46 protein-coding genes (1 of these 46 running past the window's edge) are annotated in these 57,671 nt (G+C 63.1%); 22 read left to right on the forward strand and 24 right to left on the reverse strand.

Annotated elements, in window-relative coordinates; translation table 11 throughout:
• Together VLU25_20495 and VLU25_20500 are read right to left on the reverse strand one after the other, a co-directional pair.
• Nucleotides 1-204: 2-oxoglutarate oxidoreductase (locus VLU25_20495; GenBank protein ID HSR70321.1), on the reverse strand; the 204-nt coding region annotated here is incomplete at its 3' end.
• 3 nt (nucleotides 205-207) lie between these two features.
• Nucleotides 208-2,118, reverse strand: coding sequence for a 2-oxoacid:acceptor oxidoreductase subunit alpha (locus VLU25_20500; GenBank protein HSR70322.1), 1,911 nt, complete (start codon nucleotides 2,116-2,118; stop codon nucleotides 208-210).
• Between the two features lie 328 nt (nucleotides 2,119-2,446).
• On the opposite strand from VLU25_20500, the gene VLU25_20505 reads away from it, so the two are divergent.
• The 3 genes from VLU25_20505 (at nucleotide 2,447) to mtgA (ending at nucleotide 6,265) form a co-directional block, all read left to right on the forward strand.
• Nucleotides 2,447-2,680: a hypothetical protein gene (locus tag VLU25_20505; GenBank protein ID HSR70323.1), complete on the forward strand. Its 234-nt coding sequence runs from the start codon at nucleotides 2,447-2,449 to the stop codon at nucleotides 2,678-2,680.
• 590 nt (nucleotides 2,681-3,270) lie between these two features.
• Nucleotides 3,271-5,325 carry a winged helix-turn-helix domain-containing protein gene (locus VLU25_20510; GenBank protein ID HSR70324.1) on the forward strand — a complete coding sequence of 685 codons (2,055 nt, stop codon included), beginning with the start codon at nucleotides 3,271-3,273 and terminating at the stop codon, nucleotides 5,323-5,325.
• A gap of 190 nt (nucleotides 5,326-5,515) precedes the next feature.
• Entirely contained in the window at nucleotides 5,516-6,265 is a 750-nt protein-coding gene (gene mtgA / locus VLU25_20515) for a monofunctional biosynthetic peptidoglycan transglycosylase (protein HSR70325.1), read from the forward strand.
• A gap of 10 nt (nucleotides 6,266-6,275) precedes the next feature.
• Here the strand turns inward: mtgA and VLU25_20520 are convergent, their stop codons facing one another.
• The 3 genes from VLU25_20520 to VLU25_20530 all read right to left on the reverse strand — a co-directional run bounded on the left by VLU25_20520 (nucleotide 6,276) and on the right by VLU25_20530 (nucleotide 11,297).
• A complete protein-coding gene (locus VLU25_20520) occupies nucleotides 6,276-8,693 on the reverse strand; it encodes an ABC transporter permease (protein ID HSR70326.1) in 2,418 nt (805 codons plus the stop codon).
• A gap of 176 nt (nucleotides 8,694-8,869) precedes the next feature.
• Nucleotides 8,870-10,480 (reverse strand): hypothetical protein, encoded by a 1,611-nt coding sequence (locus tag VLU25_20525; protein ID HSR70327.1) that lies wholly within the window; start codon nucleotides 10,478-10,480, stop codon nucleotides 8,870-8,872.
• Nucleotides 10,481-10,505: 25 nt separating this feature from the next.
• Nucleotides 10,506-11,297, reverse strand: coding sequence for a hypothetical protein (locus VLU25_20530; GenBank protein ID HSR70328.1), 792 nt, complete (start codon nucleotides 11,295-11,297; stop codon nucleotides 10,506-10,508).
• A gap of 167 nt (nucleotides 11,298-11,464) precedes the next feature.
• On the opposite strand from VLU25_20530, the gene VLU25_20535 reads away from it, so the two are divergent.
• Nucleotides 11,465-12,928, forward strand: coding sequence for a glycogen synthase (locus VLU25_20535; protein HSR70329.1), 1,464 nt, complete (start codon nucleotides 11,465-11,467; stop codon nucleotides 12,926-12,928).
• A gap of 4 nt (nucleotides 12,929-12,932) precedes the next feature.
• Entirely contained in the window at nucleotides 12,933-14,150 is a 1,218-nt protein-coding gene (locus tag VLU25_20540; GenBank protein HSR70330.1) for an ATP-grasp domain-containing protein, read from the forward strand.
• Between the two features lie 41 nt (nucleotides 14,151-14,191).
• Here VLU25_20540 and VLU25_20545 read toward each other — a convergent pair whose 3' ends face one another.
• Nucleotides 14,192-17,026 carry a DUF11 domain-containing protein gene (locus tag VLU25_20545; GenBank protein ID HSR70331.1) on the reverse strand — a complete coding sequence of 945 codons (2,835 nt, stop codon included), beginning with the start codon at nucleotides 17,024-17,026 and terminating at the stop codon, nucleotides 14,192-14,194.
• Between the two features lie 365 nt (nucleotides 17,027-17,391).
• Between VLU25_20545 and VLU25_20550 the strand changes: the two genes are divergently transcribed.
• The 3 genes from VLU25_20550 to VLU25_20560 all read left to right on the forward strand — a co-directional run bounded on the left by VLU25_20550 (nucleotide 17,392) and on the right by VLU25_20560 (nucleotide 20,129).
• Entirely contained in the window at nucleotides 17,392-17,967 is a 576-nt protein-coding gene (locus VLU25_20550; protein HSR70332.1) for a sigma-70 family RNA polymerase sigma factor, read from the forward strand.
• Nucleotides 17,964-18,710, forward strand: coding sequence for a hypothetical protein (locus VLU25_20555; protein ID HSR70333.1), 747 nt, complete (start codon nucleotides 17,964-17,966; stop codon nucleotides 18,708-18,710). Before VLU25_20550 ends, VLU25_20555 begins: the two co-directional genes overlap by 4 nt.
• Nucleotides 18,711-18,782: 72 nt before the next feature.
• Nucleotides 18,783-20,129 (forward strand): HEAT repeat domain-containing protein, encoded by a 1,347-nt coding sequence (locus tag VLU25_20560; protein HSR70334.1) that lies wholly within the window; start codon nucleotides 18,783-18,785, stop codon nucleotides 20,127-20,129.
• 17 nt (nucleotides 20,130-20,146) lie between these two features.
• Here the strand turns inward: VLU25_20560 and asnS are convergent, their stop codons facing one another.
• The 4 genes from asnS to VLU25_20580 form a co-directional block, all read right to left on the reverse strand.
• On the reverse strand, nucleotides 20,147-21,568 hold the full coding sequence (asnS, locus tag VLU25_20565) for an asparagine--tRNA ligase (GenBank protein ID HSR70335.1): 1,422 nt from the start codon (nucleotides 21,566-21,568) through the stop codon (nucleotides 20,147-20,149).
• Nucleotides 21,569-21,674: 106 nt separating this feature from the next.
• Entirely contained in the window at nucleotides 21,675-22,631 is a 957-nt protein-coding gene (gene xerC, locus VLU25_20570; GenBank protein HSR70336.1) for a tyrosine recombinase XerC, read from the reverse strand.
• 19 nt (nucleotides 22,632-22,650) lie between these two features.
• The gene (locus tag VLU25_20575; protein HSR70337.1) at nucleotides 22,651-24,030 is read right to left on the reverse strand and encodes a sigma-54 dependent transcriptional regulator; all 1,380 of its coding nucleotides are present in this window, start codon (nucleotides 24,028-24,030) and stop codon (nucleotides 22,651-22,653) included.
• A 72-nt stretch (nucleotides 24,031-24,102) separates the two neighbouring features.
• Nucleotides 24,103-26,370 carry an ATP-binding protein gene (locus tag VLU25_20580; protein HSR70338.1) on the reverse strand — a complete coding sequence of 756 codons (2,268 nt, stop codon included), beginning with the start codon at nucleotides 26,368-26,370 and terminating at the stop codon, nucleotides 24,103-24,105.
• A gap of 135 nt (nucleotides 26,371-26,505) precedes the next feature.
• Between VLU25_20580 and VLU25_20585 the strand changes: the two genes are divergently transcribed.
• The 4 genes from VLU25_20585 to VLU25_20600 are packed head-to-tail and all read left to right on the forward strand — an operon-like array spanning nucleotide 26,506 to nucleotide 31,005.
• Complete coding sequence (locus VLU25_20585) at nucleotides 26,506-28,515, forward strand: hydantoinase/oxoprolinase family protein (GenBank protein HSR70339.1); 2,010 nt, start codon at nucleotides 26,506-26,508, stop codon at nucleotides 28,513-28,515.
• A 33-nt stretch (nucleotides 28,516-28,548) separates the two neighbouring features.
• Nucleotides 28,549-29,841 (forward strand): exodeoxyribonuclease VII large subunit, encoded by a 1,293-nt coding sequence (gene xseA, locus VLU25_20590; protein HSR70340.1) that lies wholly within the window; start codon nucleotides 28,549-28,551, stop codon nucleotides 29,839-29,841.
• On the forward strand, nucleotides 29,831-30,067 hold the full coding sequence (locus VLU25_20595; protein HSR70341.1) for an exodeoxyribonuclease VII small subunit: 237 nt from the start codon (nucleotides 29,831-29,833) through the stop codon (nucleotides 30,065-30,067). The genes xseA and VLU25_20595 overlap by 11 nt, the downstream gene beginning before the upstream one ends.
• Nucleotides 30,064-31,005 carry a farnesyl diphosphate synthase gene (locus VLU25_20600; GenBank protein ID HSR70342.1) on the forward strand — a complete coding sequence of 314 codons (942 nt, stop codon included), beginning with the start codon at nucleotides 30,064-30,066 and terminating at the stop codon, nucleotides 31,003-31,005. The genes VLU25_20595 and VLU25_20600 overlap by 4 nt, the downstream gene beginning before the upstream one ends.
• Before the next feature lie 386 nt (nucleotides 31,006-31,391).
• Here the strand turns inward: VLU25_20600 and VLU25_20605 are convergent, their stop codons facing one another.
• The 3 genes from VLU25_20605 to VLU25_20615 all read right to left on the reverse strand — a co-directional run bounded on the left by VLU25_20605 (nucleotide 31,392) and on the right by VLU25_20615 (nucleotide 34,685).
• Entirely contained in the window at nucleotides 31,392-31,565 is a 174-nt protein-coding gene (locus VLU25_20605) for a hypothetical protein (protein HSR70343.1), read from the reverse strand.
• Nucleotides 31,566-31,656: 91 nt separating this feature from the next.
• Nucleotides 31,657-33,372: a glutamine--tRNA ligase/YqeY domain fusion protein gene (locus VLU25_20610; GenBank protein HSR70344.1), complete on the reverse strand. Its 1,716-nt coding sequence runs from the start codon at nucleotides 33,370-33,372 to the stop codon at nucleotides 31,657-31,659.
• A 68-nt stretch (nucleotides 33,373-33,440) separates the two neighbouring features.
• Nucleotides 33,441-34,685: an MFS transporter gene (locus tag VLU25_20615; GenBank protein ID HSR70345.1), complete on the reverse strand. Its 1,245-nt coding sequence runs from the start codon at nucleotides 34,683-34,685 to the stop codon at nucleotides 33,441-33,443.
• Between the two features lie 66 nt (nucleotides 34,686-34,751).
• Here VLU25_20615 and VLU25_20620 point away from each other — a divergent pair, with 66 nt between their 5' ends.
• Nucleotides 34,752-35,771, forward strand: coding sequence for a hypothetical protein (locus VLU25_20620; protein ID HSR70346.1), 1,020 nt, complete (start codon nucleotides 34,752-34,754; stop codon nucleotides 35,769-35,771).
• Nucleotides 35,772-36,180: 409 nt separating this feature from the next.
• Here VLU25_20620 and VLU25_20625 read toward each other — a convergent pair whose 3' ends face one another.
• The 7 genes from VLU25_20625 to galU form a co-directional block, all read right to left on the reverse strand.
• Complete coding sequence (locus tag VLU25_20625) at nucleotides 36,181-37,443, reverse strand: tetratricopeptide repeat protein (protein HSR70347.1); 1,263 nt, start codon at nucleotides 37,441-37,443, stop codon at nucleotides 36,181-36,183.
• A gap of 311 nt (nucleotides 37,444-37,754) precedes the next feature.
• Entirely contained in the window at nucleotides 37,755-38,171 is a 417-nt protein-coding gene (locus VLU25_20630; protein HSR70348.1) for an Hsp20/alpha crystallin family protein, read from the reverse strand.
• A 45-nt stretch (nucleotides 38,172-38,216) separates the two neighbouring features.
• Entirely contained in the window at nucleotides 38,217-38,660 is a 444-nt protein-coding gene (locus VLU25_20635; protein HSR70349.1) for an Hsp20/alpha crystallin family protein, read from the reverse strand.
• 128 nt (nucleotides 38,661-38,788) lie between these two features.
• Nucleotides 38,789-39,862: an adenosine deaminase gene (gene add / locus VLU25_20640; GenBank protein HSR70350.1), complete on the reverse strand. Its 1,074-nt coding sequence runs from the start codon at nucleotides 39,860-39,862 to the stop codon at nucleotides 38,789-38,791.
• Between the two features lie 22 nt (nucleotides 39,863-39,884).
• On the reverse strand, nucleotides 39,885-40,847 hold the full coding sequence (locus VLU25_20645; protein ID HSR70351.1) for a GntR family transcriptional regulator: 963 nt from the start codon (nucleotides 40,845-40,847) through the stop codon (nucleotides 39,885-39,887).
• The gene (gene serS, locus VLU25_20650) at nucleotides 40,847-42,139 is read right to left on the reverse strand and encodes a serine--tRNA ligase (GenBank protein HSR70352.1); all 1,293 of its coding nucleotides are present in this window, start codon (nucleotides 42,137-42,139) and stop codon (nucleotides 40,847-40,849) included. The genes VLU25_20645 and serS overlap by 1 nt, the downstream gene beginning before the upstream one ends.
• 59 nt (nucleotides 42,140-42,198) lie before the next feature.
• A complete protein-coding gene (gene galU / locus VLU25_20655) occupies nucleotides 42,199-43,071 on the reverse strand; it encodes a UTP--glucose-1-phosphate uridylyltransferase GalU (protein HSR70353.1) in 873 nt (290 codons plus the stop codon).
• A gap of 193 nt (nucleotides 43,072-43,264) precedes the next feature.
• Here galU and rpsU point away from each other — a divergent pair, with 193 nt between their 5' ends.
• From rpsU to VLU25_20685, 6 genes are all read left to right on the forward strand, one after another.
• Entirely contained in the window at nucleotides 43,265-43,453 is a 189-nt protein-coding gene (rpsU, locus tag VLU25_20660; GenBank protein ID HSR70354.1) for a 30S ribosomal protein S21, read from the forward strand.
• Nucleotides 43,454-43,547: 94 nt separating this feature from the next.
• On the forward strand, nucleotides 43,548-44,852 hold the full coding sequence (locus tag VLU25_20665; protein ID HSR70355.1) for a thymidine phosphorylase: 1,305 nt from the start codon (nucleotides 43,548-43,550) through the stop codon (nucleotides 44,850-44,852).
• The gene (locus VLU25_20670; protein ID HSR70356.1) at nucleotides 44,852-46,090 is read left to right on the forward strand and encodes a NupC/NupG family nucleoside CNT transporter; all 1,239 of its coding nucleotides are present in this window, start codon (nucleotides 44,852-44,854) and stop codon (nucleotides 46,088-46,090) included. The genes VLU25_20665 and VLU25_20670 overlap by 1 nt, the downstream gene beginning before the upstream one ends.
• 9 nt (nucleotides 46,091-46,099) lie before the next feature.
• Entirely contained in the window at nucleotides 46,100-46,924 is an 825-nt protein-coding gene (locus VLU25_20675) for a purine-nucleoside phosphorylase (protein ID HSR70357.1), read from the forward strand.
• Nucleotides 46,924-47,328: a cytidine deaminase gene (cdd, locus tag VLU25_20680; protein HSR70358.1), complete on the forward strand. Its 405-nt coding sequence runs from the start codon at nucleotides 46,924-46,926 to the stop codon at nucleotides 47,326-47,328. Before VLU25_20675 ends, cdd begins: the two co-directional genes overlap by 1 nt.
• 28 nt (nucleotides 47,329-47,356) lie before the next feature.
• A complete protein-coding gene (locus tag VLU25_20685; protein ID HSR70359.1) occupies nucleotides 47,357-48,793 on the forward strand; it encodes an amidohydrolase in 1,437 nt (478 codons plus the stop codon).
• 45 nt (nucleotides 48,794-48,838) lie between these two features.
• Here VLU25_20685 and VLU25_20690 read toward each other — a convergent pair whose 3' ends face one another.
• Nucleotides 48,839-49,456: a methyltransferase domain-containing protein gene (locus tag VLU25_20690; protein HSR70360.1), complete on the reverse strand. Its 618-nt coding sequence runs from the start codon at nucleotides 49,454-49,456 to the stop codon at nucleotides 48,839-48,841.
• A gap of 75 nt (nucleotides 49,457-49,531) precedes the next feature.
• On the reverse strand, nucleotides 49,532-50,212 hold the full coding sequence (locus VLU25_20695; protein HSR70361.1) for an SOS response-associated peptidase: 681 nt from the start codon (nucleotides 50,210-50,212) through the stop codon (nucleotides 49,532-49,534).
• Nucleotides 50,213-50,500: 288 nt separating this feature from the next.
• Between VLU25_20695 and VLU25_20700 the strand changes: the two genes are divergently transcribed.
• On the forward strand, nucleotides 50,501-51,496 hold the full coding sequence (locus VLU25_20700) for a tetratricopeptide repeat protein (protein ID HSR70362.1): 996 nt from the start codon (nucleotides 50,501-50,503) through the stop codon (nucleotides 51,494-51,496).
• Between the two features lie 78 nt (nucleotides 51,497-51,574).
• Complete coding sequence (locus VLU25_20705; GenBank protein ID HSR70363.1) at nucleotides 51,575-53,854, forward strand: UvrD-helicase domain-containing protein; 2,280 nt, start codon at nucleotides 51,575-51,577, stop codon at nucleotides 53,852-53,854.
• A 4-nt stretch (nucleotides 53,855-53,858) separates the two neighbouring features.
• Here VLU25_20705 and VLU25_20710 read toward each other — a convergent pair whose 3' ends face one another.
• Entirely contained in the window at nucleotides 53,859-54,674 is an 816-nt protein-coding gene (locus VLU25_20710; protein HSR70364.1) for a tetratricopeptide repeat protein, read from the reverse strand.
• Between the two features lie 241 nt (nucleotides 54,675-54,915).
• On the opposite strand from VLU25_20710, the gene VLU25_20715 reads away from it, so the two are divergent.
• A complete protein-coding gene (locus VLU25_20715; GenBank protein HSR70365.1) occupies nucleotides 54,916-55,449 on the forward strand; it encodes a hypothetical protein in 534 nt (177 codons plus the stop codon).
• An 87-nt stretch (nucleotides 55,450-55,536) separates the two neighbouring features.
• On the opposite strand, the gene VLU25_20720 is transcribed toward VLU25_20715, so the two are convergent.
• Nucleotides 55,537-57,671, reverse strand: partial view of an amidohydrolase family protein gene (locus VLU25_20720; GenBank protein ID HSR70366.1) — the 3' portion only. 1,189 nt of this gene lie beyond the right edge of the window; only the last 2,135 of its 3,324 coding nucleotides appear in the window; its start codon lies off the right edge, out of view; it ends in the stop codon at nucleotides 55,537-55,539.

Raw genomic sequence — 57,671 nt, forward strand, 5'->3', positions numbered from 1 at the left:
AAAGCGGCTGGAGCAGCCGATGCCCGAGACCACCACGGTCTGCTCGGGAGGCATTTGGCGCTGGCGGGCCAGCCGCTGCACCGCGTTGAGCACCGAGTGGTCTCCGCACCCGGGGCACCAGCGCGGCTCGGCGGCGCAGTAATCGTCGAGCACGTAAGCTCGCGAGGGTGTTTCCAATTCCCAGTCTTTCTTCAAGCCGTACATGGGCTAGCTCCTCTTTTCCATTCCCAGGCGTCGCCTGAGCTCGTTCTCGATCTGAGACGGCGGCAGCGGACTCCCCGGCACCCGCGACCAGCAGTCGATGTCGAGCAGGGTCTGCTCGCGCAGCATCCGGGCCAACTGCGAACGGCGGCGGCTCTCCGGGTTGATGAAGGGGTCGTCGGCCTCGTCGCTGTAGTTGATCTCCACGGTCATCACCCGCTTGAAGCGGCTGAAGATGTCCTTCAGTCCCGGCTCCATGGGAGAGAGGAAGCGCACGTGCAGGGCCGAGACGTCGCCCCCGTCATCACGCACGCGGTCGACGGCCTCGCGGATGGCTCCCAGCGTCGAACCCCATCCCACCACCAGCAGGTCGCCGTGATCGTCTCCATGGACCTTGGGCGGCTTGAGGCTCTTTTGCAGCACCGCCAGCTTGCGGCTGCGCATGGCCATGGCGCGCTGGTTGATGGATGACTCGTAGGCCACGTGTCCCGTCTCGTCGTGGGCCAGGCCGGTGACGATGTACTCCCCGCCCCTTTGTCCCGGAATGGGACGCGACGAGACGCCTGTTTTGGCGTCCCAGGCGAAGGGCTGCACCTGGGAGTCCCAGTCCGACTGGTCGACGGGCGGGGCCAGCCAGTCCTTCTGCGGATGGGGACGCGGGAAGGGCTGCTGCCCGGTGGCCAGGTTGGCGTCGGTCAGCACCATGACGGGGATGCGGAACTGCTCGGCCAGCTTGCGCGAAGTGACCATGTAATGAAAGCACTCCTCGATGGTGGCCGGCGCCAGGACGATCTTGGGCGCGTCCCCGGGGGAGGCGAAAAGAGCCGCCAGCAGGTCGCCCTGCTCGATCTTGGTGGGCAGTCCGGTGGAGGGTCCGCCGCGCTGCACCACCACGATCACCAGCGGGATCTCGGCCATCACCGCCAGTCCGATGAACTCGGTCTTGAGCGCCAGCCCCGGACCCGAGGTGATGGTGACCGCCGTCTTGCCGGCGTAGGAAGCTCCGATGGCGAATCCGATGGCGGCGATCTCGTCTTCGGCCTGGTGGACGAATCCTCCCACCTTGGGGAAGGCGGCCGCCAGGTAGTGGGAGGCCGAGGTGGCGGGCGTGATGGGATACATCGAGCAAACTTCCATTCCCGCCGCCATGATGCCGAGTCCGACGGCCTGGTTGCCGTTCATGACCACCATGTCTTTGTCGATCTTGCGGGCCGGGATGTGAAAGCGCCGGGTGGTGTTCTCGAGGCCCCACTGGTAGCCCGAATCGAGCAGCGTGAGGTTCTTGTCGGTGATCTCCTGGCTCTTCCTGGCAAAGCGCTTGCGCACTTCTGCGCGGGCCACCTCCATGTCGCGTCCGTAGAGGGCGCAGAGCAGGCCCAGGGCCCACATGTTGCGTCCGCGGCGGGCGTCCTCGACGTGCTTGAGGCATTCCTCCAGCATGGGCGTCTCGATCACCAGATAGCCCTTCTCCTCAAGCTCCTTCAGGGTCGTGGAGTATTTCTCCCTGACCCCCTCCTGAGGATCCTTGCCCCAGGCGCTTTCCAGGAAGATGATGGTTCCGGGACGGAAGGCTCCCACGTCCATGCGGCTGTAAAGGACCTGCTCGTTGAAGGCGATCACCATGTCGGCGGCATCGCCCGAATTGGTGACGGCCCGGCTGCCCAGCCGGATGCGGTTGCCGCTGGCTCCCGCCCTGGAACGCTGGGGCGGCTCGATTTCGGCCGGGATGATCTCTACCGTCCACACCCCGTTACCCATTTTGGCGCTGACGGTGGCGAAGAGATGTCCGCAGGTTTGGGCTCCCTCGCCCGAGTCGCTGACCACCTCGACGATGTGTTCCTGAACCTCGATGCAATTGTCATCTGGGACGGCTTCCCGGTTATTGGGCGTGACGGAATCAGAAACTGCTTGGTCCATAGCGGGGCCTCTTTCAGCAGTGGTTGTTTGGTCGTTCTCTTTCTCAAAACCGCTACCGGAGAAGAGACAAAGCAACCCCGATACCAATCTGTCCCGCTTCATGTCCTGCCCTTCAAACTCCCAATCAGCGCCCACATCCGGGCCTCAAATGGCGACACGGCCGCCAGCCTTTGCCAGCCGTGGCACTCCTGCCCCTGTTCCCCCCATGCACATGGGCCATATGCCCCCGGCGCGTGGGCTCTTTGGCCCATGGGCAACCGTTCTCCGCGTCCCCGAGCCCTCATTCGCAGATCTGGCATGGGCGCGTTGCTTGCATCAGGCTGGCAGCATGAAAAGAGACGACCGCTGCTACCGAGTGTGGATTGTGATCGAAGAAGTGGACGGGCGGGGACGGCGGACCGGCGATCGCGACGCCCGCGCCGAACTGGCCGATTTCAAGACCTACAGCGAGGCCCGCGATTTCTGCTACGAACTCATTGAGCACCACGTCCCCGAAGCCTCCGGCGAACGCCAACTGCTGGAAGAAATCGAATCCCGCGACCTCTACTCAGCCGGGGACTGAGGATTCACCTGCTATAAAATTCGCAAATAACGTGTAAAGGTCCGTTGTTTCAGGGATAATGAGGGGGTTGACGGGTTCATTACCGGGACCTAACCCTGGAACGCGAATCCTTTCCGATTCCTATCCGATATGGGGATGATTATTGGAGGCCGCTGATCTACGCTGATATTAGACCTCGAGGAGGCGTTCCTGTCCTAGCGTAGGAGCGCGATCCCGAAGGGGCTTGGCGCGGGGATCGGGTTCTCGCGTTACGCGAGATCGCTCAAGGCGCCAGGCCTCTACCCCCGAACCGGGAGTCCTCCACGAGCACGCAAAGGCGGTTGCCCGGCACGATCCCCCGGCGCTCCTTCTCCCCCGCGGGCCGCTGCTAAAAAGCGGCTCGCGGGATATTTCCCCGGTATTCGATGCCCCGAATGGCCCCTCCGCCTCGCAAGGCCGATGGAACCATTGACCAGAGTAGGTGTAAGATGGAATGAATGCCTTCCCCCAGCGATAGAGATCAAGGATATCCGCAATCCGCCTCAGCTTCGGGGCCTGCCGAGCCGGGCCGATCCCTCGCTGACGGGCCCTTCCATATCGGCGGCCATTGGGTGCAACCGACGCTCAACCGCATCACCGTGGGGGAGCGCGAGCAGCGCATCGAGCCCAAGGCGATGCAGGTGCTGGTCTACCTGGCCGAGCGGCCTGGCAAGGTTGTCGGCAAAGAGGAATTGTTGCACAAGGTGTGGGACGGTTCGGCGGTTGTGGAAAAGGTCCTGACCCGGATCATCTCGCTGCTGCGCCAGGTTTTCAAGGATGACCCCCGCCATCCCAGCGTGATCGAGACGATTCCGCGCAAGGGCTACCGCCTCATTGCCCCCGTCGAGCCCGCGGCTACCGCCTGGCGAGCCGCTGAAAGCCCGCGCAACAGCGGGGGAGGCGGTTTCAGCCGGTTCCGTTTCGCGGCCCTGGCCACGCTGTTCGTGACAGTTCTGGTGCTGGCGGCCGCCTCCAGCCTCATCCCTCCTGCCCCCGACGGCTTTGATTACAGGACCATCACCGAGATCGCCATCCCTTGGGGATTGGCCTGCACTCCGGTCTTGTCGCCCGATGGCCGTGATCTGGCTTACGTGCATTGGGCCGAGGACGGAACCACCCACATCAAAATCCAGCGCATCGGATTGAGCCAGCCCATCCAGCGAACCCGTTCCTCCCACAGCGACTTCGCCCCGGCCTGGTCGCCCGACGGGCAGTGGCTGGCCTTTCTGCGCGAGAGCAGCGAGACGGGAAGCTGCCGGCTTATGATGATGCCGTCGCTGACGGGAGAGGAACAGGTCCTGGCACCCTGCCCGCCCTTCTATTCGACCGTGCAGTTGAACTGGTCGCCTGACGGAAAACGCCTGGCCCTGGCCGGAAGCTATTCCGAAGAAGAGCCTCACAGAGTCCTCGAGCTGTCGCTGGAGAGCAGGGAGACGGTACCCGTCACCGATCCGCCTCATTCCTCGATAGGCGACTACTCTCCCGAGTATTCCCCCGACGGGCGCTATCTGGCCTTCATGCGCAGCATCGCACCCAACCGCCAGCAATTGATGATCCGCGACCTCGAGTCGGGCCGCGAGCGGGAACTGGGCCAGGAGGAAACGATCGTCATCAACCTGGCCTGGACTTCCGACTCCAAGCAAATCGTCTATGCGGCCTACCGTGCCGGGACCTTTCAGTTGTTCAAGATCGGACCTCACGGCGGGAAGGCCGCCTGGCTGCCGGCTCAGGGCATGAAGGTCTCCATGCCCGACATCGCTCTCAGGAGCAACCGGCTGGTTTACATGACCTTCGACTTCAACGCCGACATCTGGAAGATGACCTTGGCCCCTTCCGGCCTGGAGTTGGAGGCAGCCCAGCCGCTGTTCAAGTCGACCGGTTTGGATTACTCTCCCGTCCTTTCCCCTGACGGGCGCGAGGTGGCCTTCATTTCCCGCGCAACGGGGCGTCCCCAGGTCTGGATTGGCAGCCAGGACGGCGCTCAGCGGCGTCCGGTGGGCGACTGCGAAGGAGCCCTGATTGCATCGGTGGCCTGGTCGCCCGACGGTCGCCGCATCGCCTATCCTTGCCCCGCCGCCGAGGCCGAACCCGCCAGCCTCATCCTCCTCAGTCTGGACGACGGCCAGCGCCGGCTCATTTTTCTCGATGAGGCTGCCCAGGAGGTGGTCTGGCCCCGTGACGGCGATGCCCTGGTCTATTCTTCCGGGGAACGGAACCGCTCTCAGATCTATCGCTTGGCCCTGAGCAGCCCGCTCCCTGAGGCCCTGACCGAGAAGGGCGCATGGCAGCCCCGCCTGGCTCCGGACGGCGAGACGGTCTATTACCGCGGATACGACTCCGATGAGGTTTTCCTGTTGGGAGCTCCCGACCGACCGGTGGCCTGCCTGCCGCGATCCAATGCGGGCGTGTGGGGTGTAGGCGAAGGGGCCATTTACGCTCGCGGACCGGGCAAGTCTCTTCAGCGCATCGATTTGAAGAGCGGCGAAACCGTTGCCATCGAGCCGGTGGAGCCCTGGCCGCAGCTCGGCCGCTCGGCCTTTTCCATCTCTCCTGACGGACGCATCCTGGCCGTCGAGCAGGTCCTCTCAGACTCTCAGTTCATGTACTTTGATCTGCCCCGCCAATGATTCGGTCCAGGAATGGCAAGGAGCCGGGGCCCGCTGAGCCGAGCCTCGGCCCCTACCAGATCAGGTAAGGGCGCCGGAACAGGACTCCGGCTCAAAACTTCTGACGGGCTGCACTGACCACGCTTGGGGCGGGGCTGGAAGTTCCCGCCTGGCACTGGACGGCGAAGGCCATCGGCCACAAAATGGGAGCATGAGCCGGTGGAAGAGAGCGGCCAAAGCGGCCCAAGCGGTGTGGGGATCCCGCTGGGGCAAGATCCTGCTGGCCGCGGCGGCGCTGGTCCTGCTGGTGGCTGCCGCGGAATGGGCGAGTTGGCCCGACGTGGAGTCCTTGCGCCGCACGCCTCCGGCCTCCACCGCCTTCATCGATCTCTACCGCCAACAGCGCCGCCAAGCCGGGGAGAGCGACGAGGTGGCCTGGCAGTGGGTGCCCTACCAGCGCATCTCGCCCCACCTCAAGAGGGCCGTCCTGGCGGCCGAAGACATCAACTTCTTCGGCCATCATGGCTTCGCCCGAGAGGAGATCAAGGCGGCGCTGAAAGAAGCCTGGGAGGAATGGGAGTTTCCCCGCGGGGCTTCGACCTTGACCCAGCAATTGGCCCGCAACCTGTGGTTGAGCCCTTCCCGCAATCCCCTGCGCAAGCTTCGCGAGGCGATTCTCACCCGTCAGTTGGAAAAGCACCTCGAGAAGAAGCGCATCTTCGAAATCTATCTCAACGTGGTGGAGTTCGGTCCGGGCCTCTACGGGGCCGAGGCGGCGGCCCGCCACTATTTCAAAATCCCGGCCTCTCAACTCGACCCCCGCCAGGCCGCCCAACTGGCGGCCGGACTGCCCCGTCCCAAGAGCTGGAATCCCTCCAGCCAGAGCCGCGCCTACGCCCGCCGGGTAGAAGTGGTGCTGGAGCGCATGCGCCAGGCCCAATGGTTGTGGGACGTCATCTGAATTCCCCGATTCACTCCTGGCGCAAGGCTTCGCTGGGCTGGACGCGGGTGGCCCGCTGCATGGGTATCAGTACCGAGGCGGCCGCGATCAGAGCCGCCAGCAGGCAGGCCAGCCCCAGCAGCCATGGCTGAAAGGCCTCCGTGCCGAAGACGAAGGCCCGCAGTACTTCGGAGAGGGGCAGAAAGGCTGCCGCACCGATGACCATCCCCGCAGCCGCGGGACGGCCGGCCCAAGCCAGCACGGTGGCGGCAATACGCATGCGGCTGGCTCCCAGGGCCTGGCGTACTCCCATTTCGTGGCGCCGCCGGTTGACGGCGTGGGAGATGACGCCGAAGATGCCCACGGCGGCCAGCGCCACGGCCAGGAAGGCGAACGATCCCAACAGGGTGAGGTGAAAGCGGGTGGGCGCCAGTTGGCTCTGGATGGCCGCGCTGAGCGGACGCACCGATGAGATGGAGAGCTCGGGTTCGACCGCTTCCAGCTTGGCGGTCAGCGCCTGGACCATTCCCTCCAGCGAAGAGTCCTGGCGGACCACCACGTGGGTGCCCCAGCGGGGGAACTGGCGGATGCTCCAGAAGAGCTTGGACTCGGGCGGCGAGTTGGGCAGGAAGGGTTTGACGTCGGCCACCACGCCCACCACCTCCAGGGTCAGGCCGTCGAGTCCCGGCAGGATCAGCCGGGATCCTACGGGATTCTCTTTCTGCAGGAAGCGGGCCGCGAAGGTTTCGTTGACCACGGCCACAGGAGGGGCGCCGGGGCGGTCCTGGGCGGTGATTCCCCGTCCCGCCCTGATGGGACGGCGCAGCGTGGCGAAGTAGCCCTCGTCGACGTCGTAGGTCCTCACCGCGGGCAGGTCCTGAGGCGAGGGGACGGGCCGTCCCGCCACGTAAACGGTGGCCGTGTCGTAGCCTCCGAAGAGGGGACCGGCCGAAGCCAGTCCGGCCGAGACGACGCCTGGCAGTGATCGCACCTCTTCCATCAGGCGGGGATAAAACTCGGACAGCGAGTCGCCGTCGGGATAGCGGTAGTCGGGCGGGAAGATCTGCACCGTGAGCAGGTCGTGCTGGTCGAATCCAGGCTGCCAGTCTTGCAGCACCAGGTAAGTCCTGGCCAGCACCAGCGCTCCCGCCAGCATCAGCAGGGCCAGCGCCATCTCGGCTGAGATGAGTCCCGCCGAGAGGCGTCCGCTGCGCCGTCCTTGAGCGCCGCTGCGTCCCTCTTTGAGTTCCGAGGCCAGGTCGAGGCGGCTGGAGCGCAGGGCGGGAACCAGGCCGAAGAGAAGGCTGGTTGCCAGAGACAACGCCAGGGCAAAGAGCAGCACATAGAGGTTGATGGCCACCTCCTCCAGGCGGGGGATGTTGGAAGGTGCCAGGGAGAGGATGAGGGGCAGGAAGCTGTAGGCCATTGCCACCCCCAGGGCCCCTCCCGCGCTGCCCACCAGCAGGCTCTCCACAAGCTGTTGACGGATAAGCCGCGTCCGCCCCGCTCCCAGAGCCGAGCGGATGGCCCATTCCCGTCGCCTGCGTACGCCGCGCGCCAGCAGCAGGTTGGCGATGTTGAGGCATCCGATGAGCAGAACTCCGGCCACGGCGGCCATGAAGAAGCCCAGTTGGGTGCGCAGGGTGTCGCCCACCAGGAAGCGATGGAGGGGAGTCAGCGTGGCCCCGAAGCCCTGGTTGACGTCGGGATGGTCGCGGGCCAGTTGGGCGGCCAAGGCTCGCATCTCTTCGGCTGCGGCTTCCCAGGATGTCTCAGGAGCCAATCGGCCATAGGCGCGGAAGCCTCTCCAGGAGCGCTGCTCGCCCAGGGAGGGATCGAAATGCAGGGGCATCCACAGGCGCACCCACTCCAGGCGGGGGATCTCGAATCCGGGCTCCAACACGCCGATGACGGTGTAGCGTTGGCCCTCCAGTTCGATGTCTTCCCCGACCACCTCGCGGCGTCCGCCGAAGTGACTCTGCCAGAGGGCATTCGTCAGCACCACCACATGGTTGCCGGCGGCCTTGAGATCGGCGGGTCGAAAAAGGCGGCCCAGCAGGGGGCGGGCCGAGAAGACCTGGAAAAGTCCCGAGTCGGCGAGTCCGCCGTTAAGCCCTTCGACCTTGTCGCCGAGCCTCAAGCTGACCGGCCAGCCGCGGCCCACGCCCATGCTCTCCAGCGTGTCTGAACGGTCGCGAAAGTCGTGCAGATCAGCGGGGGAGAAGCCCCAGACGTCCTGCATCTGTTCGCTGTGGGTTTGGCTCAGGGCCGCCAAGCGGTCCGGCTCGGGGTAGGGAAGAGGGCTCAAGACGATGCCCCACAAGGCGCTGAAGATGGCCGTATTGGCTCCGATGCCCAGGGCCAGGGTGACAACGATCAAGCCGGTGAACCCGGGGGTGCGCAACAGGACCCTCCAGGCGCAGCGCAGTTGACCCGCAAGTCCGCTCATTGCCGCCTCCTTAAGAGTGTGTCGTCGTTCTCCCTGGTGGAATCCATCCATGCACTCTCCGCGCCAGGGCGTACGACTCCTTCCAGGGTGTTTCAGGCGGATTTGTGGGGGATAGTGCTCAGGCCGGGGGGCAAAACGCCCCCCGGCCTGCCCTCCATGGCCTGGCCAAGGAGGGCCTACTTCTCTTCGAAGAGAAGAATCTGCAAGGGCGTCACCGGCAGCGTCGTAAACTCGCCGGGGTCATCGCCCAACTCCAGGCCGGTGGCTGCCAAGGGCGCGTTCGACTCCAGCACCACCACTCCCTCGAAGTCGGTCAGTTCGGCGGACGGGAAGAGTTCGTCGATAAACAGCGAGAGGCGTGCGTTGGCTTGCAGAGCCTCGGCACCGGCGCCTCCCGCCACTTCCACGCCGTCGAACCCCCTCAGGCTGAGGGTGATGAGTGAGTTGCCGTCGCTGCGCAGGTTGCGGATGGCCAATCCCGTGCGCACCCCGTCCTGCTGGCGGACGGGCACGATGGCGGACTCGATGGGCGTGCTGCCGGGAACTCCCGCGATTCCGACGTTGGGAATGCGGAAGCGGATGACACCTCCCACCTCGGCGGAAGCGTTGAGGCTGGCCGAGCCGATGGCGAAAGGGCCGTCAGGATCGCTGCGCAGGCGCAGACCTCCGTGCGGCGGCAAAACGAACTCGTGACTGGTGACGGGACCCACGTCGGTGTCATCGAGGAACTCGATTGCCAAAGGTTGCCCATTGGGCCCGAAAAACCTCAGCACTCCGGCTGCCGAATTGAAGCTGGAGGGATTGGTGAGGACGATGTCGGAAGTGAATCCGTCCCCTCCCCCGAACTGGGCGAAGTGCAGATCGAAGGGGCCGAGTTGGGCGGTGACCGTCCTGACCAGGGTGTCTCCCATGTCCGCCAGGCAGTTCTCGCTCTCGATGGTGGTCTCGGCTTCAACATCCCTCGGGATGACCAGGGGCGGCACGTTGGCGACCACCTCGATCGTATCGGGAACGGGAAGGGCGGGAGTGGAGAAGGGGCTTTGAGTAAAGAAGGTGCAAGTCGCCACTTCAGTCCCCAGTCCCGTGCACAACTCGCCGGGGTCGAAGAGGTCGCCCAAGACGTCGATGCTGTCTACCGTCCAGCCCGCGGGCAGGCGGTGGGCCACCGTAACCTCGGCGTCTGAGGGACCCAGGTTGGCCAGGTTGATGGTGTAGGTCAGTTGGTCTCCTGCCTCGACCGAAGGGCTGTCGGCCATCACCATGGTTTCCCACCCGGCCTGGGTGAAGTTCTCGGTTTGGATGGCGGCGACCATGCCTCCCATGACCCCGGTCTGGCGGTTGTTGCCGTTGTTGGGGTCCAAGGTGGCGGAGGAGGCCTGGGCCCGGTCAGAGACCAGGAATGCGTTGCAGGGGGTGCTGCTGAAAGAGCGGGCCGTGAATTCCAGAGTCCGGGTTTCACCCACCCCGGTGGGTCCCGCCCAGGTGCAAGTGACCTGGCGGCCGAAGCCGATGCCCAGGGGAGTCTCCTGGCAGGAAGCTCCTTCGCTGGCCTCCATGCTTACGAAAATGTCGATGATGTCGTCGGTCAATTCCACGTCCGTGGCCGCGTCCGGCCCCTGGTTGGTGACCTCGACCCGGTAGCTGATGAGTCCCCCGGACAGCATGCTGTTGCGGTCGGGAGGGACGGTTTCCTTGGTCAGCACCAAATCGGCCTCTTGGGCCCAAGCCGGCGCCGTCCAGAGAATCCCCAGCAGGATGAGAAAAGCGAACGAATGTTTGCGTGTCATAAACAGTTCCTTGGCTCGGGCCGGTTTATCGGTTGCCTTGCGGCATCTGGCGGCGCACTTCAGCGATCTTTTCATTGAGCAGGATGACGTCGGGAAGAGGCGTCACCGGCAGGGTAGTGAACTCTCCCGCGTCGTCGCCCAGTTCCAGGGCTGTGGCGGCAAAGGGGCCCTCGGCTTCCATCACCACCACTCCTTCGAAGCCGCTCAAGTCGAGTTCATCGAAGATCTCGTCGATAAACTCCGCCGAGCGGGCGTGGGGCTGCAGAGCGAGCGCGAAGAATCCGCCTGGCAGTTCCACGCCGTCGAAATCGCGCAGGCTGAGCGTGACGATCAGGTTGCCGGCGTCCATCAAGTTGCGCACCGCCAGGGCCGTGCGCACGCCGTCCTGCTGGCGGAAGGGGACGATGGCTCCCTCCAGGGGCTGGGAAGCCGGCACGCCGGCGATTCCGACGTTGGGGATGCGGAAGCGGATGACGCCGCCCACCAGGTCTCCCGAAGTGAGAGTGGCGGAACCCAGCGCTATAGGCCGGCTGGAGTCGGTGCGCAGGCGCAGGCCGCCTGCCGGAGCCAGCTCGAAGTTGACCGAGCTGACGGCCCCTTCCACCTCGTCGTCTACCAGTTCGATCTCCAGCGGCTGTCCGCTGGCGTCGAAGAAGTCGATGGTGCCGGATGCGGCAAAAAAGGTTGAAGGATTGGTCAGCACGATGTCGGAGCTGAAGCCGTCTCCGCCGCCGAATTGGGCGAAGTGCAGCTCGAAGTCCGTGATGACCCCGAAACGGGCCTCCTCCTTGGGCGGCTGCTGGGCCAGTGCGGGCATTACGCAGGCCCACAGCAGAAGCGCCAAAGAGGCTGGAACGCACGTGTGTCAACATCATGTCACCAAGTCTACGCTGTGCGGGGGCAATGTTCCAGCCTGCAAAGCGGCCTGCTCCGCTCGAGGTGCGGGCTTTCGAACATCGGCCTGGAAACTGTTAGACTTCCGCCATGGCAGACATGGGGATTGCTTTCGTGGCCTCGGAGTTGGCTCCCTTCGCCAAGGTGGGCGGACTGGGAGACGTGGCCAGCTCGTTGCCGGCCTTTCTGCACCAGCAAGGGCAGGACGTGCGCGTCTTCGTACCTCTCTACTCGCGCTTTTACGACCAGGCCAATGACTTTTACCAGGTCGATTTCGCCCACAACGTGCCGGTGCGGCTGGCAGGAGAGGACATCACCTTCGACCTCTACACTCGTCCTTCCGGCGAGAAGGAGCCGGCACTTTATTTCATCCACTGCCCCCGCTTCTATCAAAGGTCGGGAATCTACACCGGCGATCCCGATGAGCATCTGCGCTTTGCCTACCTGTCGCTGGCGACTCTGGCGTCCTGTCAGCGGATGGGCTGGGGACCCCAGATCGTCCACTGCAATGATTGGCAGACCGGGCTGCTTCCCCTTTATCTGAAGACGCTCTTCGGCTGGGATTCGCTTTTCAGCTCTACCCGCACGGTCTACACCATCCATAACATCGGTTATCAGGGCGTGGTGGGAGCCGACGCCGTTTCCTCCCTGCAACTGAGTGAATACCGACATCTTCTCCACCAGGACGATTTGGCTCAGGGCAGGCTCAGCTTCATGAAGACCGGCATCCTCTACTCCGACGTCCTGACCACCGTGTCGCCCACTTACGCCCGCGAGATCCAGGGCGAGATGGGAATGGGCCTGCAGGACATGCTGAGGCAACGCTCCGAAACCGTAGTGGGAATCCTCAACGGGGTCGACTACGATGAATGGAACCCCGAGAAGGATCCACACATTCCCCACCATTACTCGGCCGAGGATTTGTCGGGCAAGGCCAAGAACAAGGAGGTCCTGCTGGAGAAGCTGGGCTTGCCGCCGAGTTCGGAAGCCCCGGTGGTGGGCATCGTTTCTCGCATGGCGTCGCAGAAGGGCTTCGAACTGCTTTTCGACTCCATGCCCTGGTTTCTGGCCAATCACGACATGCGTCTCACCGTGCTGGGCAGCGGAGAACCGCGCTTGGAGGGCTTTTTCGCCGGGTTGCAAGGCCGCTTTCCCGGCAAGGTCTGCTATTACCGTGGCTACAGCGAGGACCTGTCCCACCTGATCGAGGCGGGCGCTGACATCTTCCTCATGCCTTCCAGGTACGAGCCCTGCGGTCTCAATCAGATGTACAGCTTGCGTTACGGGACGGTGCCGGTGGTACGCAACACGGGGGGCTTGGCCGACACGGTGGAGCAGTTCGATCCGCAGAGCGGAGAAGGCACGGGCTTCGTCTTCGACCACTACACGGCCGAAGGCTTGGGCTGGGCGCTGGGATTCGCCTTGCGCAGCTTTCCCCGGCGCAGCCAGTGGCAAGGATTGATGCGCAACGGCATGTCCAAGGACTTCTCATGGCAGCGTCAGGGCGGCATCTATATCGAACTCTACCGGCGCCTGTGCGGCGCCCAGGACTAGGATCATGAACGTCATTTTCGTGGAACCTGCTTTTCCCAGCTACCAGCGCCAGTTCGTCCGCGGATTGCGGGAGGCCGGCGCCAACGTGATCGGCATCGGCGAGCGTCCGCCGGAGTATCTGGACGACGAACTGCGCCACTGGCTCTATCGCTACGAACGGGTGTCTTCGGTGGTCAACGAAGGGGCTTTGATGGCGGCTGTCAAACGCTGCCAGGCGCGGGAATGGATCGACCGCATGGAAGCCACCATCGAGGCCCACATCCTGCCGGCCGCCAAGGTCCGCGAGGCCTGCACGATTCCAGGAACCTCGGTGCGGACGGCCTTTCTGTGCCGCGACAAGCCGTCCATGAAAGAGGCTCTGCGCAAGGCCGGCGTGCCCGCCGCCCAATCGGTGGGCACGGGCGATCCCGAGGGGGCCCGGAAATTCGCCGCCAAAGTCGGCTACCCCATCATCATCAAGCCCCGCGATTCGGCCGGCGCCGCCGGAACCGTCAAAGTCCACAATGAGGAAGAACTCGAGGCTGCCATCAGCTCCAGCGGAATCTCTCAAGGCTACCAGGCCGCTTTGGAAGAATTCGTGGACGGGCATGAAGGCTTTCTCGACACCCTGACCATCAAGGGTCAGGTGGTGCATGAGTTCGCCTGCCACTACTACCCCAACGTCCTGGAGGCTATGCGCACCCGCTGGATCTCCCCTCAGATCATCACCACCAACCGCATCGAAAGCGAGGGCTACCAGGAGGTGCGCAAGATGGCCCGTACCGTCATCGAGGCGCTGGGCATCGGAACCTCGGCCACCCACATGGAATGGTTTTTCGGCTCAAAGGGCCTCAAGTTCTCCGAGATCGGCTGCCGGCCTCCCGGGGTAGGGGCTTGGGATCTCTATTGCGCCGCCAACGAATTCGATCTCTACAAGGAATGGGGCGTGGCCATCGTCCACCAACGGCCCTCGCAACGGCCCTCCCGGCGCTTTTCGGCGGGAATGATCGCCCTGCGGCCCGACCGCGACGGCATCATCCGCGGTTATAGCGGGACGGATTACCTGGAGTCCATCAACGAGTGGATCATCGACGCCCACCTGCCTTCCCCCGGCACCCCCACCCAGCCGGTGGAAGCCGGTTACATGGCCAACGCCTGGGTGCGCGTTCGCCATCCCGACTACGACCGCTTGCGGGGAATGCTCAACAGCATCGGAGAACGGGTCAAAGTGCACGCCGGCTAGGGCGTGGAAGGCGCAATATACTGCGCCTCCCAGCGATTGCTTTAGGGCTGCGGAATGACCGGCAAGGTCGCGAACTGGCCGGGACGCTGCTGAATGACCGTGGCCGCGATAGCCGCAGCCGAGGTCACCCGGATGCTGCCCGTGAAGGAGTCGAAGTCGATCGGGTTGGTCCATTCGACTTGGTTGACGAAAAGGGCTCGGTGTCCTCCGGCCTGAAGGATCAAGTCGGCTGATGCCACCGATTGTCCGTCAGCATTGAGCAGTTGCAGAGTCACGGTGGTCTGCCCGTCGCTGAGGTTGGCAATGGCCAGTCCCGTGTTGACGGTCAGCACGCCGTTGTTGCCGCTGGTCTCGATGGGTGCTAAGAAGCCGTCCTCAAGGGAGGCGCTGCTGCCCACTCCTGCGACTCCCTGCGGTCCTCCAAAGAGGATCACGCCGGCCAGGTCGCGGTCCGAAGCCACCCGCACCGAGCCCACCGACAAGTCGCCATCGCTGTCGGTTTGCAGGACGCGCATGCCTCCGGCCGGGACCGTGGTGGAGACTTCGCCGCCGAAGATCTGCTGGTTGAGATCGACGGTCAGCAGGTCGCCGTCGTCGTTGCGCAGCGAGACCTGCACAGTCTCGGCCTCCTGGTCTTCGCGGTTGACCAGGATGATCTGGCTGAACAGGCCCATGCCGTCCCCGAATTGGGCGAAGAAAAGGGAGCCGTCGCCGGCCTGTTGGGCGGCCGGCACCTTGACGAAGGGCATCAGGGAGGCGGCTGCGGCGATGTTGGGAATCACCGGCAGCGTAGCGAACTCTCCGGGTCGGGTCTGGATGACGGTGGCTGCGATGTTGCCGTCCGAGGTGGCCTTGACCAGTCCCCGGAAGTTGCTGAAGTCGATCTCCGGCGTCCAGTTGAATTCCGGCAGGTTTCGAGCCAGTTGGCCCAGCGCTGCCACACTGGGGCCGGGATTAGTGACCGCTAATTCCGCGCCGTCCTCATCGGTCAGGGTCAATGTGATGCTCGCGCTTTGCAGCTCGTCCAGGTTCTGAAAGGCAAGGCCGGTGTTGACTCCCTCGGCGGTAATGATCTCGACTGGAGCCGTGAAGCCTTGGCTGAGCTCCGCGCTGTTGGGCACGCCGGCGACTCCGAAGGATCCGCTGAAGATCACCACTCCGCCAAGCGGCAAGCTGGAGACGACGGTGGCCGAGCCGGTTTGAAGCGGCCCCACTCCGTCGGTCCGCAAGACGCGGATCCCCCGCGGGGGCACCTCCACAAAAAGCTCTCCATTGATGTTGACGCCGTTGAGGTCGACCTGCAGCGGCTGGCCGCCGCCGTCGCGAAGCTGCACCAACGCAACGGCCGTTTCATCGGGATCAGGGTTGACCAGCAAGATTTGGCTGCTCAGGCCGCCCCCGTCTCCAAACTGGGCAAAGAAGAGGTTCTCGACCAGCGGCGAACTGAGCACGGCAGTGTCGAAAGTACTTGAGTCATTGAGGATATTGGAGTCGAAAGACTCAGCGAAAACGTAGGCCACGTTCTCGAACGCGTCGGCCTGTTGTCCCCGCAGAGTCACCTGCACGGTGGCCATGGCGTCCGCTTCCAGGTCGCCCAATTCGCATTCCAACTGGCCGTCTTGCTCTTGGCAGGCGCCCTGTGAAGGGGTGGCGCCGGCAAAGACGGCACCTTGAGGAAGCAGATCGGTCAGGATGACCCCTTGGGCCTCTCCCGGCCCCTGGTTGGTGACGGTGAGTTCAAGATTGAAGTCGACCTCGGTGGGGACGGTGACCGGACCGTCCGTATGCTCGATGGCAAGGTCAGCTTCGGGAGTCGGATTGGCCAGAACGTCCACGAAGAGGGTATCGGTGCAGGGGCAGTCGCTGAAGACGGCTTCCAGCTCGAGTTCGACGCGGGTGTCGACGTCGATGTCCGGGGTCATCAGGGTCGCCGTCACGAAGTTGCTGTCGGCCAGGGAAAGCCCCATGAGTCCGCCGCCGTCCACGATTCGCCAGCGGAAGCTGCCGGGCACTACGGTTCCTCCCACCGCCGGACCTGAGGCCTCGCCTTCCAGGAGTTGATCCAGACCTCCCACCACCTCGATGGCCGTCGGGCCCGCGTCAACGGTCACGAACACCTCGCCGCATTGGCACATTTGAGGCGAAGGATCGGGATTGAAGGGGATGACCTGAGGGGGTCCCTGTACGCTGCTGCGGAGAGCCGCCTTGTCGCTTTTCACGGTGCTCTCACCGTCGCTGACCTCGACGGAGAGAAAATGCAGCGAGGGGAAATCAGCGGCCTGGAAAGGCAGCGAGGCCGCGCAGCCGAATTGGCAGCCGGCGACGGTCTGCTGGCTGAGCAGTTGACCGCTGCTTATTGGAAAGGCATTGGTGTCGGCGAAGAAACGAAAAACCAGGGGATTGTTGCCGCTGTCCTCGGCTTCTCCAGTCAGCATGACAGTCTCTCCCAACTGCACGTGGCTGCGGTCAATACTCAACTCCACGTTGCGGGGGGCCGAGGACGGCACCGGGTTGCCGCAGCCGAAGGGGCTGGGCTCCACGAAAAAGGTGCGCATGACCGTAACCGGTTCATGGAGGAACTCGGTCACCGTCACGCTCACGGTAATCTGAGCGATACCCGATTCAACCGCGGGGTGGATCAGGATGGGCGCCCGCGACTGAGCCTCAAAAAACCGATTTTGGCGCATGCTGCAGAAGTTGCCGGTTCTGGTGCTGGTCCAGCCGCTGAAAGCGTAATTGGTGGGATCGGGATCAACCAGGTCGAGTCCCAACTGTATGCCCGCGCCATTGAAAGGATTCTCGGCCGTGCCTTCGCTATTGCCCCCTTGCTCCCCTGTGATGAAAACGGTGGGCGGGGTGGGGCTCTGGGCAGTCACGGCCGACATCCCAGCCCATGCGGACAGCAGGACGATTAGGACAGTGCGCTTTCCGGCAGAAGACATCAATACCTCCAAAATCATCCGTTCGATATCCCGTGCGCTCGCATGGGGGGTGGATCTCCGCGTCCAGGGCGGCCCTCCTCTTAACCCGTAGGGCCATGGCGGAATCCTCTCGCGTGGTCCCGACAATGCGGAGTATAACAACTCCGGCCCATTTGTAAGCCCCCTTTTCCGTAAAAATGCGAAAAAGATCGCGACGCGGCGGAAAAGGCCTCTTTGGAGCCCTCGGAACCTTGCCCGAGAAATGGAATTCTCCGATATTGAACCTAACCGCATCAACCTTCATGCGTCTCAAGGACTGAATGGAAGCGATCGACACGGCGGCCGTCGACTTGGCCCGCAGCGGCGATCAAGACGCCTTCCGCGATTTGGTGGAGCGCCACAGCCGCAGGGTTTTCGTACTGGCCTACCGGATAACCGGCAACGAATACGACGCTGAGGAGGTCGTGCAGGAGACGTTTCTGAAGGTGCACCGAAAGCTCAAGCGCTTTCAGTCGCGCAGCCGTTTCTCGACTTGGCTGCACCGCATCGCCGTCAACTGCGCCTACGACCTGCTGCGCCGTCGTCGCCGTCATGTGGACGGCCGGCAGGAGCCCGAGGAACATCTCGCTGGAAGGCATCAAGAGTGGGAAAGCGGGCGGCCCTCGGCGGAGCAGGTGCTGCTCAGTCAAGAAGCCTCCGACCGGGTCAAGAAGGCCCTCGGCCTTCTGACACCGCAAGAGCGGGCCGCCTTCGTGCTGCGCCATTTTGAGGGCCTGTCCAGCAGCGAGATCGCTGACCGGCTGGGCGTGGGAAAAAGCGCCGCCAAACACGCCGTTTTCAGAGCCGTACAAAAACTGCGCGGGAGGTTGCGGAGCTACGCAGGAGGACTGTCATGAATCACATCAGCGAAGAGGGCTTGCTGGAGCACTACTATGGAGAAGGGGACGACCCGTCCCTGGAGGAGCATCTGGGCCAATGCAAAGAGTGCCGCAAGCGCCTGGCCGGGTTGCAGTCGCTCCTGCGCCAGGTGGACGCCTTTCAGGCTCCCCGGCGCCCCGAGGATTACGGCGCTCAGGTGTATCGGCGCCTGCGGCCCCGCCTCGGAGAAGGCTCCTGGTGGAATTCCCTGATCCACTGGCGTCCGCCCCGGCTGGTGTGGGCCCCAACCTTGGCCTTGCTGCTGGTGGCGGCGTTCTTGAGCGGGCGCTATTGGGACGCTGCACAGGGGCCGGACCCCGCGATTTCCGCCGCCGGGCAGCAGGTGCTGCTGTTGGAGGTGGGCCAGCATCTGCAGCAGGCTCATTTCCTGCTGGTCGAGGTGGGCAACGTCGCGCCTGAGGACGGCACCCGAATGGAGCTGGAGAGACGCCAGGCCTCGGAAATGGCCGCCGACGGTTGGCTCTACCGCCGTGCCGCCGAGCGGACCGGCGACCCGGCCCTGGTGGAGACCCTGGAGCAGCTCCAGCGCTTCCTGCTGGATATCGCCAACGGTCCCACGACCTGGACGGCGGAGGAGATCGAGGCCCTGCAGCAGCGCCTCAAAGAGGCCGGGCTGCCCATGCGCATCCAGGTCCTGGAGAACCGCGTCCGCCAACAACAGATCGAGGCGGCCCGCAGCCGCGCCCGGCGCAGTCTGTGAGCTGCTGCACAAAGGGCTGCTTAAGCGAAAGGGCTGTGCCCCCCCGCCTGGAAATAACGGAGGTTGAAGAAAATGAAAGTACGAATACCTGTTTTGATGCTCCTGATAGCCATGCTGACGGGAATGGCCGCCGCGGGGCCCGCTGAGCCCCGCGCGGCACTGGAGCGCTATTCTTCCCAGGAGGGCGCTTCAGCGGAATCTCAGAATCTTTACGCGCAGGGACGGCGCCATATTGAAGGCGACCGGTTCGAAGAAGCTGCCCGGAGTTTCTCTCAGGTGGTGGAACGCGGCGACTATCGTCCCGACGGGGCCCTCTACTGGCTGGCCTACTCGCTCAGCCGCCAAGGACGTGAGGCCGAGGCCTTAGAAGCCCTGGAGCGCCTTCTCCAGCAGTATCCCGAGAGCCAGTGGCGTTCCGACGGCCGGAGGCTGCGCGGCTCTGTGCGTGGCTCGGTGCCTGCTTTCGGCGTGGGCGTCGGGGCCGGTGTCGGCCGATCGTCCTCAGGGGGCGTGGGGTCTGGAGCCGCATCGGGCGTCTCGGCGAGCCGGAGCGAGACAATCTCACCGGCCGCTCGCAGCAATTTGAGCGAGAAGGACGAGTTGCGGCTGGCTATCCTCGACAGTCTGATGCAGGCCGATCCCGAAAAAGCCTTGCCGCAGGTGAAGAAGATCCTCTCCAGCGATGCTTCCAGCGCCGTCAAGCGGCGGGCTCTTTTCGTGCTGGCCCAATCGGGAGAGGCTGAGGCCGGCGCTGTCGTGGCCGATACCGCCCGCAACGCCCAAGATCCCGAACTGCAGCAGCAGGCCCTGCATTACCTGGGGCTGTTCGGGGGAGAAGAAGGCATGCAGGTGCTGGAAGAAATCTATGCCTCCGACCCCGGCAAGCAGGCCAAGCGGCAGATTCTGCAGAGCTTCATGCTGGCTGGGCGCAAAGAGCGTTTGCTGCGGGCGGTGAGGGAGGAATCCGACCCTGACCTGCGGCGGGTCGCCATCCACCAGCTCGGCGTGCTGGGCGCCGGCGAGGAATTAGCCCAGATGTATGGGCAGGAGTCCGACAAGCGGCTCCGATCAGCTCTGCTGGAGGCGCTTTTCGTGGCGGGACGCTACGAAGACATTCTGCGTGTGGCCCGCCAGGAGCAGGACCCGGACTTGCGCATGGCCGCCATTCAGCGGGTGGGCATGATGGGTGACAACAGCGCAGTGCTGCTGGAACTCTACCGCTCCGACGATTCCAAGCAGGTCAAGGAAGCCGTCTTGCAAGCCTTGATGATTCTGCAGGACGACGAGGCCCTGATCGAATTGGCCAAGGGCGAGCAGGACCCTGAGCTGCGCCGCGCCATGATACGCATGCTGGGAATAATCGGCAGCCAAAAGGCCTCCGACTTCCTCATCCAGCTTCTGGAAGAGAGACAGCAGTAGCTCCGGGCCCGCCCCTCTCAGAAGTCGGCGTGCTTGGGAGTACGGGGGAAGGGAATGGCGTCGCGGATGTTGGAGAGTCCGGTGGCGTAGCAGACGGTTCGTTCGAAGCCCAGACCGAAGCCCGCGTGGGGGACGGTTCCGTAGCGTCGCAGGTCGCGGTACCACCAGTAGGCGTCCTTCTCGATGTCCATCTCCTCCATTCGCTGATCGAGGACTTCCAGCCGCTCCTCGCGCTGGCTTCCGCCGATGATTTCGCCCATGCCGGGAGCCAGCACGTCCATGGCGGCCACGGTCTTGCCGTCGTCGTTCATACGCATGTAGAAGGCCTTGATGTCCTTGGGGTAATTGACCACCACCACCGGGCCTTTGACGTGCTGCTCGGTCAGGAAGCGCTCGTGCTCGCTTTGCAGGTCCATTCCCCAGCGGACCGGGAACTCGAACTTGACGTGCTTGGCCTTCTCCAGAATGGAGACGGCCTCCGTGTAGTCCATGCGGGTGAAGCTCGAGTCGACCAGCTTGCGGGTGCGTTCGGTCACGCCTTTGTGGACCCACTTGTTGAAGAACTCCATGTCGTCGGAGCGCTCTTCCAACAGGGCTTTGAGGATGTACTTGAGGAAGTCCTCGGCCAGATCGGCGTTGTCGTTGAGGTGGGCGAAGGCGATCTCGGGCTCGATCATCCAGAACTCGGCCAGATGGCGGCTGGTGTTGGAGTTCTCGGCTCTGAAGGTGGGCCCGAAGGTGTAGACGCGGGTCAGGGCCTGGCAATAGGTTTCGACATTGAGCTGTCCTGACACCGTCAGGTAGGTTTCGCGTCCGAAGAAGTCCTCAGCGAAGTCGATGCCGCCTTTTTGGTTGCGGGGCAGGTTGAGAAGGTCGAGGGTCGAGACGCGGAAGAGTTCTCCGGCGCCCTCGGCGTCTGCGGCGGTGATGATGGGCGTGTGGATCCAGTAAAAGCCGCGCTCGTCAAAGAAGCGGTGGATGGCCTGGGCCAGGCAATGGCGCACCCGGGCCACGGCGCCGAAAGTATTGGTGCGCGGACGCAGGTGGGCCACTTCGCGCAGATACTCGAAGCTGTGGCGCTTGGGCTGGACGGGATAGGTTTCGGGATCGTCCACCCATCCCAGCACTTCCACCGACTCGGCCTGGATCTCGTAAGCCTGCCCTTTTCCTTTCGATTCCACCAGCTTGCCGGTGGCCGCGATGGCGCAGTGCGTGGTCAGGTGCAAAACCTCGTCCTTGTAGTTGGCCAGGTCGCCGTCGGCCACCACCTGAATGGGATCGAAGCAGGTGCCGTCCTGCAGGTGCAGGAAAGAGAATCCCGCCTTAGAGTCGCGGCGGGTCTTGATCCAACCCTTGACGGTCACTTCACGGCCGGGTTCCACCTGGCCGCTCAACAGCTCTGAAATGCGGTGCCATGCCATGGCCGCACATTGTGGCATAAAACCCCAATACTCGGGTCGCCCGGGAGGGAAAAACGACTTCTTTCAAACCTCACTTGTAGGCGCTCCGGTTCGCGAAAAAAGTCGTTTTTCCCTCCCGGCGACCTTATTCTTTTTTGCGGGCTTTGGGGTGAGAGTTGCGGTAGGTCTTCTGCAACTCGGCCAGCGTCAGGTGGGTATAGCGCTGAGTGGTGGAAAGGCTCTGGTGCCCCAGCAGTTCCTGCACGCTGCGCAGGTCGGCTCCGTTGTTGAGCAGGTGGGTGGCGAAGGAGTGGCGCAAGATATGAGGGTGGACGCTGAGCGCCAGGGCGCCCCGGCGCACATAGTCCTTGAGCTTGATCTGAATGGAGCGGACGCTCAAGCGTCCCCCGCGATGGTTGAGGAAGAGGGCGTCCAGGTCGCGTCCGCTTCGGTTGCCCCGCAGCAGGCCCAGGCGGGCCGGGAGGTAGTCGTCGATGGCTTCCAGCGCCGGTTCTCCGAAAGGCACCATGCGCTCGCGCCGCCCTTTGCCCAGCACGCGGATGAGGCGCTGGCTGAAGGAGATGTCCGAGACGTCGATGCCCACCAGCTCGCTGACCCTCAGTCCGCCCGCGTAGAGCAGTTCCATCCAGGCCTTGTCGCGCCGGCCCAGCGCCTTGGAGGTATCGGGGAGCTGAAGGATGCTCTCCACCTGGCGCGGCGTCAGCACTCGGGGGTTCCTTTGCGGCAGCTTGGGGGTCTTGACCAAGCGGGCGGGATTGGAGTCGACCTTTCCCTGCCGGTGAAGATAGCGGAAGAAGGACTTGATGGCGGCCAGCTTGCGGGCCGCGGAGGACTTGCTGTTGCCCTTGTCGTAGAGATGCCCCAGGAATTCGCGGATGGAGATGTGTCCGATGTCCTGCAGGCGGGCCGAGGTGTCGCGTCCGCCGCGGGACAGGTAGGCTGTGAATTCTCCCAGGTCTCCCTGGTAAGCCTTCCAGGTGCTGGGCGAACAGTCGCGCTGGTAGCGGAGGTAATCGAGAAATTCGCGGATCTCGTCCTGAAAGAGGTCGAAGGCCGGCGGAGGTTGCTGGGGACGGCTCACGGGGTTCCTTCAGCGATGCTCAGTCGCGGATGCCCAGCGATTTGAGCTTGCGGTGCAAGTGGGTTCTCTCCATGCCGATGGCGGCGGCGGTGCGCGACACGTTGTTGTCGTTCTCTTCCAGCTTTTCCAGGATGAAGCGGCGCTCGAAGTCCTCCCGCGCCTCCTGGAAGTTGGCGGGTCCATCGCCGGAGGACCGGCTGGGGGCCCGGCGGATGCTGCGGGGCAGGTCCGAGAGCGTCACTTCATGGCCGGGAATCATAATAGCCCAGCGCTCCGCCATGTTTTTCAGTTCGCGCACGTTTCCGGGCCAATGGTAGTCCTGCAGGCGCTCCAGCGCCTCAGGGCTGATCTTCTTGGATTGCTGTCCGTAATGGCGGGCAAAGCGGTCCAGGAAGTAGGAAAAGAGGGCCGGGATGTCTTCCCGACGCTGGCGCAGGGGGGGGACCTCGAAGGGTATGACGTTGAGGCGGAAGAAGAGATCCTCGCGAAAATCCCCTTCTTGGATCTGTGCTTCCAGGTCCTTGTTGGTGGCGGCGATCACTCTGACGTCGACGTCCACCGCCTGGTTGGCTCCCACCGGATAAAAGCGCTGCTCTTCCAGGACCCGCAGCACCTTGGCCTGGCTCTTCAGGCTCATGTCGCCGACTTCATCGAGGAAGAGGGTGCCCCGATGGGCTGAGGCGAACTTGCCTTCCCGGTTCTCGCTGGCCCCGGTGTAGGCTCCTTTGGCGCTGCCGAAGAGTTCGGCTTCGATCAGGTCCTCGGGAATGGCGGCGCAGTTGACCTCCACGAAGGCCCGCTCGCTACGCTTGCTGTGCAGGTGCAGCAGGCGCGCCACCAACTCTTTGCCGGTTCCGTTCTCTCCATAGATGAGGACGCGCCCCTCGGTGGGGGCCGCATACTCGAGCTGCTGGCGCAGGGCCCGCATGGGGACCGAATCGCCCACCATGGTGGTTTCCTGGCGCACCCAGTCTTTGAGGGAGCGGTTCTCTTCCTCCAGGCGGCGCAGGCGCAGGGCGTTCTCCAGCACCAGCATGACCTTGTCCAGCGAGAGCGGCTTTTCGATGAAGTCGTAAGCGCCCAGCTTGGTGGAGCGGACGGCCGACTCGATGGTGCCGTGTCCCGAGATCATGATGACCACCTGGCGCGGCCTGCGCAGCCTGATCTCCTTGAGGATCTCGAGACCGTCCTGGCCGGGCAGCCAAATGTCCAGGAAGACGGCTTCGAAGCTGCCCTTCTCCAGCGCCTTCAGGCAGTCTTCGCCTGAAGCCACCGTCTCGACCTCGTATTCCTCGTCCTCCAACACGGCCTGCAGGGAGCGGCAGACGTTCTTTTCGTCGTCCACCACCAGGATGCGTCCCCGCTTCGTTTCCGTCTGAAAGGCCGTGCCGCTGCTCATTACCCTTCGATTATAGCTTGTGGGAAGGGCATCCCTGCCACGACCCTCAAAAACTTGTGAGTTGGCCTTTGCTCAGTGCGAGTTCGACCCCAGGTCGCCCAGCGGCATCTCCAGGATGAAGCTGACGCCCTGAGGACGGTTGGGTTCGGCCCGGATGGAGCCGCCGTGCTCCTCGATGATCTGGCGTACGATGGCCAGTCCCAGTCCCGTCCCCTTCCTCTTGGTCGAGAAGTAGGGCAGGAAGAGACGGTCGTAGTCTTCGGGGGGGATGCCGACCCCGCTGTCGCTGATGCGGAGGCGCCAGGATCGGCGCTTGGGATGGACTTGGGTGGCGATTAACAGCCGCCGCTGGGTCTCGGCCTCAGCCAGCGAGTCGAGAGAATTGTCGATCAGGTTGACCAGCACGCGCTCAAGCTGTTGAGGGTCGGCCTGCGCCGTATCCAAGTCCTGGTCAAAGCGCTTTTCGATTTCGATGTCCTGCAGGCGCCCGTCGTAGAGGCTCAAGGTGCGTTCGATGACCTGGTGGACTTCGATTTTGCGCGGCTGATGTGAGGGAAGCCGGGCAAAGCGGGAGAATTCCTGTATCAACTGGCGCAGGATCTCGGCCTCGGAGACGATGATCTCGGTGGCGTCCTTGACCACCGTTCCGAAGCGGCTCAATTCCTCTTTCGATCCCTGCCGCTCCTGCAGACGGCGGAAGCGGCGTTCCAGCCGTTGGGCCTGAAGCTGGATGGGCGTAAGAGGATTCTTGATTTCGTGAGCCATGCGGCGGGCCACTTCCTGCCAGGCGGCGAACTTCTCGGCCCTGATCAGCTCGGTCAAGTCGTCGAGCACCACCAAGAACTCCATCTCCTCGCTTTCCGGAGCGCGGCTGAGCGTCATGGTCGCTGCGATGTAGCGTTTGCGGTCGCCGGGCTGAATGGTCAGCTCGCGCCGGAAGGTTCCATACAGTTCGGTCCGCTTCACCAAGCTGAGGAAGTCGAGGTAGAAGGCGCGATCCGAGAAGTCCTCCACCTTCTTGTCAATGATCTCGTGGCGGGTCTTTCCGAACATCTTCAGCGCCGCCTCGTTGACCGAACGCACCACGTGGCCGCGGTCGATGCTGACCACGCCGGTGGCGATGTTCTGGACGATGGTTTCGATGTAGAGACGCCGCTTGTCGATCTCGCGGTTAGAGGCCACCAGTTCGGCGTTGGCCTTCTCCAACTCGGCCCGGCTCTGGCGGATGTCCTCGGCCATGCTGTTAAAGGAGCGCACCAGCACTCCCAATTCATCGACGGCCTCCACCTCGACACGATGATCGAGGTTGCCTTCGGCCAATTGCCGCGAACCCAGTGCCAAAGCCTCGATCGGATAGGTGATGCGGCGGGCGATGAAGGTGGCCAGCCACACGAAGCCGAAGATGACCGCCAGCGTGGTGACGCCGATGACCGAGAAATAGGTCAGCCGCAGGGTGCGCTCGTCCTGCTCGATCAGTTGCTGGGCCGAAAAGGCCTCCTCGATTCCGATGCGGTGGAACTGGGTGGAGTCGTCGAGGACGAAACGTGCCGCCAACAGCCCCCTCAGGGCCCCCTGCGGATCTCTCAGCGGGATGGCTGCGAAGCCGAAGTCGTGAGTGGCGCTTTCTCCCAGACCCGGATCTTCCGGCTCGCTCTTGCGGCGGATGTAGAAGTCCCCTTGCGAGGCGGCCTCCTCCAGCCCCAGGCGGACCGTTGCCAGGGCTTGGTCGGGGAGCTGGGGGGTGGCCCAGTTGCCGGCGTCATCCAGCAACCGGCCTTGAGCGTCCAGCAGCAGAAGTCCGCGGAAGCCTTCCGGGGCCTCCCGTCCTTGCAGCAGCCGCTCGGCCTCCTGAGGACTGATCGCTCCGCCCTCGACAGCGTTCTCGCGCAGCCGGCGCAAGGCGGTGCGGCGGTGCATCTCATAGAAGTTCTCCTCCATCTGGCGGGCCGAGTCGAGCAATTGACGGGAGGGCGACTTGAACCATTGGTCGAGCGTGCGGTTGATCAGTCCCAGGGCCAGAAAAGACATGATCAAGGCCGGGAAAAGCGAAATGATGATGAACGATCCCACCAGCTTGGCTTTGATTCGGCTGCCGCTCTCGCCCTGCTGAAACTCGAAGAGCAGCTTGATCAAGTCCCGCGCCAGGATGAATCCCAGCACGAAGAGGATAATGAAGTTGGCTGTCCAGATGACGGCCCACAGATTGATGTTGCGTCCAAACTGGGGATTGCCCACCGAGGAGGGATTGAGGAAGATAATGCTGACCAGGTACACCAGGATGGAGACGGCCAGGAAGGCCGAAACCCAGTAGATCTTCTGCAGGAGTTGTTTGCGCCTCATGGTGAACGCTTCGCTCCTTCCAAGGATACCCGATTTCGGCCAAGCCGCCGGGACCTGGGCTGGTCTGCAAGCAGGTGCCGCTGGAGTGTTGCTCCCCTTGAGCCGGCTCGTGTATGGTACTCCTTTTGAGAATATATGCTGCGAATAGGAATTGACACCGGCGGAACCTTCACCGACTTCGTGGTCCTGACCGAGGACAGAGTCGAGACCTTCAAGCTGCCCTCGACCCCCGCTCAGCCCGAGCAGGCTGTTTTAGAAGGCCTCAAGCGCATCCTGGCCCAGCACCAGCCGGAGGCCTTTTTGGTGCGCCACGGATCGACGGTAGCCACCAACGCCCTGTTGGAGCGCAAAGGCGCCCGCACCGCGCTGGTCACCAATCAGGGATTCGAGGACGTGCTCGAGATCGGACGCCAGAACCGTCCCGGTCTCTACAGCTTCGAGGCTTCCAAGCCCGAGCCGCTGGTCCCGCGCGAACTGCGGGTGGGCATTCGTCAGCGAAGCCTTCCCGGAGGCTCGCAGTTGGCGGCCTTGGAGGGCAAGAATCTGGACTGGCTCAACAACAAGATGGGCCAGCTCAAGCCCGAAGCGGTAGCGGTGTCTCTGCTCTACAGCTATCTGGATCCTGAGGCGGAAGAGCGCATCGGCCAGGAATTGAGCAAGATGGGCCTGCCGGTTTCCCTTTCCCACAAGATCCATCCCGAGTTCCGCGAGTTCGAACGGACCTCGGCCGTGGTCGTCAACGCTTACTTGACCCCCACCATGAACCGCTATCTGGCGGCCCTGGGCAAACATCCGCTGCTGGACGCGGGCAAGCTGAGCGTGATGCAGTCCAACGGCGGCGCCATTTCGGGCGAAGTGGCGCGGGGAGAGCCCATCCGCACCTTGCTGTCGGGTCCTGCCGGAGGCGTGGTGGGAGCCTTCAAGGCGGCCCGCGAGGCGGGTTTCGACCGCATTATCACCTTCGATATGGGCGGAACCTCGACCGACGTCTGCCTGGTGGACGGCAAGATCGTCACCACCAATGAAGGCGAAATCAACCACCTTCCCATTCCCGTGCAGATGATCGACATCCACACCATCGGCGCCGGCGGAGGCTCCATCGCCTCGGTGGACGATGGCGGCTTGCTGCGGGTCGGACCGGAGAGCGCGGGAGCCGATCCCGGGCCGGTGGCCTATGGCAAAAAGGGCCAGCAGGTCACCGTCACCGACGCCCACGTCCTGCTGGGACACCTGCCTCCCGATTTCTTCCTGGGTGGCGAAATGCAACTGCGTCCCGACCTGGTGCGCCCCGTCATGGAAGGCTTAGCCGGGCAAGTCAAGGATGCCAGCCAGCAGGACCTTTCTCCGGAAGAAGTGGCCGAAGGGGTGCTGGCCATCGCCGACACACAAATGGAAAACGCTTTGCGCGTCATCTCCCTGCAGAAAGGCTACGACACGCGCGACTTCACCCTGGTCAGCTTCGGGGGGTCGGGCGGATTGCATGCCTGCCGTCTGGCGCGGGCTCTGGGCATTCCCCGCGTGTTGATTCCCGCCGACCCCGGTCTGCTTTCGGCGGCCGGAATCCTCCACGCCGAGGTGGTCAAGGACACGGCCCGTACGGTGTTGCTGGCCAGCGATGACGACAACACCCAGACCCAGCTCGAGCAGGCCTTCGAAGAGCTGGAGGCGCAGGTCAACGCTCACCTCAGCAATGAAGGCTTCGCCGAAGAAGAGCGGCGCCTGGAGCGCAGCCTCGACCTGCGCTATCCGGGACAGTCTTACGAGATCAACATTCCCTACAGCGACAGCTACCTGGAACGCTTCCACCAGATGCACGAGCAACTCTACGGCTATGGGAATCCCGGCTTGCAAGTCGAAATCGTTACCTTGCGGGTGCGGGCCGCCGGCGCCTCCGCCCCGCTGCCGGCCGTCCGACACCAAAGAGAAGGGGAGAAACCCGAAGCCGAGTCGATGGTTCAGAAAAACCAAGTGCGCATCGAGAGCCGAGACGTGTCGACACAGGTCTTCTTGCGCCATCGCCTCAAAGCAGGCACCCGTATCGAGGGGCCGGCCATCATCGTCGAATACAGCGCTACCACCCTGCTGCCCGAGGACTTCAAAGTCGAGGTGGATGAGCGCTTGAATCTGGTCATTGAACCCAAGTAGCCGGGGATGAGGGCAGCCGTCACGAGAAACCGCATGTCTCAGCAAGGATTCCGCTTTCAGTCCGGCCGCCGCATCGTCAAGGTGGGCGAATTGATGGCCGATCTGCGCGATCGGCTGGAAAGCGATTACCGCGACATCTGGGTTCAAGGCGAGATCCGCGACTTCGCGGCCCCCCCTTCCGGGCACTACTATTTCGCCCTCAAGGATGAAGAAGGACGACTGCGCTGCGCCTGCTTCCGCATGCAGGCCCGCTACCTCAAGTTCCGTCCTGAGAACGGGATGGAAGTGGTGGCGCGGGGGAGTCTTTCCGTCTACCCTCCCCGGGGCGACGTGCAGTTGATCGTGCAGTTCATGGAACCCTTGGGCGACGGAGCCCGCCAAGTGGCCTTCGAACAACTCAAGCGGCGCCTCCAGGCCGAGGGCCTTTTCGACGCCGAGCGGAAGAAACCGCTCCCTCTGCTGCCTTCCAAGATCGGCCTGGTCACCTCGCCCGCCGGAGCCGCGGTCCGCGACGTCCTCAATGTCCTCAAACGACGCAATGACCGGCTGGATGTGCTCATCCATCCGGCCCGCGTGCAGGGCAGCGGGGCCGGGCAGGAGATCGCCGCAGCGGTACGAAAGCTGGGGCAGCGCGACGATCTCGACGTCATCATCGTGGCCCGCGGGGGAGGCTCCAGCGAAGACCTGTGGGAGTTCAACGACGAGGGAGTGGCGCGCGCCATCTTCGCCTGCCGGGTCCCCGTTATCTCGGCGGTGGGGCACGAAATCGACTTCACACTGGCCGATTTCGTGGCCGACCTGCGAGCTCCCACACCTTCGGCGGCCGCTGAAATCGTCTCCGCCGCCCGCGACGAACTGCAGCAGCGGCTGGCCCAAGGCCGTCGCCGCCTGCGCCACGCCGTCTCCCTCAAAATCCAAAGGGAACGCCACAGACTGCATGCGCTGGCCTCCAACCGCACCTTCGTCGATGCGGAAGGTTCCCTGCGCTACTACTCGCAGAGGCTCGATGAGCTGGGGGCGCGGCTGGGCAAGACGCTGCCCCCCCGGCTGCCGCTGCTGCATCAGCGCACCGGCCAGTTGAGGCGTTCGCTGTCGCGCGAGATGAGACATCTCACAAGGGCCCGCCACACCCGCCTGTCGAGCCTGCAGTCCCAGCTCAACGCCTTCTCTCCCCAGGCCGTGCTGGAGCGGGGATACGCTATCGTCCAGCGGCCCGACCACAAGGTGGTGCGCGCTCCCCAGGACGCGCCGCCGGGAGAACGGCTGCACATCCGGGTGGCGCGGGGGCGTTTCCTTGCGGAAAGGATCGAAGACGATGAAGTATAAGCAGTTTGAAGAGGCTCTGGGCCGCCTCGAGGAGATCGTCGGCGAACTGGAAAAAGGAGAGGCCTCGCTGGAGGAGTCCTTGAAGCTTTTCGAAGAAGGCATCAAGATCTCCCAGTTCTGCGGCGAGAAGCTGGATGAAGCCGAGCGCAAGGTGGAAATCCTGCTGCGCAAGGGAGGCAAGGACGTGGAAGAGCCTTTCGATGCGCCCGAAGAGGAGGATTCGTGAGTTCCTCGCCTTCAACCGAGCAGGGCGGCCGGCAGTCGCCCTCGGCGGACTTCCCGGCCTACATGAAAGCCCAGGCCGAGATCATCGACCGGCGTCTGGACGAGTTCTTGCCGCCTCCCGAGCAGCCCCCCGCCGTTATCCACGAGGCCATGCGCTACGCCATGTTCGCCGGCGGAAAGAGGCTGCGGCCGGTGCTGGCCGTGACCGTGGCCGAGGCCCTGCAAGGGCCCATGCATCAAGTCCTGCCTCTGGCCTGCGGACTCGAGATGATTCACTGCTTCTCCCTCATCCACGACGATCTGCCGGCCATGGACGACGACGACTTCCGCCGCGGAAAGCCCACCCTGCACCGCTGCTATGACGAGGCGGTGGCAATTCTGGCGGGGGACGCGCTGCTCAACCTGGCTTTGCAGGTGGTCTCCGAGACTCCCTGCCAGGACGCCCGGCAAGTCCGCCGCGTGCTGGAGGTGCTGGGACGCCTGTGCCGGGCTACCGGCAGCGTGGGAGGAATGATCGCCGGGCAAGTCGAAGACATGTCCAGCCAGGGACAGGAATTCGACGCCGACCGCCTGCATCTCATCCACAGCGCCAAGACGGGCGCGCTGATCACGGCCGCGGTGGAATGCTCGGCGCTGCTTTGCGGAGCCTCCCAAGAAGACCTGCGCCGCCTGGGAGCCTACGGCCGCCACATCGGACTGGCCTTTCAAGTCGTGGACGATATTCTCGACGTCGAAGGCTCCAGGCAGCAACTGGGAAAGTCGGCCGGCAAGGACCAAGCCGCCGCCAAGGCCACATTTCCGTCACTGTACGGCGTCGAGGAAAGCCGCCGCATGGCCGAGGAACTGGTGGAGAAGGCCGTGGCCGAGGTGTCTTTCCTGGGCGACCGCGCCAGGATGCTCTGCGAGCTGGCCCGCTTTATCTCCGTTCGGCGCTTTTGACGGAATCCTCGCCGGCAGGCTTGGCCGCCCTCCCGCAACGCCGCCTCCATCGCCGCAAGGATGCGCCTCCCACCAGGTTGTCTCCTCTCGCTCCCACGAGGCATGTCGCTCTCTGCAAGGTGGGTTGCCCCCCTCAGACCGGCCCGCAAGATCGAGGGACGGATTGACGGCTTGGGACGACTCAGCCGGCGGCGGAGTTGGTGTGTGGAGACGATTGTCGGCGGGTGGGAGGCGCATCCTTGCGGCGATTCCCACCGGAGTTTCAAGCGACCGCTCTGCTAATTCCTCTATGAACTGTCAGGCCAGGCACAAAACGGCGAGCCGTACCGCATCCTCCTGCCCATCGGCGCGGGGATGCGCCTCCCATGGGACTCGGCAAGTCCGTCTCAGTACTGGCTCTTCTTGACAGGGTTGCGGTTCATGTAGCTGCGCACAGCCACTTCGATCAGTTCGTTGACCTGGAACCCTTTGTGCAAGCTGTAGATCTTCATCTCGTTGATGAACTGGCGCTGGAAGGTGGTGGTGAAGTTCGATTTCTTGGCCGGTGATTCTTTAACCATTGTCGTGTGCATCATTGTAGACGCGAAGCTTCCGCTTGTCTTGTTCTAAGGCAAACCGCCTGACAAGTGTTGCGGGATTGTTGCTTCTCTTCTAGCGGCGCTTTTTGGCCTGACGCTGTTTTTCGATCTTGGCCCAGGTGTCGCGCAGGGCGACGGTGCGGTTGAAAACGGGCTTGGCTGCTTCCTGGCTGCACTGGTCGAGGCAAAAATACCCCAGCCGTTCGAACTGCACGGTTCGGCCCGGCTCGAGGTCTGCCAGCGCGGGTTCCAGCTTGGCTTGGGCCAAGCTCAGCGAGTCGGGGTTGAGGTCGTCCAGGAAGTCGCGTCCCCCGCTTCCCGGATGGGGGTCGTTGAAGAGGCGGTCATAGAGGCGCACCTCGGCATCCAGCGCGTGGCCCGCGGAGACCCAGTGCAGCGTCCCTTTCACCCGCCGTCCGTCGGGGGCTGAGCCGCCCCGAGTCTCCGGGTCGTAGGTGGCCCGCAGTTCCACTATCTCGCCCTCATCGTCTTTAATGACCTGGTTGCAGGTGATGAAGTAGGCGTAGCGCAGGCGCACTTCTCGTCCCGGCGCCAGGCGGAAGAACTTCTTGGGCGGATCTTCCATGAAGTCTCCCCGCTCGATGTAGATCTCGCGTGAGAAGGGCACCTGACGGGTTCCGGCGCTTTCGTCCTCGGGGTTGTTGATGGCCGTCAGGGTCTCTTCTTTGTCCTCGGAGTAGTTCTCGATCACCACCTTGAGGGGGTCGAGGACGCCCAGGTAGCGGTCGGCCCGCTTGTTGAGGTCGTCGCGGATGCTGTACTCGAGCTGGGCCACGTCGATGACGGCGTCGCGCTTGGCCACGCCGATGCGTTCGCAGAAATCGACGATGGCTTCAGGCGTGTAGCCGCGGCGCCGCAGTCCGCTCAGGGTGGGCATGCGCGGATCGTCCCAGCCGTCCACCTTGCCTTCTTTCACCAGTTGCAGCAGCTTGCGCTTGCTGAGAATCGTGTAGGTCAGGCTGAGGCGGGCGAACTCGATCTGCTGGGGACGCACCGGCGTGGGCAGTTCCACCTGGTCGAGGACCCAGTCGTAGAGGGCCCGGTTGTCTTCGAACTCAAGGGTGCAGAGAGAATGGGTGATGCCCTCCAGGGCGTCGGAAAGGCAGTGGGTGAAGTCGTACATGGGATAGATGCACCACTTGTCCCCGGTGCGGTGGTGGGCCATGTGGCGGATCCGGTAGATTACCGGATCGCGCATGTTGAGATTGGGCGAAGTCATGTCGATCTTGGCCCTCAGCACATGCTCTCCGTCCTTGTACTTGCCGTCCTTCATGTCCTGGAACAGCTCCAGGTTCTCTTCCACTGTGCGCCCGCGGTAAGGCGAGGGAGTGCCCGGTTCGGTCAGGGTGCCCCGGTTGCGGCGGATCTCCTCGGCGCTTTGGCTGTCTACGTAGGCCTTGCCCGCCCGGATCAGGTCGAGTGCGTAGTCGTAGAGGCGGTCGAAGTAGTCGGAGGCGTGATAGAGACGCTCTTGCCAGTCGTATCCCAGCCAGCGCACGTCGCCCTTGATGGAATCTTCGTACTCGACCTCTTCCTTGGCCGGATTGGTGTCGTCGAAGCGCAGGTTGCAGGTGCCGTCGTATTCCCGCGCCACCCCGAAGTTGAGGACGATCGACTTGGCGTGGCCGATGTGCAGGTAGCCGTTGGGCTCGGGAGGAAAGCGGGTGGCCACCCGTTTGTCGTTCTTGCCCGCCGCCAGGTCGTTCTCCACCCGGGCGCGGATGAAGTCCAGCGGTTTCTTGTCGTGATCAGCCTTGTTGTCGCTCATAAACAAAGCGTGATCTTAGCACAACGCCTCATGGCGCCTGGAATCCGCGCCGGTCGGCGGGCGGCGGCTCAGAGCTTCTCGACCTCGCTGCGCGAGAGCAGGAAGGTCAAGGCCGCCGTAGCCAGCAGGCCGGCGTTGATGGCCAGGGCCAGGGGAGGGGAGAGGCGCGAGGCCACCCACCCTGTAGCCAGGTCGCCCGCCGGCATCCCCCCTCGAAAGGAGAGCATGAAGACGCTCATCACGCGTCCCCGCATCTCGTCCTCGACGGCCAACTGGATGAGGGCGTTAATGGAGGCGATCAGGGTCAGCATGGCCATGCCGCCCAAGAAGAGCAGCACGTAGCTGAGAGGCAGCAGGCGGGAAAAGGCGAAGCCCACCAGGATGGCGGCGAAAACGAGCTGCAGGAAGAGAGTCACCAGGCCGCGCCGCTTCATTTCCGAGTAAGAGGCGTAGATCAGGGCCCCCGTGACCGAGCCGGCCGCCGAGACCGTCATCATGTAGGAGTAGGTGCGGGCGTCGCCGGCAAAGATGTCCTTCGCGAAGACCGGCAACTGGGTGAGAAGGGGCACGCCGCAGAAGGAAGTGATCACTCCCATCAGGCTGAGCTGCCACAGCGCCGCCTTGTCGAAGAGATAGCTGAGTCCGTGACGGATGTCGCCCATTACCGAGCGTCCGGTCTTGCGGGGAGTGAAAGAGACCCGGATGAGGTTGAGGCTGATGATGACGGCGATGAAGCTGAGCCCGTTAAAGGCGAAGCACAGGGTCGGCCCCACCCGGTCGAGCAGGATTCCGGCCAGCATGGGGCCCACCATGCGGGCCAGGTTGAACTGGGTGGAGTTGATGGCGATGGCGTTGGGCATGTCTTGGCGGTCGACCAGATTGGGCAGCAGCGCCTGATAGGCGGGGCCGCCGAAGGCCTGGGCCGTCCCCACCACGAAGACCAGCACCAGGAAGTGCCAGAGAGCGATGACGTCGAAGTAGACCAATCCAGTCAGCGTAAAGGCGCTGCTCATCTGGATGTACTGGGAGGCCAGAAGCTGCTTGCGCCGGTCCACCCGGTCGGCCACGGCTCCTCCCACCAGGGTGAAAAGGATGAAAGGCAGCGAGCCCAGAAATCCCACCAGCCCAAGGTAGAAAGGGTCTTCGGTCATCTCGTAGACCAGCCAGCCTTGGGCGATTTGCTGAGTCCACGTTCCCGTGGTGGAGGTGAACGACCCCATCCACATGAGGCGGAAATCCCGGTAGGAGAAGGCTCTGAAGGTACGTTTGACGAGGGACGGTTTATCCCCAGCCGCGTCGGGTTGCTGGGCCATCGTTACTTAGATGCGCCCCTTGGCTGAGCGGATTCGCCTGATTTCGTGGTATTTTCTGACGCTGTCATGAGTCTCTACGGGCGCATCATGCATTGGCGCGAACGGGTGCTGACGCAGCGCGACACCCACCGCAAGGTCTATCCCTTCGAGTGGGGACTGGAATGGCTGGGGATGGAAGGCAACGGCCGGCCCCCCTTGCAGGTGCTGCTCGATCTGGCCCAGGACTCGCTCAGCGACTCGGAAGCCTTTTTCGCCCTCCCGGAGGAGCACGTCAGGGGACGCTGGGCCAAGCGCGGCGACCATCTCGAGTTCGAGTCCCCCGCCGACTGCCTGCTGGAGCAGAACAACCGCGTGCGCTGCCGCGTCTTCGAGGCGCCGGCTTCACGGCGGGCGGTGGTGGTGCTGCCCCAGTGGAACGCCGACGAAGAGAGTCACGTGGGGTTGTGCCGCGTCCTCAGCAAGCTGGGAATCACGGCGGTGCGACATGCCTTGCCTTTTCATGAACACCGGCGCCCCCAGGGCATGGTTCGGGCCGACTACATGGTCAGTCCCAACATCGGGCGCACCATCCACGCCGTCCGCCAGGCCGTGCTCGAAACCCGGCGTCTCGTTCACTTGCTGGGCGAGAAAGGTTACCGGCACATCGGCGTGATGGGCACCAGCATCGGATCATGCGTGGGTTACCTGAGCTTCCTCCACGAACCGCTTCTCAAGACGGGAGTCTTCAACTTCGTCTCGGGATGGTTCGCCGACGTGGTCTGGCAGGGAAATGCCACCCGCTATGTTCGCCGGGGTCTGGAAGGCCGCGTCAGCCTGGAAGACCTGCGCCGCTGCTGGGCTCCCATCAGTCCCATGGCCTACGTGCAGCGGGCGGCGGCCGACAGGCGCCGTCACCTGCTCATCTCGGCCCGCTATGACCTGACCTTCTTGCCCGAAATGAGCGAGGAGGTCTTCAAAGCCTACCGCCGCTACGGAGGACGCCCCGAGGTGGCCTACCTGCCCTGCGGTCACTACACGACCGCCCGCTTCCCCTTCAAATACCTGGACGGATGGCACATCTGCCGATATCTCCGCCGCCATTTGTAGTGGGAAGAATCGAGGAATTCCCAGGTCGCCGGGAAAAATGTCAGAGGCGCTTGCTAAAGTCCCGCACATAACCTTCCAGGAGCTCCTGCCAACGATCCTGGAAGACTTGGAGAAGAGAAGGGCGTACATCAAGCCATCCAGCCTCTTTCAGCCTCTCTGCAAAAGCCTGGAACGCCCTTCTCTCCTTCGGGTTTCCCCTCCCGAGACTCAAGATTCTGGCGCATTGCACTGATCTTTATTGAGCCGGGGCCCTCCGCTTTTGTCCCTGACAGGGACAGATTCGCCAGCCCAGCCCCGGCGAGCGCGAGCGACACGGCGGCGCCACCCTGGGTTTCAGACGGCCAAGGTCCCAACGCATCTGAAAGCGTGGAACAACGCGACAGGGTGGCTCAAACTTCGCCGCACTGCACTAATCCGTGGTGCTCAAGGTTTCGGCCATGCGCACGGCTTCCTCGTGGGAGAGTGCGCGCTCCAGATTGACCGTGGTGATGGCGGCGGCCCGTTGGTAGGCCTCGCGGGCCTTCTCGTTCTGGCCGTCCTTGTGATAAGCGCGCGCCAGCAGGGTCTGGTGGAAGGGATCGTTGTTGGCGGCTTGTTCCAGGTGGTCGATGGCGGCCTTGTAGTCGCCGGCCTCCAGTTTCAGGTAACCGGCCAGGTAGTGGTAGGCGGGCTCGAACTGAGCGGCTGCGGAACCGCCTTCGTCCATGGCCTCGCGCACCCACTCGGCCTCGGCCCAGGCCTCTTCATGGCGTCCCATCTTGGCCAGAGTGCGTCCGCGGCCGTGATGGTAGCGTCCCACCCAGGTCTGCATCTGTTGCTCGGGAAGTCCTGATCCCTCCAACGACTTCAGACCTTTCTCGTAGTCGGCCATGGCCGCTTCCAGGCGCCCGTCCTCCAGATTGATGCGGGCACGCATGTTGTGAATGAACACGGGCGGGAAGTTCTGGACGTTGGGCGACGCCATATAGCCCTCGAGAGCCTCGTCGACGGCTTTGAGGGCCTGATCGGTCTGGCCTTGATGGACCCGCGACAGAATGGTGCCGAAGTGCAGTCCGAAAGCGAAACCGTCTGCCTTGGCCATTCCCTTGGCGTAGGTCTTGCGCGCTTTGTCGTACCTGCCGTCGACCATCTGGCAGTTGCCCTTGAAGAAAAAGATGCGGGGCGTGTCATGGTTCAGTTCATAGGCCCGGTCGAAGGCCCGGCAGGCCGTATCGGGATCGGTGCCCATGGCCAGTTGACCCACCAGCATGTGGGCCCGACGCTCATCGGGATAGAGCCGTGCCATCTCCTGGAAGGCCTTGAGGGCATCGGGAGCGCTTTGGCCGCGGATAAACTTGGCTCCCTTGAGATAGAGCTTCTCGCCCTCGGTCATGCTCTCGGAGAGCTCGTCGGCTTTGGCCAGCATTTCCTGGGCTTGGGGGTTGGGTTGGAACTGGCTGGCGACCATGTGGGCGAATCCCCAATCGGGAGCGGCTTGCAGCAGCTCCTGAGCCTTGGCCGCCAGAGTCGGACCCGGCTGAAAGTTCTCGATCCCATGAGTAATCTCTTCCACCAGTTCGATCGCTTGCTGGGAATCGGTGGAGTATTGAATCGTCTTCTCGGCGGCCAGCATCCAGCCGGACGCCAGCAGAACAACAGCTAGCAGAGCCGTGCTTTTGCTCAACAGCTTCATATTTGGCCTCCTCCTTGTTACGGTTGTTCCTCCACGGGCGAGATCAGGATGTAGGAAGGACGCAGGCCGGTTTCGCCTCGCTAAAACGAGAGGTCATGCCGGCCTTCACGTCGGTGCTTTCGTCTCATCCGGATTCGCCAGAACAAACGTCGTCACAAGCTGGTTCGTTCCAAAAAGATAGGCTTTGCAAAAGCACTGGCGGAGACGAATGGGCGCCTGTGTCCAGACACAAAAAAAAGAGGAGACGCGGCTCGCCGCGTCTCCTCTGCCAAGACGGACCCGAATCGGTTCTGTGGAAACCGAGGGTCGTTCTAATGGACTTCGATGTCGATCTGCTTGGGCTTGGCTTCCTCCCGCTTGGGCAGCGTCAGCATCAGCAGACCGTTCTTGAGATTGGCGCTGATCTTCTCGGGATCGACGTTGCGGGGCAGCGTGAAGTTGCGCTCGAAGCGTCCGTAGCGGCGCTCGATGCGGTGGTACTCGTCGTCCTTGCGCTCGAGCGAACGCTCGCCCGAGATGCTGAGCACGCCGTCCTCGACGGAGATGTTGATGTCGTTCTTCTCGAAGCCGGGCACCTCGGCCGTGAAGGTCATGGAATTTGCGTCCTCGGCTACATCCACGGCCGGTCTCCAACCGCGCGACACTTCGGGAAAGCTGCGGTTGAAGAAGTTCCCGATAGCCTCGTCGAAGAATTTCTGTACGTCGTTGGTCCTCATCAAGTTGGTCATTTCGTCTTCCTCCTCGATCTATCTGAGAGTGATGTCATTGCGTCCCTATTGGGCGTTTACCGCGATCTGGCGGGGCTTGGCCTCTTCCCGCTTGGGGATGGAGATGGTCAGCAGCCCATTCTTGAGGGAGGCGTTGATTCCCGCGGGGTCGACGTTGGTGGGCAGCGTGAAGCTGCGCTCGAAACGCCCGTAGGACCGCTCAACGCGATGGAAGTGACGGCCTTCGTCCTCCTGCTGACGGCTGCGCTCTCCTGAAAGGGTGAGGGTGCCGTCCTCAACCGAGATATTGAGGTCTTCCTTGGTGAAGCCGGGCACCTCGGTGGTGAAGGTCAGGCCCTCGGAGTCCTCGTGGATGTCGACGGCCGGCAGCCAGCCCTTGGAGGCTTCGGGACGATGACGTCCCGGCTCCAGGCTGGGAAAGGCCTGGTCGAAGAGACGAAAGGGCGAATTCGGGTATGGCAATTGGCGACGGATTCTCGTTAAAGTCATTTATTCTTATCCTCCTGTAAATAGGAATGATTTAAAACTGCTTGCTTCCGACTACGTTTAGTGATTTAAGATGGCCCTGCGGGCTTGTCAAGGATGAGGCCGAAAAAAATGGCGCCGGATGATCGCTTTCAGCCGCGGACTTGGTAGTCGGCGAACCCCAGGTCGGATTGGGCCAGGGCATCTGTGAATTCCTGCATCAGGTCCATGCGTTCGCCGTGAGGAAGGAAGGCCGAAAGGGCGCTCTGCAGGATGAGACGGTGAAGGCCATCCCTGCCCAAGTCGAAGTGCTCCACGGCCAGAAGGAACTCGTCGGTCAGCGAGGTCTGAAAGAGGCCGGGATCGTCGGTATTGAGGCTGACCGACAGACCGCGCTTGAAAAGAAGTCCGAAGGGGTTGTTGACCAGTGGACTCCAGGCCCCGGTGGCCTGATTGCTGGTCAGGCACACATCGAGTCCCACCGCGTGCCCGCGCAGGTACTCGATCAGGCGTCCGTCGCGGGCCGCCTGGATGCCGTGGCCGATGCGGTTGGCGCCCAGAATCCGCAGGGCGTCCCACACCTGTTCGGGCCCTCCGGTTTCGCCGGCGTGGACGTGGATGAACAGCTCGTGGGCCCTGGCCCAAAGAAAGACGTCTTGAAATTCGCTCAGCGGGAGGGAGTTCTCGTCGCCGCCCAGCCCCAGCCCGCACACGCCCTTGCGCCGGTTGGCTACCGCCCACTCGGCCGTGCGGCGGGCCTCGTCGGCTCCCCATTGGCGCACGCAGTCGAAGATCCAGCGTATTTTGACGCGGGCCTCGGCTTCGATGGCGGCGCTCCGCTCGAGAACCGCCTCCACGATGGCCTCGGCATCGAATCCGAAGCGGTGGGGAATGGAGGGCGCCAGGATGATTTCGGCGTAACGGATATTGTGCTCACGGAAGTAGTCGGCAAGGTGGTCGAGGATGAGCAGGTAGTCGTCGGCCTGGCGCAGATGCTGGCAAACCGTCTTGTAGGTGGAGAGAAAATCGGCGAAGTCATCATAGGTGAAGAGCTTTTCACGCAGTTCTTTTTGGGAGAGGCCCTTCAGTTCGCTGTCGTATTTGCGCGCCAGCCTCTGCAGCAAGGCGGCGTTGATGGATCCTTCCAGGTGGAGGTGCAGTTCGGCCTTGGGAGCGTCCTGGATTCCCTTCCGGACTCGCTCCAGCGCCTTGTCGCGTTCCTTCATGTCCCTCCTCCCGGGCCGTCCCTCAACCCAGCAGTTGCATCTGCTTGAGGCCGTCGATGGTTTCATCCGAGATCACGTTTTCGTAAGTCTTCAGCTCCCGCTCGGCGGGTGTCCGCTTGCGCATCTCGTCCCAGCACATGGGCGAGACGAAGATCACGTCGGCTTCCTCCACGATTCTCTCGATCAGATCCTCGCGGTCGATGGGAGCGATCCAGAACTTTTTGTCGGTGGAAGGATGAAAAATGTTCATAAAGACCTCCCAGGGTGCGTGCAGGGTTTTCTCGTCCTGGATGACGATGGCGGTATTGCGGTCTTGAGCCTCGCTGAGGATTTCGGTGTATATGGCGTGGCTCGGCTTGATCTCCAGCAGCGGTTTCTTCAAGCTGTCGGCCAGGCGGGTGACCTCGTCCAGGTGCCAGCTCGTGGTGAGCAGGCAATCGGCTTCCTTGAGAAAGCGTTCCTCCTCTTCGCTGGGCTGGCCCTCCAGGTTGACGGGAAAGGCCTCGGCGTTGAGCCTCATTTGCAGTTCGCGCGAAAAAATGAAGGCCTCCTCGCTGTGATCGACGACCGCCAGCTTGAGCTTGCGCAAGTCGGTTCCGTTGACGAAGCTGTTGTAGAGGCGGGAGAACTTGGAAGGCTTCAGTCCCAGGCTCTTGGCTCGTTCGCTGACTTCGCCGAGCAGCTTGAAGATGGCCTTGGAGCGCATCTGCTGGTAGCTCTCGCGCCCGCTCTTCTTCTGCAAGAAGGCTCCGCTGCCCTTGACGATTTCGATGTAGTTCTCCTCCGCCAGGCGGACGTAGATCTTTCGGATGGTCTTGTAGTTGACGTCCAGGTCGTCGGCCAGCTCGCGGATGGAGGGCAGGCGGTCGCCCTCCTGGATCTTGCCGCAGTAGATGGCGCTCAAGAGCTGCCCCTTGATCTGGCGGTAATAGCTCAGATTGACGTTTTCCTTGTCCAGGTTGAACCTGAGGGTTTTTTCCGTCATCAAATCTTGAGCCCGTTCTCGACGGTGATGCGCTCCAGTCCGTCCATGTAGGGACGCAGGACTTCAGGAACCACTACGGTGCCGTCGGCTTCCTGGTAGTTCTCGAGGATGGCTACCCAAGCCCTTCCCACGGCCAGCCCAGAGCCGTTGAGGGTGTGTAGGTAGCGGTTCTTCTTGCCCTCGGCGGGCCGGTAGCGGATGCCGGCGCGGCGGGCCTGGAAGTCCTCGAAGTTGCTGCAGGAAGAGATTTCCCGGTAGGTGTCTTGGCTGGGGATCCAAACCTCCAAATCGTAGGTCTTGGCGGAACTGAAGCCCGTGTCTCCGCTGGACAGCGTCACCACCCGGTAGGGCAGCTCCAGCCTTTGCAGGATGCCTTCGGCGTCGGCGGTCAGCTTTTCCAGTTGCTGGTAGGAATCATCGGGACGGGCGAACTTGACCAATTCCACCTTGTTGAACTGATGCTGGCGGATGAGTCCGCGGGTGTCCTTGCCGTAAGATCCGGCCTCGCTGCGGAAACAGGGCGTGTAGGCGGTCAGGCTGATGGGCAGCCTCTCCTCCTCGATGATTTCTGAGGAGAGCAGATTGGTGACCGGAACCTCGGCCGTGGGGACCAGGTAGTATTCGTGCCCCTGCAGCTTGAAGAGGTCGGCCTCGAATTTGGGGAGCTGTCCCGTGCCCAAGAAGGCCTCCCGGTTGTTGATGTAGGGCGGCAGCACCTCGGTGTAGCCGTTTTCCTTGCTGTGGACGTCCAGCATGAAGCGGGCCAGGGCGTGTTCCAGCCGGGCGCCTGCGCCGTAATAGACGGCGAACCGGGCGCCCGCTATCTTGCCGGCCCTTTGCAGGTCGAGGATGCCCAATCCCTCGCCCAGTTCGACGTGATCCTTGACGGGAAAGTCGAAGGCGGGGGGCGTGCCCAACTTGCGCACCGTTTCATTGGCGCTCTCATCTTCGCCCACCGGCACCGAGTCGTGACACAGGTTGGGGACGTTGAGCAGGAAGGACTCCATGCTCTGGTCCAATAGCTCCAGTTGGCCGTCCAGTTCCTTGATGCGGGCGCCGACCTCCTTCATCTCGGCGATTTGAGAAGAGGCGTCGCCGCCGGAGCGTTTGACGTGGGCGATCTGCTCGCTGGTCTTGTTGCGCCTGGCCCGGAGTTCTTCCCACTGCAAGCGGACGCGGCGTTCTTCTTCGTCCAATTGGCTAAAAGCGTCCTGGTCGAGATCGAAGCCGCGCTGGGCCAGCCTCTCAGCTACGCTGGCGAGGTTTTCGCGTATGAAAATTCGGTCGAGCATGATATGTCGAGTCCTATTATGAGTGATTCGGTGGTCCGGCGCATCCGTGGCGGAAGCGCTCAAAGTTGCAGCGTCCGCAGCCAGCGGCGCAGATCCTCGGCCAGGTCGGGCCGCTCAAGGGCGAAGTCGATGGAGGCTTGCAGATATTCCAGTTTGTTGCCGGCGTCGTAGCGGGTGCCCTCGAACCTGTAGGCATAAACGGGTTCCTGGCGCAGCAGTCTGTGCAGTCCGTCGGTCAATTGAATTTCGCCGCCCTTGCCGGGAGGAGTGTTTTCCAGAGCGTCGAAGATGCCGGGGGTGAGGACGTAGCGCCCGATGATAGCCAGATTGGAGGGCGCTTCCCCCACCCGGGGCTTCTCCACCAGGTCGGTGATGCGGAAGAGGCGCCGGTTGCCCTCCACCGGCTCCACGGCGGGAATGCCGTAGCGGGAGACGGCCTCCGGCTCCACTTCGAACACCGCCAGCACGCTGGCCTGCTTCTCCTGAAAGACCTCGATCAGTTGCTGCATCCCGGGTTTGGCGGAATGGATGATGTCGTCTCCCAGAAAGACGCCAAAAGGTTCGTCGCCCACGTAAGGGCGGGCCACCAGCACAGCGTGCCCCAGCCCCAGCGGTTTCTTCTGGCGCACCGAGGAGATGGTGATCATGTTGGAGAGGCTTTCCACCATCTCCAGCAGGTCGGTCTTGCCCTGCTCGCGCAGCACGGTGGAAAACTGATAGTCGTAGTCGAAATGATCGAGGATGGCGCTCTTGCCCTGCGAGGTCACGAAGCAGAAGTCCTGAAGGCCCGAGGCCACCGCCTCTTCCACCACATATTGAATGGTGGGCTTGTCGACGATGGGCAGCATCTCTTTGGGAATGGCTTTGGTGGCGGGCAGGAAGCGGGTCCCCATTCCGGCGGCCGGAATCACGGCTTTGTGGATTTCCTTCATCGCAATGCGTTTCTCCGAAGGCGAGTTCTCCTTGGCAAGTCGCCGCAGCCCGTCCCGGCGAGGCATGATAGCATGCGTCCGCTCGCCCCGCCCGTCCTTGACCGCGGGGCCGGGGGTTTGCTATCTTTCAAGTTTGCGAAAAAGACGCTTCCCCGCGGGGAGGCCTATCCTTTGAAAGAGGGGAGTGAGAGCATTGGCTGAAGTTCACGTGGGAGACAACGAATCTCTCGAAAGCGCCCTGCGCCGCTTCAAGCGAAAGGTCCAGCAGGAAGATATCATCAAGGATATCAAAAAGCATTCCTTTTACTTGAAGCCGGGTGAAAAGAAGCGCCTGAAGCAGGCCCTGGCCCGCAAACGCGCCCGCAAGAAGTCGCGTCGCTGAGGCGGCTGGCGACTCCTGATTACGACCTTTACCGCCCGAGCAAGTCCGCGAGGCCTGCTCGGGTTTTTTGTGTCCGCAACTTGGAACGGGAAAAATGAACGTCGTCGAGATCATCCGCAAAAAGCGCGACCGCGAGGCCAACCTGCCTGAAGAGATCAAGGGGCTGGTGGCGGGAGTCGTGGAAGGCAAGATTCCCGACTACCAGATCAGCGCCTGGCTCATGGCGGCTTATTTGAACGGTCTGAACGCCGAGGAGACCCGTTCCCTGACGCGGGCCCTGATCGACTCGGGACGCACGGTCGACCTCTCCCACATCAGCGGACTCAAGGTCGACAAGCATTCCACCGGCGGAGTCGGCGACAAGACCTCGCCCGTCATCGCCCCCATCGTGGCCGCGGCGGGCGGACGCGTCCCCATGATCTCGGGACGGGGGCTGGGACACACCGGCGGCACTCTCGACAAGCTGGAGTCGATCCCGGGATTCCGCGTCGACCTTTCGCTGCAGCGCTTCATCCGCCTGGTGGAAGAAGAAGGCTTCGCCCTCATCGGCCAGACCGACGAGTTCACGCCCGGCGACCGCATCCTCTACGGACTGCGCGACGTGACCGCCACGGTGGAGTCGATTCCGCTCATCGTCTCCAGCATCATCTCCAAGAAGGTGGCCGAAGGCATCGACGCCCTGGTGCTCGACGTCAAGACCGGCGACGGCGCCTTCATGAAGACCCTGGACCGTTCTGAAGAACTGGCGCGGGCCTTGACCGAGGCCGGCCGGGGACTGGGCAAGAGGGTGGTGGCGCTGATCACCGACATGTCCCAGCCGCTGGGCCGGACGGTGGGCAATGCCCTGGAAATTCGCGAGTGCATCGAGGTCCTGAGCGGCCAAGGCCCGCAGGATCTGCGCCGGCTGTGCATCGAGCTATCCGCCTACATGCTTTGGCTCTCGGAATTGGCCGAGGACTTGGATTCGGCCCGCCGCCTGGCCGGGGAGCAGATCAGCAGCGGACGCGCCTTGCGCTCCCTGCAGCGGCTGATCGAGAAGCAGCACGGAGACCCGCGGGTGGTGGACGATACCTCCCGCCTGCCTGGACCGCGCTCCGAATTCCAGTATACTGGCCCGCAGTCCGGATTCCTGCAGCAAGCCCGCGCCGCTTCGGTGGGACGTGCGGCCATGCTGCTGGGCGCCGGACGCCAAACGAAGGATTCCAAGATCAATCCGGCGGTGGGCATCGAGATGCTCAAGAAGGTGGGCGACCCCGTGGCGGAAGGCGAAGCCCTGGCCTTGCTCCACTACGACGAGGAAGACCGGCTGCAGGCGGCGCTCAGGGAACTGGAAAGCGCCTTCCGCATTTCGCCGGAGAGCGTCGAGGCTCCTCCGCTGATTCACAAGGTCATCGAATAGTGGACAGACTTATCGGACTCGTCGGCATCGCCTTTCTGCTGGGATTGGCCTACCTCTTCTCGACCAAACGCAGCGCCATCAAATGGAGGACGGTGTTTTGGGGGCTGGTGCTGCAGTTGATCTTCGCCATCTTCGTGCTCAAGATCCCCTTCGGCCAGAAAGCGCTTGAAACCGTCTCCTACGCGGTCACCACCCTGATCGGATTCGCCGATGAGGGCTCCTACTTCCTCTTCCGCGACCTGGTGGCCGAGGGAGCGCCTTTCATCTTCGCCTTCAAGGTACTGCCCATCGTCATCTTCATTTCCAGCTTCTTCAGCGTCCTCTACTACCTGGGGCTGATGCAGGTTATGGTGCTGGGGATGGCCAAACTGATGACCCGCTTCATGTCGGTCAGCGGGGCCGAGTCCCTGGGGGCGGCGGCCAATGTTTTCATGGGCCAGACGGAAGCGCCCATCGTGGTGGCCCCCTACATCAAAAAAATGACCGACTCGGAGCTGATGGCGCTGATGACGGGCGGAATGGCCACCGTCTCGGGCGCCATTCTGGGCGGCTATATCGGGCTGGGCGTCAACGCCCAGTACCTGATCGCGGCCAGCGTCATGGCGGCTCCCGCCTCGCTGGTGGCGGCCAAGATGCTGGTCCCCGAGACCCAGCATTCCCTGACCGCCGGCAAGGTGGAACTGAAGGTCGAGCGCACCGACGTCAACGTCATCGATGCCGCCGCTCGCGGGGCCGGCCAAGGCCTCCAGTTGGCGCTCAACATCGGCGCCATGCTGATCGCCTTCGTTTCCATCATCTATCTGCTCAACGGCATCCTGGGCTGGGTGACGGGATTCTTCGGCACGCCCGTCACCATGCAGGAGATACTGGGCTATGTGCTGGCTCCCCTGACCTACCTGATGGGCGTTCCCTGGCAGGACGCCAGCAACGTGGGCCAACTGATCGGGCTCAAGATCGTCCTCAACGAATTCCTGGCCTACGACGCCATGGCCCAGATGCAGGGATACGCCGCCGAAGCGGGCCGAGGCGAGCCCCTGCTGGGAGCCAAAGCCGAGATGATCGCCACCTACGCCCTGTGCGGATTCGCCAATTTCTCGAGCATCGCCATCCAGATCGGAGGCATCGGCGGACTGGCCCCCGAACGCAAGTCAGACCTGGCCCGCTTCGGACTGCGGGCGGTGCTGGGCGGCTCCATCGCCAGCTTCATGACCGCCACCTTGGCCGGTATCATCTCTTAGGGAGCCGTCATGCAATACCTCTCTCAACTCAACGACGCCGTCCGCTTCCTGCGCGGACACATCGGCGACCCGCCCGACGTGAGCCTGGTTCTGGGAAGCGGGCTGGGAGCGGCCTTTGCCTCCCAGGTCGAGAGCGAACGGTTGAATTACTCGGAGATTCCCCATTTCCCTGTCTCCTCGGTGGTCGGCCATGCCGGCCAATTGGCCTGGGGCCGGCACCGCGGCACCCGCTTCTGCGCGCTGATGGGACGGGTCCACCTCTACGAAGGGCTGGAGCCGCGGCGCGTGGTTTTCGCCGTGCGCGCCCTGGCTATGTGGGGATGCCGGAACTTCCTCATCACCAACGCCGCCGGAGCCGTTAACCGCGAAATGGCCCCCGGCCAACTGATGCTGATCACCGACCACATCAACCTTCAGGGCGCCAATCCCCTGGAGGGCGACAACTACGACGATTTGGGCCAGCGCTTTCCCGACATGTCCGATCCCTATCACCCCGACCTTCGCCGTCTGGCGCTGCAATGCGCCCGGCAACTGGGAATCGAGTTGCGGCAAGGGGTCTACATCGCCGTGCGCGGACCCAGCTACGAAACCCCCGCCGAGATCCGCATGTGCCGGACGCTGGGGGCCGACGCCGTGGGCATGTCCACGGTTCCCGAAGTCATCGCCCTCAACCACATGAAGCGCCGGGTGGCCGGCATCTCCTGCCTCACCAACATGGCCGCCGGCATCCTCGACCAGCCCCTCGTTCACGATGAGGTGCTGCAAGTCACCGAGCGGGTCAAAGAGGACTTCGCCAGGCTGGTGCTGAGCTGGACCGAAAGGATGGGCGCCTGATGACCGACCAGAGGGAATTGGAACTGATCCGCCTGGCTAGCGAGGCTCGTGAGAAAGCCCAAGCCCGCTTCAGCCGGTTCAAGGTGGGGGCTGCTCTGCGCTCGGCCGATGGACGCATCTTTACCGGCTGCAACATCGAGAACGCCAGCTACGGACTCACCATGTGCGCCGAGCGTGTAGCCATCTTCAAAGCCGTCTCGGAAGGCTTTCTCGACTTCCAGGCCATCTGCGTGGTGGCCGATACCCGGCGGCTGACCGCGCCCTGCGGCGCCTGCCGCCAACTGATCTGGGAGATGTGCGGCGACATCCCGGTACTGCTGGCCAACCTGCAAGGAGATCGTCAGCGTCTCAGCAGCGCCGGCCTGCTGCCTCATCCCTTTGACCGGGAATCCCTTGATTCATGATTCTTCCCGCCCTCCAAGGAGCCATCTCATGAATAGATGTTTTCTGCTCAGCGCCTTGTGCTTGCTGCTCTTATCTTCGACGGCGGCCTGCTCCTCCGGTTCACAGCCCCAGGATGCTCCCCAGCCTGCCGCCCAGGACGACCTGGCCGTCGATCTGCTCATCGAAAACGGCTCCATCCTGACCATGGACGAGGCCTACACCCATCACCCCATCGGCTATGTGGCGGTCAAGGGAGATGAGATCGTCGAGGTGGGAGGAGGCGCCGCGCCGGAGCAGATCCAGCCGCTGCGGCGCGTCGACGCGCGAGGACACTTCGTGCTGCCGGGGCTCATCAACGGTCATCAGCACGCCCCCATGACGGTCATGCGGGGAGTGGCCGACGACCTGGCGCTGATGGACTGGTTGCAGAACTACATCTTTCCCTCTGAAGCCGCCAACGTCGACGAAGAGATGGTCTACTGGGGCACTTTGCTGGCCGCCATGGAGATGATCAGGGGCGGGACGACGCTCTATGTCGACATGTACTACTTCGAAGGCAAGGTGGCCGAGGCCACCGCGCGGACCGGCATGCGGGGCATTCTGGGGCAGACCATACTCGACTTCCCGGTCCCCGACGCCCACAACCCGCAGCAAGGCATCGCCGCCGCCAAGGTATTCCTGGCCAAGTGGAAAGACCACCCTCTGATCGTTCCCGCCGTGGCGCCCCATTCGCCCTACACCTGCTCCACCGAGACCCTGCTGGCCTGCAAGGCGGCGGCTGAAGAGTTCGACGTGCCACTGGTCATCCACGTGGCGGAAACCCAGGACGAACTGCGTCAGGTGCGGGAGAAGGCGGGGACCACGCCGGTCCGCTACCTGCGCGACATCGGCTTCCTCGACGACCGCGTCATCGCCGCTCACGCCGTTTGGGTGGACGAAGAGGAGATCGAGATCCTCAAACGGTTCGGAGTGGGGCCCGTGCACAACCCGGAAAGCAATATGAAGCTGGCTTCGGGGGTGGCTCCGGTGCCTGAGATGCTGGAGGCTGGACTGGCGGTGGGGATCGGAACCGACGGTCCCGCCAGCAACAACAACATCGACCTGCTGGACGAGATGGACAGCGCAGCCAAGCTGCACAAGATTTCCAGCATGGATCCAACCGTCCTGAGCGCTCGCCAAGCTCTGTCCATGGCCACCAGGCTGGGGGCTCAAGCCGTCGACATGGAGCACATGCTGGGAAGCCTGGAGGCGGGCAAGAAGGCCGACCTCATCCTCATCAAGTCTCAGGACGTCCCCGAGGCCGTTCCCTCCTACGATCCATACAGCACCATCGTCTACTCGCTGGGGGCCCAATCGGTGGTGATGACGGTCATCAACGGGCAGGTGGTTTTCGAGAGGGGCGCGCTCACGCTGATTGACGAGGTCGAGGTCTACGCCAAGATCAAGGAATTGCAGGCCAAGTTGACCCGCTCGCTGAAGCGCTGACCGAGCTATCGATAGCGAGGCTGCTCACTACTGGCCCTAGCCGTTTCACTTGCGGTTGACGCAGCGGACAGCCTTCCAGTGGCCCAGGAAGTCGATGTTGACGATGCGGTCGATTTCCAGTTCGGCTTCCTGGAAAAGAGGCTGCAGGCGCAGGTCGGTCCGGAAGCCGACCTTGTAGAAGAGGGGAGCCAGCACCGTCTCGATGGTGTCGATGACCGGCACCTCGTGGGTGAAATGATTCATGACCAGGATGATGCCTCCCGGACGGCAGACCCGCTTCATTTCCTTGAGCACCTCGACCGGCTCGGGCACCACCGAGACAAAATAAGCGGCCAGCACCCGGTCGAAGCTGTTGTCGGGGAGGTCCATGCGGGCGGCGTCCATGCGCCGCAGGTCGACGTGCCCCCAGTTCTCCTTATCGATCCGCTTTTGGGCCTCCCGCAGCATTCCCTGCGAGAGGTCTATGCCCGTGATCTCGATGTCGCGCGGCAACTCGCTCAAAGTCAGTCCCGTGCCCACCCCGACTTCGAGCAGCTTGGCTCCCTCGTAGAAATTAAGCAGGGAAGGCGCCTTTTCTCGTCCGCCGCTGAGGAGCCGGTTGAACAAGAAATTGTACACGCGCGCGTAGACGTTGTAGACGCGTTCAACAGATTCGACGGTCAAGTACATCCTCCCATCGGAGTATTGTAGACTGCATGGCGGCTGCCAGGCAAAGCCGCATCCCAGGGCAGCCGGTCCTCACAGCCGGGGCGGGTTGTCCACCTCCACCTCTTCCATCACCTCGGGTCCGTCGTTGTGAGGCGAGTTGACCTTGCGCGACACGGCCACCGCCTCCATTTCTTGGGCGGGGTAGGGTTTCAGCAATTCCTCCAGTTGGCTCTGGCGGGCCGAGGGATCGAGCCAGAGTCCGTGGCCCTCGCGGGGCAAGATAACGGGCATGCGGTCGTGCACCAGCGCGCTCAGCGGATTGGGGCGGGTGGTGAGAATGGTGCAGGAAAGCACCAGATGTCCGTCGGGAGCCTTCCAACGCTCCCATAGGCCCGCCAAGGCCATCAAGGAGCGGTCCTTTCGTCTGAAGAGAAAGGGCTGCTTGCCGTCGGCTTCAGCGCGCCACTCGTAGTAACCGTCCGCCGGCAGCAGGCAGCGCCGGCGTTGGAAGGCGTTGCGGAAAGCTGTTTTCGACGCTACAGTTTCGCAGCGGGCGTTGATCATCTTGAAGCCGATTTTCTCGTCCTTGGCCCAGTAGGGGATCAGTCCCCAGCGGTAGAGGTCGAGTTGGCGGGTGTTCTGGTCGGCCCAGGTGACGGCTGGAACCATCTGGCTGGGCGCGATATTGAAGCGTGGAGGCAGGCGTACTTCGTCGACTTCGAAGACCTGGGGAATTTGCTCGGTCTGGGTCAGCGTATAGCGTCCGCACATAGGCCGATTCTAGCCCATCAGGTTCCGGCGACGTGCTTTCCCGAGCCTCTGCGGGGAAATCACAAAGTCTTGCAGATCGCTTGAAAAGCACGCGCAGTCTGCCTTTGAGCGGTAAATGGGATTGAAGAAGCCGAATTTTTGTGGTAACTTCCCGAACACTCAGGCATCTATGAACCCAAGCGAGCCGTCAGGCGCTACGGCAAAGGCGCTCGGCTCAGGTTCCGCAGAGAGAAGAGCTGGATTCGTCCAGTCAGCCATGGAGGTCTTTTGAGAACAATGAATTTGAAGATGTTGAAGTTGGCAATTCTCTTGAGTGGCGTGGCCGTTTTGGCCGTGCTCCCGCTATGGGCCCAGGAGGGGCAGGATCCGGAACAGTACCGCATCGAGTACACAGCCTACCAGGACGCGACTTCCAAAGAAGGCGATGAGAAGATCGACGCGCTGGTCAAGTTCTACAAGGACTTCCCCGAATCGAGTTTGCTGCCCTACGTCAAGGGGGAGTTCCTTCGGATCCTGCAGGCTGCCTACGACAACAAGGACGCGGACAAGGTGGCGTCGCTGACCGAGAAATTTCAAACGGTCGAACCTGACGAGATCGGTCCCGTCTACCTGACCGCCGACCTGTATTTCAAGCAAGGCCAGTATGCCCAGGCCATATCCTGGGCCGAGAAAGTGCATAGCCAGACCGACAATGCCGAGTTTAAGAAGCAGGCCCGCTACATCATCGTCTTCTCGGCTCTGAACACCGGCAATGCCGCCAAGATCCGGCAGCACGGTCCCGATGTCATCGAGGATTATGGCCCCGAGGCGACTTACGCGGTTTCCACCGAGTTGATGCGTCAGGCTGTTGCCTCGGGCAACGTGTCGGAGGCCGCCAAATGGGCCAGCAAGGCGCTGGAAGGCTATGCGGCTGTGGAATCCTCGGCCAATGCCGAGACCAGGCAGTACATCTCTGAGCACCGATTGACGGCCGCCATTGTGCTGGGCGAGAACGCCTTCTCGCGGCAGCAGTGGAACCGGGCCATCCGGGAATTCCAGAATGTGCTGAGCATGACCAACGACAAGGAGAAGGTCGCTCAGGCCTATTACAAGATCGGCATGAGCCACTGGAAGGCCGGCCAGGTCGAGCCTGACGCCATGAAGGCCTTCGCGCGAGGCCACAAGCTGGGAACGGGACAATTTGCCCGGCAGTGCTTCAAGCACCTGGAGGAGCTTTACAAGATCCGCCACAACGGCTCCACGGCCGGCATGGACGAGTTCATTCAAGAGGCGGTCGCCGAATAAAAGCTGACACGCTGATGCCTGATTTGAACCGCCGGTCCTCCTCCGCGGGGGGCCGGCGTTTTTTTGTATCCTAACTTCATGGCCACTTCCGCCCAATCCTTGCTGGAACACCTCAACCAAGCTCAGCGGGAGGCGGTGACTCACGAAGAGGGCCCTCTGCTCATCCTGGCCGGAGCCGGCAGCGGCAAGACGCGCACCATCACCTACCGCATCGCCCATCTCATCGCCACCCAGGCCTGCCGCCCCCAGCAGATCCTGGCGGTCACCTTCACCAACAAGGCGGCCGAGGAAATGCGTTCCCGGGTCTTGTCGCTCTTGCCGCCCTTGGACGCGCTTCCTTTGCTCTGCACCTTCCACTCCTTCGGGGTGCGGGTGCTGCGCCGCTACGCCGAGCGGGTCGGCTTCGGAAACGACTTCAACATCTGCGACACCGATGACCAGCAGCGCCTGCTCAAGGGCATCTACAAGGAACTGGGACTTTCAGACGACCGCTCCAAAGGAATCCGCGTCCAGGAGGCCCGCGCGGTCATCTCTCACGCCAAGAACAAAGGCTGGGGGCCCGACCAGTTGGCCCAGGACAGGCATCGGGCCGATTCCGAGGTCCTGGGCCGGATCTATCGGCGCTACCAGCAGGTGTTGCGCCAGTCCAACGCCGTCGACTTCGACGACCTCATCTTGCTCACGGTCCATCTTCTGCAGGAGAACGACGACCTGTGCAGCCGCTACGGCGAATGGTATCGCTACCTGCTCATCGACGAGTACCAGGACACCAACCTTCCCCAGTACGAACTGATCCGCTCCCTCACCAGCACCCACGACAACCTCTGCGCGGTGGGCGATGAAGACCAGTCGATTTACGGGTTCCGGGGCGCCGAGATCGACAACATCCTGCGCTTTGAGAAGGACTTCCCCGGCACGCGGCTGATCAAGCTGGAGCAGAACTACCGTTCCACCCAGATCATCCTCGATGCGGCCGGCGCGGTGGTTTCCAACAACCAGAAGCGCAAGGGCAAGAAACTGTGGACGGAACTCAGCAGCGGACCCAAGATCGACCTCTACGTGGCCGCCAGCGCCTCAGACGAGTCCCGCTGGGTGGCCGGGAAGATCGAGGAGCATCAGCGGGCGGGCGTGCAGCGCATCGCCGTCCTCTACCGCACCAACTTCCTGTCCCGCCAGTTCGAGGAATCGCTGCGCCAGCGCCGCATCCCCTACCGCCTCATCGGAGGCCTCAGCTTTTATTCCCGCAAGGAGATCAAGGACGCCCTGGCCTACCTGCGCCTGGCCCGCAATCCCGATGACAACGTCTCCCTGCTGCGCGTCATCAACGAGCCCTCCAGAGGCGTTGGAAACAAGACCCTGGAGCGGTTGCAGGAGTTGGCCGGCGAGCATGACGGCAGTCTTTGGACGGCCTTGCAGGAAGGGCTGCGGGAGCAGCGTTTCGACGGGCGCGCTCACCGCTGCTTGGCCGCCTTCAGAGACATCATCGAAACCTCGGCCCGGGCTCTGGAAAAACCGCTGCCACTGGCCTTGGAACGCATCCTGGCGGCCAGCGGCTACGTCGAGACGCTGGAGTCGGAGGCCACTCCCGAAGCCGAAAGCCGCCTGGAGAACTTGAAGGAACTGGTCAACGTAGCCCGCGAACTGGAGGCCGGCGACGTCAGCTTGCAGGAGTTTCTGGACGAAGCCGCCCTGCGGGCCGACACCGACGAATACGACGCCAGCGCGCCGGTTACCTTGATGACCCTGCACAATGCCAAGGGATTGGAATTCGAAACCGTTTTCCTGGTGGGATGCGAGGAGGGACTCTTTCCCCACCGGCGCTCGGTCGTCGAGAACGATGTGGAGGAAGAACGCCGGCTCTGTTATGTGGGCATGACGCGGGCTGAGCGCAAGCTGCATCTCAGCTATTCGCGACGCAGGCGTTTTTATGGAAGCGACTCTAACGAGTTCAACCGACCCTCCCGCTTCCTCCACGAGATTCCTCCAGACTTGGTGGAAGGCTACAGCTCTCCCTTGCTGGGCGACTCGGCTTCATACGCCTCCGGCTCGCCGGCCGAGTCTCCAGGGTCAAGCGGGCGCCTCTTCGCCCGGCCCTACCCGGCCCAGTCCGGCAAACCCAAGAAGGCCTTCGAGGGCCTGACCCTGAACAGCGCCGAGGAAGTCCAGAGCTATCTGGAGAGCCGCAAGAAGCGGGGTCAGTCTCTGCGCCGGGGCGCGCTGGTCGAACATCCCAAGTGGGGACGCGGGCAGGTCTTGGCGGTCGAGCCCAGCAAGGACGACGACCTCAAGGTGACGGTGCGCTTCGCCCAGGGCATCAAGAAGCTCATGCAAAGCTACGCCAAGCTCAAGGTGGTGTAGCGTCTCACGACCCGTCCAGGTAAAAGTAGGCCTGGTCCTCGGAATCCATCCAGATGGGAGCCCAGGGATCGCTCCCCCAGGGGTTTTCCTGGCAGCGATGCAGGTACTCGCGCAGAATTCGGCTGGTCACTTGGGCATCTTCTGCCGCCGAAGCCAGAAGCAGTCCGGCGTAAACGGCGGCCGGATGGGCTTGGGGATGCATGCGCGCCAGGGCTGACCTGAAGTGAAGACCAGCCTGCTGGGGATGGCCTGTTGCCAGGTAGCTTTGAGCCAGCAGCAGATAGACTCTCGAGGTGTCAGGACCGAGGCGCTGAGCTTGTTGCAGATGAGCGCGCGCCAACTGGGGCTGGGAGTTATCGATCAGGGCCTGGCTGAGAGCCATCAGGATCATGCGGTCAGCGGGACGCTCGGCGGCCAGACTCTCCAGCAGGGTGATGGCTGAAGGGGCGTCGCCCATTTCCCGCAGGTATTGGGCCAGGATGAAATGGCGTTCGGGGGTGGATGAAGCAGCGGCCAGCCAGTAGGCCCTCTCCAACTCCTGCTGAGCTTGTACCGGGGTGGGCGCCGTCAAGGCCGCCAGGTAATGGGCCAGAGGATCAGAAGGCGCTTCCTTCAGGGCCGACTGGGCCATGGGCGCCAACAGGGCCTTGGGTTGAGAGATCTCCACGCCGTGCAAGACCAGTTCGGCCATCTCGTGGGTATGGGCCGAGTGCTCGGAATAGGCGAAGACGGCCTCGTCAGCCGACGCCGCCCCCGCCCGAAGGGGAGCCGTCAGGAGCATCAGGATCAGAATAGGAAGAGTCCGCGTAATCGCTTTCATAATTCCGCCCGTACATTGCGACCTCCCAGATCCCTCGTTTCTACCTCAGACGAGTGATCATCGCCCGTCGTTCCGAATATACGTCGGATATCTCATGAATATTCGATGAATCGACTCACTTCCTTACGGCATGTCTCACCAAAAAGATTGGCCGATCTTTTTTGGCCTGGTGTCGATTGGCGGGCGGTTCGTTCGTCTGGGGGATGAAAGAAACGAAAGCTCACTCTTGAGGAGGAACGTGATGAAAAAATGGAATCTTAGTCTTCTATGCCTGGTGACGGCCCTGGCGGCGCAGGCTTGGCCGGCGCTGGCCGGAGACGCCGGCCAACCCTCTGAGGCCGTCGTCAAGGCCTTTGAGAAGATCAAGTCGCTGGAAGGAAAGTGGACGGGCCGCAACGGTCAGGGAGAGCCGGTCGAGATGACCTTCGAAATCACCGGCAACGGCTCTGCCGTGATCGGTTACTACAAGGTCGATGGCCAGGCCCATCAGCATGACATGGCCACCGTCTATCATCTCGACGGCGCGCGCCTGGCGCTGACTCATTACTGCGCCGTCGCCAATCAGCCGCGCATGATCTCGACCAAGGGGCTGGAGGGAGACAAGCTCAGCTTCGAATTCCTCGACGTCGGCAACGCCGATGCTTCAAAGGACGGTCACATGCACCGGGCCGAATACGAGTTCCTCTCCCCCGACCGCTTCACGACGGATTGGACCTGGTTCCAGGAGGGAGAAGCGCGTTTCACCGCCACCGTGGACGTCCAACGCGTCCGCTAAAGCTAATGGACGCGGACAGCGGCCGGCGGAAGGGGAAGGGAGGGAAAGGACGGCCTGCCCGCCAGGGGCGGCCCTCCTTTCCCGTTTCTACTCGTCCTCGGAGGGATCGGCCGTCCACCACCAGAAGGGGGCGATCTCTTCTTCTTGAGGATGGACTTTGCGCATCGTATCTCCCTCGTACATCTCGCCGTTTTTCATCACCCAGCGGATGCTGTTGGTGTTGCGGATGTCCTCCAGCGGGTTGCGGTCGAGGATCACCAGGTCGGCAAGCTTGCCTTCGGCGATGCTGCCCAAGTCGGGCCGAAGGCCGATGATCTCGGCTCCGTCGATGGTGGCGGCCCGCAGCACTTCGCGCGGGGTCATGCCTCCTATGGCCAGCGACCACATCTCCCAGTGATAACCCAGTCCCTGCAATTGTCCATGGCCGCCCACGCCCACCAGCCCGCCGGCTCTTTGAATCTGAGCGGCTCCAGCGGCGTGACGCGGAAAGGCGTGCTCGTCCTGGCGGAACCAGGGGCGCCGCTTGGTTAGCCGGTCGATCTCGTTGTGAGGCACGAAGCGGTTGAGCTTGGCGTCGTCGTGCACCTCGGTGGTGGTGTAGAAGTAGTTTTCCGCCCAGGGACCTCCGTACAGCACCAACAGGGTGGGAGTGTAGGCGCAGCGGGTTTGGGCGAAGAGTTCCACCACGTCTTTGAAGAGGGGCACGATGGGCAGCGAATGCTCGTTGCCCCCGAAGCCGTCGATGGCGTGGGTAAGGTCGAGCTTGAGGTCGAGGGCCCCCTCGGTGGTGACCGTCAATCCCAGTTCGTGGGCGGCCTTGACCACCCACTGGCGCTGCTGGCGGTTGCCCACAACGTAGCTCTTCAGGTTGTGGTTCTTGTAGTAGTGCTTGTAGCGCTCGAGCACGTGCAGTGCCGACTCGTAGTCCTGGAAGTTGGTGTTGGAAAAGACGCCGGGACCCGTCGAGTGGGCGCGCGGCCCGGTCATGAGTCCGGCCTGCACCATGTCGAGGTAAGCCAGGTAGTCGTTGGTCGAAGTCTGTACGTCCAGCCCCGTGGTGACGCCGTAGGCCAGATTGGCCAGGAAGCTCCAGTTGTGCAGTTCCAGCACGCCTTCGGTGCGCATCTCGTAGTGGGCGTGGGTGTCGATGAACCCGGGCACCACGTACTTGCCCTGCAAATCGAAGACGCGGGCACCGGCGGGAGCGCTCAGGTCTTCGCCCACGGCTTTGATGCGGTTGTCCTCCACCAGGATGTCGGCATCTTCCAGAACCTCTTCGTCGTCCATGGTGATGACGGTGGCCCCCGTCAGCAAAACGGTTCCCTCAGGCTTGTAGCGGGGCAGTTCGATGACGACCTGGTAAGACTCGACGTCTTCTCCTTCTTCCTTGGCCTCGAACTCCTCTTCCTCGTCTTTCTTAGCCGCCTCTTCCGGTTGCTCGGCTTCCTCCTGAGTCTCTTCCGAATCCCCGTCCTCGTCCTCTTTCTTCTTGGGGCTGAAGTCGATGCTCTCGAAAGGACGGCGGAAGAAGGTCGATCCCATCGACCAGGTGACGGTTCGGCCCTGATCGGCCCAGGCGTAGGAGTCGGCTCCCACGTCGGTCAGGCGTTGGGCCGGTACGGTTCCCGAGTCGACGTTGACGGTGGGAGTGGAGCCGGTGGGGGGAGGCACCGCGGTGACGTAGAGCTGATGGTTGAGGCGGGCCAGGGCCCAGCGCCCGTCGGGGGAGATGCGTACGTCCTGGGCCGAGGGCGGACGTCGGGAGCGGGGGGTGGAGCGTCCCACGACCTTGAGGTGGGTGCGCCGGTCGGTGCCGTCGTAGCGCATCGAGAGCAGGCCGTCGCGCGAGTAGAAGTAGATGCGGTCGTCCTCGGGCCCGAAGTGAGGCGTACCCAGTCCGCGGGCGGGGACGATGAGCTGGACGTCGCCGCCTTCGGCGGGCAGCCAGACAAGGTCGAGGGGGATGCGCAGTCCGCCGAATTCGCTGGGCGTTTGAGTGCGCATCCAGGCATTGCCGCGGCGGGCCACGATGCGGGTGCCGTCGGGCGAAAAGACCGGGTCGGTGTAAAAGGCCGGAATGCGGGTCAAGCGCTGAGGCGCGCCTCCCGCCGCCGGACGCTTCCAGATATGGCCGGTGCCGTCGGCGTTCCAGCTCACGTAGGCGATCCACTGCCCGTCGGGGGAGAAGGTCGGCTTGAACTCGTGGGAGCCGTCCTGGCTGA

This window comes from Acidobacteriota bacterium (genome assembly GCA_035471785.1).
GTDB lineage: Bacteria > Acidobacteriota > UBA6911 > RPQK01 > DATIPO01 > JANQFM01.

Excerpts from the sequence above, each read along its gene's own strand:
- VLU25_20500 (HSR70322.1), bottom strand. The coding sequence starts at position 2,118 with ATGGACCAAGCAGTTTCTGATTCCGTCACGCCCAATAACCGGGAAGCC.
- VLU25_20505 (HSR70323.1), top strand. The coding sequence starts at position 2,447 with ATGAAAAGAGACGACCGCTGCTACCGAGTGTGGATTGTGATCGAAGAA.
- mtgA (HSR70325.1), top strand. The coding sequence starts at position 5,516 with ATGAGCCGGTGGAAGAGAGCGGCCAAAGCGGCCCAAGCGGTGTGGGGA.
- VLU25_20520 (HSR70326.1), bottom strand. The coding sequence starts at position 8,693 with ATGAGCGGACTTGCGGGTCAACTGCGCTGCGCCTGGAGGGTCCTGTTG.
- VLU25_20525 (HSR70327.1), bottom strand. The coding sequence starts at position 10,480 with ATGACACGCAAACATTCGTTCGCTTTTCTCATCCTGCTGGGGATTCTC.
- VLU25_20530 (HSR70328.1), bottom strand. The coding sequence starts at position 11,297 with ATGCCCGCACTGGCCCAGCAGCCGCCCAAGGAGGAGGCCCGTTTCGGG.
- VLU25_20535 (HSR70329.1), top strand. The coding sequence starts at position 11,465 with ATGGCAGACATGGGGATTGCTTTCGTGGCCTCGGAGTTGGCTCCCTTC.
- VLU25_20540 (HSR70330.1), top strand. The coding sequence starts at position 12,933 with ATGAACGTCATTTTCGTGGAACCTGCTTTTCCCAGCTACCAGCGCCAG.
- VLU25_20550 (HSR70332.1), top strand. The coding sequence starts at position 17,392 with ATGGAAGCGATCGACACGGCGGCCGTCGACTTGGCCCGCAGCGGCGAT.
- VLU25_20555 (HSR70333.1), top strand. The coding sequence starts at position 17,964 with ATGAATCACATCAGCGAAGAGGGCTTGCTGGAGCACTACTATGGAGAA.
- VLU25_20560 (HSR70334.1), top strand. The coding sequence starts at position 18,783 with ATGAAAGTACGAATACCTGTTTTGATGCTCCTGATAGCCATGCTGACG.
- asnS (HSR70335.1), bottom strand. The coding sequence starts at position 21,568 with ATGCCACAATGTGCGGCCATGGCATGGCACCGCATTTCAGAGCTGTTG.
- VLU25_20575 (HSR70337.1), bottom strand. The coding sequence starts at position 24,030 with ATGAGCAGCGGCACGGCCTTTCAGACGGAAACGAAGCGGGGACGCATC.
- VLU25_20580 (HSR70338.1), bottom strand. The coding sequence starts at position 26,370 with ATGAGGCGCAAACAACTCCTGCAGAAGATCTACTGGGTTTCGGCCTTC.
- VLU25_20585 (HSR70339.1), top strand. The coding sequence starts at position 26,506 with ATGCTGCGAATAGGAATTGACACCGGCGGAACCTTCACCGACTTCGTG.
- xseA (HSR70340.1), top strand. The coding sequence starts at position 28,549 with ATGTCTCAGCAAGGATTCCGCTTTCAGTCCGGCCGCCGCATCGTCAAG.
- VLU25_20595 (HSR70341.1), top strand. The coding sequence starts at position 29,831 with ATGAAGTATAAGCAGTTTGAAGAGGCTCTGGGCCGCCTCGAGGAGATC.
- VLU25_20605 (HSR70343.1), bottom strand. The coding sequence starts at position 31,565 with ATGGTTAAAGAATCACCGGCCAAGAAATCGAACTTCACCACCACCTTC.
- VLU25_20610 (HSR70344.1), bottom strand. The coding sequence starts at position 33,372 with ATGAGCGACAACAAGGCTGATCACGACAAGAAACCGCTGGACTTCATC.
- VLU25_20615 (HSR70345.1), bottom strand. The coding sequence starts at position 34,685 with ATGGCCCAGCAACCCGACGCGGCTGGGGATAAACCGTCCCTCGTCAAA.
- VLU25_20620 (HSR70346.1), top strand. The coding sequence starts at position 34,752 with ATGAGTCTCTACGGGCGCATCATGCATTGGCGCGAACGGGTGCTGACG.
- VLU25_20625 (HSR70347.1), bottom strand. The coding sequence starts at position 37,443 with ATGAAGCTGTTGAGCAAAAGCACGGCTCTGCTAGCTGTTGTTCTGCTG.
- VLU25_20630 (HSR70348.1), bottom strand. The coding sequence starts at position 38,171 with ATGACCAACTTGATGAGGACCAACGACGTACAGAAATTCTTCGACGAG.
- VLU25_20635 (HSR70349.1), bottom strand. The coding sequence starts at position 38,660 with ATGACTTTAACGAGAATCCGTCGCCAATTGCCATACCCGAATTCGCCC.
- add (HSR70350.1), bottom strand. The coding sequence starts at position 39,862 with ATGAAGGAACGCGACAAGGCGCTGGAGCGAGTCCGGAAGGGAATCCAG.
- VLU25_20645 (HSR70351.1), bottom strand. The coding sequence starts at position 40,847 with ATGACGGAAAAAACCCTCAGGTTCAACCTGGACAAGGAAAACGTCAAT.
- serS (HSR70352.1), bottom strand. The coding sequence starts at position 42,139 with ATGCTCGACCGAATTTTCATACGCGAAAACCTCGCCAGCGTAGCTGAG.
- galU (HSR70353.1), bottom strand. The coding sequence starts at position 43,071 with ATGAAGGAAATCCACAAAGCCGTGATTCCGGCCGCCGGAATGGGGACC.
- VLU25_20665 (HSR70355.1), top strand. The coding sequence starts at position 43,548 with ATGAACGTCGTCGAGATCATCCGCAAAAAGCGCGACCGCGAGGCCAAC.
- VLU25_20675 (HSR70357.1), top strand. The coding sequence starts at position 46,100 with ATGCAATACCTCTCTCAACTCAACGACGCCGTCCGCTTCCTGCGCGGA.
- cdd (HSR70358.1), top strand. The coding sequence starts at position 46,924 with ATGACCGACCAGAGGGAATTGGAACTGATCCGCCTGGCTAGCGAGGCT.
- VLU25_20685 (HSR70359.1), top strand. The coding sequence starts at position 47,357 with ATGAATAGATGTTTTCTGCTCAGCGCCTTGTGCTTGCTGCTCTTATCT.
- VLU25_20695 (HSR70361.1), bottom strand. The coding sequence starts at position 50,212 with ATGTGCGGACGCTATACGCTGACCCAGACCGAGCAAATTCCCCAGGTC.
- VLU25_20700 (HSR70362.1), top strand. The coding sequence starts at position 50,501 with ATGTTGAAGTTGGCAATTCTCTTGAGTGGCGTGGCCGTTTTGGCCGTG.
- VLU25_20705 (HSR70363.1), top strand. The coding sequence starts at position 51,575 with ATGGCCACTTCCGCCCAATCCTTGCTGGAACACCTCAACCAAGCTCAG.
- VLU25_20710 (HSR70364.1), bottom strand. The coding sequence starts at position 54,674 with ATGAAAGCGATTACGCGGACTCTTCCTATTCTGATCCTGATGCTCCTG.
- VLU25_20715 (HSR70365.1), top strand. The coding sequence starts at position 54,916 with ATGAAAAAATGGAATCTTAGTCTTCTATGCCTGGTGACGGCCCTGGCG.